The organism is Prevotella vespertina (genome assembly GCF_009728485.1).
GTDB classification, from domain to species: domain Bacteria; phylum Bacteroidota; class Bacteroidia; order Bacteroidales; family Bacteroidaceae; genus Prevotella; species Prevotella vespertina.
In genome coordinates this window covers 57,672-115,342 of the sequence record NZ_VVIQ01000008.1, presented here as the reverse complement: position 1 = coordinate 115,342, position 57,671 = coordinate 57,672, and the positions used below count along the sequence as shown (strand labels likewise).

At 40.2% G+C, this 57,671-nt stretch carries 46 protein-coding genes (2 of these 46 cut by a window edge); 33 read left to right on the top strand and 13 right to left on the bottom strand.

Annotated elements, in window-relative coordinates:
- From F0475_RS08420 to F0475_RS08390, 7 genes are all read left to right on the top strand, one after another.
- Positions 1–216: the end of an ROK family protein gene (locus F0475_RS08420; RefSeq protein WP_155716294.1), read on the top strand. 786 nt of this gene lie to the left of the window's left edge; the window shows 216 of its 1,002 coding nt (coding positions 787–1,002); its start codon lies off the left edge, out of view; the stop codon is at positions 214–216.
- 278 nt (positions 217–494) lie between these two features.
- Entirely contained in the window at positions 495–1,064 is a 570-nt protein-coding gene (locus tag F0475_RS08415; RefSeq protein ID WP_155716293.1) for an L-threonylcarbamoyladenylate synthase, read from the top strand.
- A gap of 12 nt (positions 1,065–1,076) precedes the next feature.
- Complete coding sequence (locus tag F0475_RS08410) at positions 1,077–2,873, top strand: chloride channel protein (RefSeq protein WP_155716292.1); 1,797 nt, start codon at positions 1,077–1,079, stop codon at positions 2,871–2,873.
- 54 nt (positions 2,874–2,927) lie between these two features.
- Positions 2,928–3,941 carry a methionyl-tRNA formyltransferase gene (gene fmt / locus F0475_RS08405; RefSeq protein ID WP_155716291.1) on the top strand — a complete coding sequence of 338 codons (1,014 nt, stop codon included), beginning with the start codon at positions 2,928–2,930 and terminating at the stop codon, positions 3,939–3,941.
- A 437-nt stretch (positions 3,942–4,378) separates the two neighbouring features.
- Positions 4,379–4,585 carry a hypothetical protein gene (locus F0475_RS08400; protein ID WP_317163211.1) on the top strand — a complete coding sequence of 69 codons (207 nt, stop codon included), beginning with the start codon at positions 4,379–4,381 and terminating at the stop codon, positions 4,583–4,585.
- Between the two features lie 33 nt (positions 4,586–4,618).
- The gene (locus tag F0475_RS08395) at positions 4,619–6,202 is read left to right on the top strand and encodes a hypothetical protein (protein ID WP_155716289.1); all 1,584 of its coding nucleotides are present in this window, start codon (positions 4,619–4,621) and stop codon (positions 6,200–6,202) included.
- A 223-nt stretch (positions 6,203–6,425) separates the two neighbouring features.
- Complete coding sequence (locus F0475_RS08390) at positions 6,426–6,896, top strand: HU family DNA-binding protein (protein ID WP_155716288.1); 471 nt, start codon at positions 6,426–6,428, stop codon at positions 6,894–6,896.
- Between the two features lie 664 nt (positions 6,897–7,560).
- Here the strand turns inward: F0475_RS08390 and F0475_RS08385 are convergent.
- Positions 7,561–9,027 carry an SLC13 family permease gene (locus F0475_RS08385; protein WP_155716287.1) on the bottom strand — a complete coding sequence of 489 codons (1,467 nt, stop codon included), beginning with the start codon at positions 9,025–9,027 and terminating at the stop codon, positions 7,561–7,563.
- Between the two features lie 126 nt (positions 9,028–9,153).
- Between F0475_RS08385 and F0475_RS08380 the strand changes: the two genes are divergently transcribed.
- The 4 genes from F0475_RS08380 to F0475_RS08365 all read left to right on the top strand — a co-directional run bounded on the left by F0475_RS08380 (position 9,154) and on the right by F0475_RS08365 (position 13,292).
- Positions 9,154–10,260 (top strand): ABC transporter substrate-binding protein, encoded by a 1,107-nt coding sequence (locus F0475_RS08380; RefSeq protein WP_155716286.1) that lies wholly within the window; start codon positions 9,154–9,156, stop codon positions 10,258–10,260.
- Entirely contained in the window at positions 10,260–11,270 is a 1,011-nt protein-coding gene (locus tag F0475_RS08375) for an iron ABC transporter permease (RefSeq protein WP_155716303.1), read from the top strand. The genes F0475_RS08380 and F0475_RS08375 overlap by 1 nt, the downstream gene beginning before the upstream one ends.
- A gap of 192 nt (positions 11,271–11,462) precedes the next feature.
- Complete coding sequence (locus F0475_RS08370) at positions 11,463–11,666, top strand: hypothetical protein (protein ID WP_155716285.1); 204 nt, start codon at positions 11,463–11,465, stop codon at positions 11,664–11,666.
- A 45-nt stretch (positions 11,667–11,711) separates the two neighbouring features.
- Positions 11,712–13,292, top strand: a complete 1,581-nt coding sequence (locus F0475_RS08365) for a hypothetical protein (RefSeq protein WP_155716284.1) — start codon at positions 11,712–11,714, stop codon at positions 13,290–13,292.
- A gap of 204 nt (positions 13,293–13,496) precedes the next feature.
- On the opposite strand, the gene F0475_RS08360 is transcribed toward F0475_RS08365, so the two are convergent.
- Entirely contained in the window at positions 13,497–13,934 is a 438-nt protein-coding gene (locus F0475_RS08360) for a DUF6078 family protein (RefSeq protein ID WP_155716283.1), read from the bottom strand.
- Between the two features lie 89 nt (positions 13,935–14,023).
- Positions 14,024–15,316, bottom strand: coding sequence for a serpin family protein (locus tag F0475_RS08355; protein WP_155716282.1), 1,293 nt, complete (start codon positions 15,314–15,316; stop codon positions 14,024–14,026).
- Positions 15,317–15,522: 206 nt separating this feature from the next.
- Here F0475_RS08355 and F0475_RS08350 point away from each other — a divergent pair, with 206 nt between their 5' ends.
- A complete protein-coding gene (locus F0475_RS08350) occupies positions 15,523–16,743 on the top strand; it encodes a uracil-xanthine permease family protein (RefSeq protein WP_155716281.1) in 1,221 nt (406 codons plus the stop codon).
- 98 nt (positions 16,744–16,841) lie between these two features.
- Here F0475_RS08350 and F0475_RS08345 read toward each other — a convergent pair whose 3' ends face one another.
- Positions 16,842–17,168 carry a Fis family transcriptional regulator gene (locus F0475_RS08345; RefSeq protein WP_155716280.1) on the bottom strand — a complete coding sequence of 109 codons (327 nt, stop codon included), beginning with the start codon at positions 17,166–17,168 and terminating at the stop codon, positions 16,842–16,844.
- 23 nt (positions 17,169–17,191) lie between these two features.
- Positions 17,192–18,418, bottom strand: coding sequence for a radical SAM family heme chaperone HemW (gene hemW / locus F0475_RS08340; protein WP_155716279.1), 1,227 nt, complete (start codon positions 18,416–18,418; stop codon positions 17,192–17,194).
- A gap of 205 nt (positions 18,419–18,623) precedes the next feature.
- Here hemW and F0475_RS08335 point away from each other — a divergent pair, with 205 nt between their 5' ends.
- The 7 genes from F0475_RS08335 to F0475_RS08305 all read left to right on the top strand — a co-directional run bounded on the left by F0475_RS08335 (position 18,624) and on the right by F0475_RS08305 (position 26,449).
- Positions 18,624–20,786, top strand: coding sequence for an elongation factor G (locus F0475_RS08335; protein WP_155716278.1), 2,163 nt, complete (start codon positions 18,624–18,626; stop codon positions 20,784–20,786).
- A gap of 614 nt (positions 20,787–21,400) precedes the next feature.
- The gene (locus F0475_RS08330) at positions 21,401–22,963 is read left to right on the top strand and encodes a sensor histidine kinase (protein ID WP_155716277.1); all 1,563 of its coding nucleotides are present in this window, start codon (positions 21,401–21,403) and stop codon (positions 22,961–22,963) included.
- A gap of 25 nt (positions 22,964–22,988) precedes the next feature.
- On the top strand, positions 22,989–23,696 hold the full coding sequence (gene rprY / locus F0475_RS08325) for a response regulator transcription factor RprY (protein ID WP_155716276.1): 708 nt from the start codon (positions 22,989–22,991) through the stop codon (positions 23,694–23,696).
- Between the two features lie 430 nt (positions 23,697–24,126).
- Positions 24,127–24,471 carry a 30S ribosomal protein S6 gene (gene rpsF / locus F0475_RS08320; protein ID WP_004383260.1) on the top strand — a complete coding sequence of 115 codons (345 nt, stop codon included), beginning with the start codon at positions 24,127–24,129 and terminating at the stop codon, positions 24,469–24,471.
- Positions 24,472–24,474: 3 nt separating this feature from the next.
- A complete protein-coding gene (rpsR, locus tag F0475_RS08315) occupies positions 24,475–24,744 on the top strand; it encodes a 30S ribosomal protein S18 (RefSeq protein ID WP_004353605.1) in 270 nt (89 codons plus the stop codon).
- A gap of 15 nt (positions 24,745–24,759) precedes the next feature.
- Entirely contained in the window at positions 24,760–25,287 is a 528-nt protein-coding gene (rplI, locus tag F0475_RS08310; protein ID WP_155716275.1) for a 50S ribosomal protein L9, read from the top strand.
- Between the two features lie 88 nt (positions 25,288–25,375).
- Positions 25,376–26,449, top strand: coding sequence for an AAA family ATPase (locus F0475_RS08305; RefSeq protein ID WP_155716274.1), 1,074 nt, complete (start codon positions 25,376–25,378; stop codon positions 26,447–26,449).
- Between the two features lie 85 nt (positions 26,450–26,534).
- Here the strand turns inward: F0475_RS08305 and F0475_RS08300 are convergent, their stop codons facing one another.
- Positions 26,535–28,082 (bottom strand): Gfo/Idh/MocA family protein, encoded by a 1,548-nt coding sequence (locus F0475_RS08300; RefSeq protein WP_155716273.1) that lies wholly within the window; start codon positions 28,080–28,082, stop codon positions 26,535–26,537.
- A 461-nt stretch (positions 28,083–28,543) separates the two neighbouring features.
- Here F0475_RS08300 and fabD point away from each other — a divergent pair, with 461 nt between their 5' ends.
- Both fabD and F0475_RS08290 read left to right on the top strand, forming a co-directional pair.
- Positions 28,544–29,431 carry an ACP S-malonyltransferase gene (gene fabD, locus F0475_RS08295; RefSeq protein WP_004383256.1) on the top strand — a complete coding sequence of 296 codons (888 nt, stop codon included), beginning with the start codon at positions 28,544–28,546 and terminating at the stop codon, positions 29,429–29,431.
- Positions 29,432–29,512: 81 nt separating this feature from the next.
- Entirely contained in the window at positions 29,513–31,675 is a 2,163-nt protein-coding gene (locus F0475_RS08290; RefSeq protein WP_155716272.1) for an alpha-amylase family glycosyl hydrolase, read from the top strand.
- 335 nt (positions 31,676–32,010) lie between these two features.
- On the opposite strand, the gene F0475_RS08285 is transcribed toward F0475_RS08290, so the two are convergent.
- Positions 32,011–33,582: an Rne/Rng family ribonuclease gene (locus F0475_RS08285; protein WP_009435081.1), complete on the bottom strand. Its 1,572-nt coding sequence runs from the start codon at positions 33,580–33,582 to the stop codon at positions 32,011–32,013.
- 356 nt (positions 33,583–33,938) lie between these two features.
- Positions 33,939–34,220, bottom strand: coding sequence for an HU family DNA-binding protein (locus F0475_RS08280; protein WP_004383253.1), 282 nt, complete (start codon positions 34,218–34,220; stop codon positions 33,939–33,941).
- A gap of 175 nt (positions 34,221–34,395) precedes the next feature.
- Between F0475_RS08280 and coaW the strand changes: the two genes are divergently transcribed.
- The 8 genes from coaW to F0475_RS08240 all read left to right on the top strand — a co-directional run bounded on the left by coaW (position 34,396) and on the right by F0475_RS08240 (position 45,214).
- Positions 34,396–35,220: a type II pantothenate kinase gene (coaW, locus tag F0475_RS08275; protein WP_004383252.1), complete on the top strand. Its 825-nt coding sequence runs from the start codon at positions 34,396–34,398 to the stop codon at positions 35,218–35,220.
- Between the two features lie 500 nt (positions 35,221–35,720).
- On the top strand, positions 35,721–35,942 hold the full coding sequence (locus tag F0475_RS08270) for a hypothetical protein (protein WP_155716302.1): 222 nt from the start codon (positions 35,721–35,723) through the stop codon (positions 35,940–35,942).
- A gap of 33 nt (positions 35,943–35,975) precedes the next feature.
- On the top strand, positions 35,976–37,757 hold the full coding sequence (locus tag F0475_RS08265; protein WP_155716271.1) for a fimbrillin family protein: 1,782 nt from the start codon (positions 35,976–35,978) through the stop codon (positions 37,755–37,757).
- A 92-nt stretch (positions 37,758–37,849) separates the two neighbouring features.
- Complete coding sequence (locus F0475_RS08260) at positions 37,850–38,329, top strand: HU family DNA-binding protein (RefSeq protein WP_009433850.1); 480 nt, start codon at positions 37,850–37,852, stop codon at positions 38,327–38,329.
- 606 nt (positions 38,330–38,935) lie between these two features.
- Positions 38,936–40,051, top strand: a complete 1,116-nt coding sequence (locus tag F0475_RS08255) for a phosphatidylinositol-4-phosphate 5-kinase (RefSeq protein ID WP_317163208.1) — start codon at positions 38,936–38,938, stop codon at positions 40,049–40,051.
- 40 nt (positions 40,052–40,091) lie between these two features.
- Positions 40,092–42,170 (top strand): alpha amylase C-terminal domain-containing protein, encoded by a 2,079-nt coding sequence (locus F0475_RS08250; protein WP_155716269.1) that lies wholly within the window; start codon positions 40,092–40,094, stop codon positions 42,168–42,170.
- A 4-nt stretch (positions 42,171–42,174) separates the two neighbouring features.
- On the top strand, positions 42,175–43,131 hold the full coding sequence (locus F0475_RS08245; protein WP_155716268.1) for a hypothetical protein: 957 nt from the start codon (positions 42,175–42,177) through the stop codon (positions 43,129–43,131).
- An 88-nt stretch (positions 43,132–43,219) separates the two neighbouring features.
- Positions 43,220–45,214, top strand: coding sequence for a helix-hairpin-helix domain-containing protein (locus tag F0475_RS08240; protein WP_155716267.1), 1,995 nt, complete (start codon positions 43,220–43,222; stop codon positions 45,212–45,214).
- 200 nt (positions 45,215–45,414) lie between these two features.
- Here F0475_RS08240 and F0475_RS08235 read toward each other — a convergent pair whose 3' ends face one another.
- From F0475_RS08235 to F0475_RS08220, 4 genes are all read right to left on the bottom strand, one after another.
- Positions 45,415–46,185, bottom strand: coding sequence for an ATP-binding cassette domain-containing protein (locus F0475_RS08235; protein WP_155716266.1), 771 nt, complete (start codon positions 46,183–46,185; stop codon positions 45,415–45,417).
- A complete protein-coding gene (gene secA, locus F0475_RS08230) occupies positions 46,166–49,522 on the bottom strand; it encodes a preprotein translocase subunit SecA (protein WP_155716265.1) in 3,357 nt (1,118 codons plus the stop codon). Before secA ends, F0475_RS08235 begins: the two co-directional genes overlap by 20 nt.
- 133 nt (positions 49,523–49,655) lie before the next feature.
- Positions 49,656–50,018: a hypothetical protein gene (locus F0475_RS08225; RefSeq protein WP_155716264.1), complete on the bottom strand. Its 363-nt coding sequence runs from the start codon at positions 50,016–50,018 to the stop codon at positions 49,656–49,658.
- Complete coding sequence (locus tag F0475_RS08220) at positions 50,011–51,201, bottom strand: Lnb N-terminal periplasmic domain-containing protein (protein WP_155716263.1); 1,191 nt, start codon at positions 51,199–51,201, stop codon at positions 50,011–50,013. Before F0475_RS08220 ends, F0475_RS08225 begins: the two co-directional genes overlap by 8 nt.
- A 156-nt stretch (positions 51,202–51,357) precedes the next feature.
- Between F0475_RS08220 and F0475_RS08215 the strand changes: the two genes are divergently transcribed.
- The 4 genes from F0475_RS08215 (at position 51,358) to F0475_RS08200 (ending at position 56,838) form a co-directional block, all read left to right on the top strand.
- Positions 51,358–52,665 (top strand): hypothetical protein, encoded by a 1,308-nt coding sequence (locus tag F0475_RS08215; RefSeq protein ID WP_155716262.1) that lies wholly within the window; start codon positions 51,358–51,360, stop codon positions 52,663–52,665.
- A 1-nt stretch (position 52,666) separates the two neighbouring features.
- A complete protein-coding gene (lptC, locus tag F0475_RS08210; RefSeq protein ID WP_155716261.1) occupies positions 52,667–53,317 on the top strand; it encodes an LPS export ABC transporter periplasmic protein LptC in 651 nt (216 codons plus the stop codon).
- A 6-nt stretch (positions 53,318–53,323) separates the two neighbouring features.
- Positions 53,324–54,589, top strand: a complete 1,266-nt coding sequence (locus F0475_RS08205; RefSeq protein ID WP_009435089.1) for a hemolysin family protein — start codon at positions 53,324–53,326, stop codon at positions 54,587–54,589.
- 101 nt (positions 54,590–54,690) lie between these two features.
- Complete coding sequence (locus F0475_RS08200; RefSeq protein ID WP_155716260.1) at positions 54,691–56,838, top strand: peptidylprolyl isomerase; 2,148 nt, start codon at positions 54,691–54,693, stop codon at positions 56,836–56,838.
- A gap of 360 nt (positions 56,839–57,198) precedes the next feature.
- On the opposite strand, the gene F0475_RS08195 is transcribed toward F0475_RS08200, so the two are convergent.
- On the bottom strand, positions 57,199–57,671 hold the end of the coding sequence (locus tag F0475_RS08195; RefSeq protein WP_155716259.1) for a M6 family metalloprotease domain-containing protein. Its footprint extends 1,342 nt past the window's final position; only the last 473 of its 1,815 coding nucleotides appear in the window; its start codon lies off the right edge, out of view; it ends in the stop codon at positions 57,199–57,201.

Genomic DNA, 57,671 nt, shown 5'->3' with positions numbered 1-57,671 from the left:
GCATGTGCTGATTTTGCGACATTCTCTTCTCCTGAAGCATTTATCTTCTTTGGAGGTTTAACAAAAGCGGGTGACTTGTTGATGGAGCCATTAATTCGTGCTTATAGAGAGAATGCTTTGGAGATTTTCCGTGATAAGCCAAAGTTCTTGGTAAGTTCACTTGATGATGCCGCAGCAGCTGTTCTTGGTGCATCTGCTATTGGATGGGAGTTGTAATTTAAAGATATTCGACTTAATATATAAAAGGTAAAGCCTAAGTTCGTATATCTATATTTGCATAGAACTATAGTTGCTTCTTTTTTAAATTAAGTTCTCTCAAGCTAAAAGAAAAGGTTAACGTTAATATTAGATGTGATTCTTGAGATAATATCATACTCTGGAGTCCCTATCTTAATAGCGTTAGCCTTTTTTGTTGTTTTATTTTGTGTTCTCACTTTTTTACTATATCTTTGCGACTCGGAATAAAGTTAATCTATAATTAATTAAAGCAACAAATGAATCAGGAAGACGATATCAAAAAAGCTATTGAAGTGATGAAACAAGGCGGAATCATACTTTATCCGACAGATACTGTATGGGGAATTGGTTGTGATGCTACCAATGCAGAAGCTGTTGCAAAAGTCTATTCATTGAAACGTAGAGACGATTCTAAAGCACTAATCTGTTTGGTTGATTCTGATAATCGTCTACAACGTTATGTTCATAATGTCCCTGATGTTGCTTGGCAACTAATTGATGCTGTAGAGAAACCAACAACATTAATTCTAGATGGCGCAGTGAACCTTGCACCTAATTTGATAGCAGAAGATGGTTCTATTGGCATTCGAATCACAAAGGAACCCTTCTCTCGTGAATTATGTTATCGATTCCAAAAAGCTATTGTGAGCACATCCGCTAATATTAGCGGTGAGCTTGCAGCTCAGAACTATTGCGATATTTCTCAAGAGATACTTGATGGTGTAGACTATGTCTGTCAGTCTCGTCGTCAAGAACATAAGCCCCATACACCTTCTAGTATTATAAAGTTGAGTGTTGATGGTGAGGTGAAAATTATTAGAAAATAAGTAAACGTATAGATGGAAGTATCGGCTAAATTAGGCTTTCTCTCTCGATTTGATGTTTGGCGTCAAAAGCATGTATCTGATCGTGAGTTAGTTTTAGTGCTAGCATTCGCTATTGGTTTTCTTGCCTCTTTAGCTGCTTATATTCTCCATATTATTATTGGTCAGATAGAGGAACTTGTTACTTCAGGCTTCCATGTGATGACAATCAATTGGCTCTATCTGCTTTATCCTGTTATCGGTATTTGGCTTACGAGTTTATTTGTCAAATACATAGTTCGTGATAATATCTCCCATGGTATTACGCGTGTTCTGTATGCTATTTCCACGAAGCAATCTCGATTGAAAGCGCATAATACATGGTCTTCTATCGTTGCATCTGCCATTACAATCGGGTTTGGTGGTTCTGTTGGAGCTGAGGCTCCTATCGTATTGACGGGTTCCGCTATTGGAAGTAACTTAGGACGCATTTTTCATCTAGACAATCGTACACTCATGCTCCTTGTGGGATGTGGGGCGACAGCTGCAGTATCTGGTATCTTTAAGGCTCCTATTGCAGGGTTAGTCTTTACGCTAGAAGTATTGATGGTAGATCTTACCATGGCCTCTTTGTTACCAATACTTATTTCCTCAGTAACAGCAACATGCTTTTCTTACTTCTTCACAGGTGGATCTCCGATGTACCACTTCCAAATGGATTATCTTTGGAGTCTTGAACGTGTACCGCCTACGATACTCCTTGGTATTGCTTGTGGCTTTATTTCGCTTTATTTCATGCGTCTTATGTCGTGGTGCGAAAATGGTTACGGCAAACTTTCTAAGTATCCTTATCTAAAGCTACTTGTTGGTGGCTTAGTACTATCCTCTCTCATCTTCCTTTTCCCTTCTCTCTATGGTGAAGGCTATAATAGCTTAGGGCTATTTATTGAGGGGAAGACTGAGGCTGACTGGATGCAAGTTATGAGCGGTTCTATGTTTGCTGGTCAAACGAATTTACTTGTACTCTATGTTGGTTTCGTTATGCTTACAAAGGTTTTTGCTACTAGTGCTACAAATGGTGCAGGTGGATGTGGTGGAACTTTTGCTCCAGCACTATTCATTGGAGGTTTTGGCGGATTCTTCTTTGCTCGTCTTTGGAATATCCAACAGTTAGGTGTTTATGTTCCAGAGAAGAATTTTACGCTCTATGGAATGGCTGCAGTCATGGCAGCTGTCATGCATGCGCCCTTGACAGGAATATTCTTGATTGCAGAATTGACAGGTGGGTATCAGCTTTTTATACCTTTAATTATAGTAACCATCTGCTCTTATCTGACGATTAATATTTTCGAGCACCATAGTATCTATGCTGTCCGATTAGCCAAACAAGGTAAATTACTCACGCATCACACAGACAAGTCTATCCTTACATTGATGACAATGGATAAGATTATTGACCGTGATTTTACCTCTGTTGCTCCTGATATGGAAATGGGGCAACTCGTTCATGCCCTTAGTTCGAGCCGCAATGATTATATCCCAGTTCTCAATGAAAGTGGCTGTCTTATGGGCGAGATAGATATTACCAAACTTCGCCATATCATTTTCCGTACAGAGCTTTATCATCGATTTCATGTGAGTCAACTTATGACAGCTCCAGCAGCTACATTAGGTGTTAATGACCCTATGGAAGATGTGATGAAGACGTTTGATAGTACTGGGGCGCAGTATTTACCAGTGGTTGGTTTAGATGGTCATTTGGTAGGATATATCTCACGAATACGATTGTATAGTATGTATCGTCAGTTCGTTGCAGATTTTAGTGCCGAGTAAGTCTTGCTCTTACTCTCATTTTATTCCGCATCCTTAATTGTAAAATCTTAAAGAATGAATAGTAAAGATATACGCATCATCTTTATGGGTACCCCCGAGTTTGCGGTGGAGTCCTTAAAGGCTTTAGTGGAAAACGATTATAATGTAGTAGCCGTCGTTACTCAACCTGATAAACCTGTTGGGCGGCATCAAGATAAGCTGCAACCTTCTGCTGTTAAGCAGTATGCTTTAGAAAAAGGCTTACCAGTACTTCAACCAGTGAAGATGAAGGATCCTGAGTTTATCGAGGAACTTCGTTCTTATCATGCGGACTTACAAGTTGTTGTTGCCTTTCGTATGTTACCAGAGGTTGTTTGGGCAATGCCTCGTTTGGGAACTTTCAATGTTCATGCGGCTCTATTGCCTCAATATCGGGGTGCTGCGCCTATTAATTGGGCAGTAATCAATGGAGAGACGCAAACGGGTGTTACTACTTTCTTCCTTGATAAAGACATTGACACGGGTAGGATTATTATGCAAAAGCCATTCGACATCCCTGATACGGCTGATGTTGAATATGTTTATGATGGTTTAATGCACTTAGGGGCAACAATTGCAATAGACACGATTCATCTCATAGCCTCTAAGTTGCCAGAAGATAACTTAGATGTTGATTTCTCTCATGTCTTAGACGAGATTAGTGTACCCCAAGAGCAAGAGAATATCGAACTCAAGAGTGCACCGAAGATATTTAAAGAAACCTGCGAGATAAATTGGTGTCAACCAGCAAAGACTGTTTATGATTTTGTTCGTGGACTTAGTCCTTATCCTGGCGCATGGAGTTCGTTAGTCTTGAATGATGGTTCTGAGAGCAAACCATTGGTTATGAAAGTCTATAAAACATCAAAGACGAATCGTGTAGCCACAGGCGCAGTTGGTAACCTTGTTGTTGAGAAGAATCGCCTATATGTGAATACGACAGATAACTTGCTTGAGCTTCTGGATATTCAATTATCTGGAAAGAAACGTATGGATGCAGCCTCTTTTCTTAATGGCTTTAAGGCTATTACAGATTATCATTTCGTATAGTTTTTGTGAACTAAATGGTAAGGAAATGAAAGAGCCTTCCTTCCTCTCTTGAGAGTGAAGGAGGCTTTTTTTCTTTTTTTCCTTGCTCATTTCATTTTATCTTCTTACCTTTGCCGCCGTGAAACAATTAGCAATGACATATCAAGTGAACGAAGTACTGCAAAGAATTATCGAATTCTTTGCATCTTTTTGCACTTTATCTTTGGTCAATCCAAATAATTTGCTAACACACACACACACACACACACACACAATATGCGCACCTAGCGTCTAATAACACATTTTTTCTTCTCGCATACGCGCGCGCGAAGCGTGCCGTAACCCCTGTAAACAAAGGACTTCTAGGAGTTTCCTTTGTTCGCTTTTTTATGCCCTTTTGCGAACTCGATTTAGAGCAAAATAAGAACGAAATAACAACTATTTTAATCAATGAAGTAATGAGAAAAAAGCAAGTAAAGAAGAGTTATTCTGCACCAGCGTGTATGATAATTCAAGTCAACGAAGCCACTTATTTGATGGATGCGTCTATGCCAGGTCAGCATAATCCAGCACAATCAGGTGGAACGTATGGAGATGCCAAGAAGGCTCCTAATTGGATGTCTGAAGGTGAAGGCGAGGGAGAAAATCCAATGTGGGAAGACTAACAGAGAGTTATTAACTAAAAAAACAAAGTAACAATGAAGAAAACAATGAAACAATATTCATTCGCATCACGACTAAAGTCTTTGGCACTTGTGTTCGGCATTGCCTTGGCTTTTGCTTCTTGCGCCAATGAGGAAATAGCACAAAATCCTAATGGCACAGATAACAATAAGAACTTTACCATCTTCTCAACAGGTGACCCCACAACTCGCACATCCATGGAAAGCAATGGTACTTTCTATTGGGAGGCAGGCGATAAGATTTGGGTAAAGGATGATAACGGTACATGGCGGCAAAGTCGCAATGCTCCAACAGAAAAGACAGCCAGCTTTAAGTTTGAAGTACCTGGTAAGTTTACAAAGACTACCACCTATAAGGTTTATTATCCTGGTAAGAATGGCTATCAGAATCTAGTTACAATTGTTGCAAACCAGAGACAGGCAGAGCCAAACACTACTGCTCACTTCGGTACATCAGGTGATTGCGGAATGGCAGATGCCGCATGGTCAAATGCAAAGAATGGTTTTGCTTTCACGCTCGACCACAAGGCAGCTTACCTTCTCTTCTTGCCACGTACCAGTAACACTATCTTACATGACTGCTATTTGACAAAAGTAGAAGTAAATTCAGATAACGACATTACCAGTACTTACACCCTTGACCCAACAACTGGCAAATTAATAGGTACAGGTACACGCAAGCAGATTATCGTTTCAACAGGTGGAAGCGGAACATACGCTAACGGATTTCCATTAACGAATAATGCTACAAGTGCAGCAACAAATGGTGCTTATGTAGTGATAAAGCCAGGAACTCACACACTAAAGATACGTTATTGGTTGATGGACGTTGCAACTGGTACCGAGGGAACTATAACCAAGACATTAGCATCAGCTACCTATGACCAGAACAAGTATTACAACATTACTGCTAATCTTGACGTAAAGAACTACGATGGCGACCATTACTATATGTGGGATGCACAGGATCAATATTGGAAGGGGCACGAATGGAACAAAGGTGGTAGCCAGCCAACACTTTACTATAATCTTCCAGGTAGTACAACTTCCAATGACTATGCCCATAGCAACACGGATTCACGTTACTATAACGAAGCATTTACCCCTGGCACAGGTAATAAAGCCACCCACGCATCCTGTAAAGACCTTCCAAACGTGAATGAGTTGACGTGGTACGCCGCAAGTGATCCCCGTTGGGACAGAGACGAATTGTGGACAACTATGGGTCACTTATATAAAGGTGGAATGTGGCTTAAGAAGAAGGCATACATAAGTGGATTCAACGCTAACACTGCATACGATGGAGTCGATTGGCGAACTAACGCAAAATACAATTATTGGTCTGCATCTCGCACCCTTCCTTCCGCTGCCGATGCTGGCAATTATTTCTACCTGCCTGCTTTTGGTGACTACTACTCTGGTCGGCTGGGCAGCATTGGACAAACCGGCTATTATTGGTCGTCCAGTGCTAATTCTTTTAATGGACATAGTGCGTTTGTCCTGCGCATCTCTGATGGTGAAGCCTCGGTGTTGACCAACGGCTATATCCGCTACTACGGATATAGGGCGCAGAAGTTCTCAGATTTTGGGGAAGATTAATGCGAAAAAATATGACAAAAGAGGATAAAAATAGGTCCTTTGTAAGTAGCTGATAATCAAGGGATTATAAATAGGGTACCAAAGTATGATACTTAGGGGGTCTAAGTATTATACTCAGGTACCCTAAGTATGATACTTAGGTACCCTCAGTCCCATACCAAGGGTGACTCGAATAAGAAAATAATTTACAAATCATATTTATCAACTTTAAAACATTAATATTATGGCGTTTTTTAAGAAAGTAAAGAAAAAGCTAACAGGACTATGGTATCCAGAAGCAATAACCGTAGGAAAACCTGTAACAACCGACCAAGTGGCTGACCGCTTGGCATTGATTTCGACCGTAAGTCGTGGTGATACGTATGCTGTGTTGAAGGATTTAGGTGTTGTTATGGCTGCATTTATGGCTGAAGGTCGCACGGTAAAGTTGGAAGGCGTTGGTACGTTTTACTACACCATCAATGCCGATAAGGGAATCGCGAAGCCGGAAGAAGTGACGGCAAAGCAGATAAAGAACGTGCGTGTTCGCTTTATTCCTGAAACTTCGCGCACGCAGAGCAATAAGGTTGCCACCCGCTCGTTGGTGTCTGATAATATTTATTGGGAGGAGTGGAAAGAGAAGGAAGGCCTCACCCCCGCCCCCTCTCCAAATGGAGAGGGGAGTGAAGACCACCCAGGACCACAGGCAGGGTAAAAGCCCCCTCAAAAAGCCTCCCCAAGCCCCTCCGAAGGAGGGGATGTCCCTAAGTCCGCTCATATATATTTGGCTATTTCAAACTGTATGCAATAAGGACATCCCCTCCTTTGGAGGGGCTTGGGGAGGCTTTCTTTTAGGGGGCTTTCTTTTTATACCACGGGGGCATTTAAGGTTGATTCAGGGTATCAATCGTTCTGTAATAAGACAATCGATTATATTAATTGTGAAATTAATGTCTTTCAAAACTAGTGTATTAATTTGGTTCTCTCGCTTCCGTGGTACAGCCCCACCCCAAGCTAACGGGGTGGGGCTTTTGTATAAGACAGAGGTACATGGCTTTAGAGACATAATGACAAAAGAACATATTATTTAATGACATAAGTTTTGAAGCCATAGTAACATAGTAGCACTGGTTTTGAAGACGGAATGGAAGAAGAACATATTTTTTAATGACATAGGTTTTGAAGACATGGTAACATACGAACATAGGGGGATGGTAACATAGGGTTTAGACAGAAGGGAAGAAGAACTTATTTTTCAATGATATAAGTTGGGAAGTAGGAACATAAGAATACGGCATTACCAAACGATTGTTTGATAATGCCGTGAGAGAGACATTTATAAATATTGGTTTTAATCGCTCTGAATAGAGCTTATGCTTTTAACCAAGGAAGTGGATTTCGCCAATGAAATAGAGTAGGATGTAACCTAAGATGAGGGAAACGAGTCCGCAGGTGAGACCTGCCTTTAGCATATCCTTTTGTTCGATTAAGCCTGTTGAGTAAGCAATGGCGTTCGGCGGTGTTGATATTGGTAAACACATTGCTGTTGATGCTGCAATGGCAATACCAATAAGGACTGTGCTTGTACCACCAATACCACCGAGTTTGTCGCCCATACCACGGCAGACAACAGCGAGGATGGGAACTAACAAGGCTGCTGTTGCTGTGTTTGAAATGAAGTTAGAGAGGAAGTAACAAATCAAACCAGATACGGCAAGGATGATGATAGGACTCCAATTGCCGAACGGAATACTCTCAATAGCGGCATCAGCCAAGCCCGATCCGTTCATACCCAATCCAATGGCGAAACCTCCAGCAACCATCCAGATGACGCTCCAGTTAATCTCCTGCATATCTTTTGCGGTAATAACGCCCGTGACAGCGAAGATTGCCATTGGAATCATTGAGACTGTGTTGGTGTCAATACCAGTGATTTTCTTTGGAATTACCCATAGAAGGATTGTGACAATGAAGGTAATGATAACTACCCACATACGCCATCCACGGTGTACCTCACCATCAATCTTCAGGTGTATAGTCTTCTGTGTGAATGGGAAGAAGTGGAGGATAATTCTCCATGAAAGAAGGAGTAAGACGATTACAAGTGGAGCCATGAATGCCATCCAGTGCATGAAGTCGATATTCATGTTAAGACCTGCTGGGTCATTGAGATATTTAAGTGCGATGAGGTTGGGAGGTGTTCCAATCGGTGTTCCCATACCGCCGAGGTTGGCAGCAATAGGAATAGACATCGTCAAAGCGATACGTCCTTTGCCATTGGCAGGCAGGGCTGCAAAGACAGGGGTAAGGAAGGTAAGCATTAAGGCAGCTGTGGCTGTGTTCGAGATGAACATAGAGAAGAGTCCTGTGATAAGTAGGAAGCCCAAAAGAACATTCTCACTCTTGTTACCGAAAGGTTTGATAAGGTTACGTGCCAATAGCGTGTCAAGTCCCGACTTAGAAGCGGCAATCGCTAGGATAAAACCTGCAAGGAAGAGCATAATGATTGGATCAGCAAAGGATGCCATAATCTCCTCCGAGTCGAGTAATTCCCCAACTCCATCACCTTTGAATATTCCGAAAGAATTCTTCGAAACGGTGACACACATGATAGACATGATACTCAGCGAGGTTGCCCACGCAGGGATGCACTCCGTCAGCCACGATAGGGTAGCAAACACGAAGATTGCAATGATGCGTTGTTGTACGATGGTTAACCCATCAATACCGAAAGCACTTGTTGGAAGGTTCCAAACGATAGTTGTTACAATGATAATAGCCAGTAGCTGCCAAACATGTTTTGTTTCGACGTGGCTACTAAGTGCATTAGACTTTTCTTCAGCCATGGTGCGAGTTGTTTAGATTAATGTTTTAGGTTGTTTAGTAATACGCGGACGAAAATATAAAAAATATCCTTAATGGGCAAGAGAATACTTGATTTTTTGTATTTTTGCATATCAATTTTCTAAGTTATGCGCCAATTATCAGTACTTGTCCTTTGTTTCTCATTGTTGGTTTCTTGTAGTCTTCGACAGCAAAAGGCAAACGAAGAAATAGGGGAGACAGGGTTTAAATATGCTCGGAATATCACAATGGAGCATAAGGATGGTTATGTTGTTGTAAAGTTGCTGAACCCTTGGAAGAAAGGAACAGTCCTACAAACATATTATCTCATGCCACGTAATGTTGAGTCGGAGAATATCTCGGATGGAGTACGTGTGGATGTTCCGATCCAGCGAAGCGTTGTGTTTACGACGGCTCATGCGAATCTTCTAGAGATGTTACATGCTCAGAAAGCTATTGTGGGTGTTGCCGATTTGAAGTATATGCTTATCCCTGATGTTCAACAGCGAGCACGGAAGGGAGAGATTGCTAATTGTGGTGAGTCGATGAAGCCCGATGTAGAACATATTATAGACATAAAGCCCGATGCTATCCTGCTTTCTCCTTTTGAGAATAGTGGTGGTTATGGACGATTGGAAGAGATTGGCGTACCCATTATTGAGTGTGCCGATTATATGGAACGTTCAGCCTTAGGGCGTGCTGAATGGATGAAGTTCTATGGAATGTTATATGGTCGTGAGCATGAAGCAGACTCCTTGTTTGCGGTTGTAGAGCAGAACTATAAGGCTTTGAGTGCAAAGGCGAAGAAGAGCAAGGTGAAGCGAAGTGTCTTGCCAGATAGGAAAGTTGGTGCCGTTTGGTATTTGCCTGGTGGAGAGAGTAGTGTGGGCTTATTGTATAAGGATGCCAATGGTTCTTATGCTTATGCGCAGGACAAACATAGCGGTAGTCTTTCAATGCCCTTTGAGACGATATTAGATAAGTTTGGAGACAGTGACTTCTGGATTCTCTGTTATAATGGAAACTTCAGTTTGAATACCTTATTGGCGGAGTATCAAGGCTATGGAGCGTTGAAGCCTTATAAAACAGGAGAGGTTTATGGCTGTAAGGTGGATAGTACACCCTACTTTGAGGAGGTCAGTTGGCGACCTGATTGGCTGTTATCCGACTTGATTCAACTCTTTCATCCCGACTTGCATTTAGGTGCGATGCGTTATTACAAGAAACTTAAATGATGAAGAGGAACGTCAGTATCATCCTATTGCTAGTGGCTGGCATAATCATGCTGTTTGCCATGAATCTTATAGTGGGTTCGGTGAGAATCCCATTAGCCGATGTCTGCGACATACTCTTTGATAAGTTTGAAGGTAAGGAGAGTTGGATGTATATTGTAATGGAGAATCGACTTCCTCAAGCCTTAACAGCAATGCTATGTGGTGCGTCGCTGGCAGTCTGTGGTCTAATGCTTCAAACGGCATTCCGTAATCCTTTGGCTGGTCCAGATGTCTTCGGAATCAGCTCGGGAGCAGGGTTAGGTGTGGCAATCGTGATGTTATTCTTAGGTGGGAGTGTGTCAACGACCCTGTTTACCATATCAGGTTTCCTTGCTATTCTTACGTCTGCATTCATCGGCGCAATAGTCGTTACGATGATTATTCTGTTTCTTTCGACTATGGTAAGGAACAGTGTTCTATTGCTTATCGTTGGTCTGATGGTGGGCTATGTCTCCTCTTCAGCTGTGGCGTTATTGAATTTCTTTGCTTCAGAAGAAGGGGTAAAGAGTTATATGGTATGGGGTATGGGCAACTTTGGAGGTGTATCAATGGATCACATGTTGCTCTTCGCTTTGCTCTGTTTGGTTGGTATCATAGCCTCCATATTCTTGATAAAGCCTCTCAACATTATGCTCTTAGGCACTCAATATGCTGAAAGTCTCGGTATCAATATTCGCCAGATACGTAACCTATTACTCGTGACAGTTGGTTTATTGACAGCCGTAACAACAGCCTTCTGTGGACCTATCTCGTTTATTGGTTTAGCTATACCACATATCTCTCGACTCTTATTTCGCACAGACAACCATCAAATCCTCCTTCCAGGAACAGTGCTAACAGGTGCGGTAATTGCTTTGTTCTGCAACCTTATCTGTTATCTTCCTGGAGAATTAGGTATAATTCCCCTTAATGCTGTTACGCCACTCATCGGTGCACCTGTTATCATTTATGTGATCATTAAGCGTCGATAAGTTCCCAATAATGATGTATATAAGTAGGAAGTAATAAACACCATAACATCTTATTATTCTGTTATAGTGTTTGTTACTTTCGTTTTTTTTCTTAACTTTGCACCGGAATTAACCCAAGAACTGAAACTACGATGGTATTTTATGTGAAATGCTCGTAGATGTAAAGAGTAATATAGTAATCCATTTTAATTGATGAAGAAGAAAGAACTTACAAGGCGTAATGTATATGTTAAGCCCGAATGTAATTTGATGAAAACTTATACGGAGACTCTTATGGTCAATGCAAGCGGTAATGCTGGTAGAATCAACCCTGGAGAAAGTGCTGGTGACGCAAAGAAAACCTTCTTGTGGGACGATGATGATGCGTCGAATATAAATCATAATTGGAGCGAATAGACTTCATATATATAAGGTAAAACACACTTAACGAACAAGAGATATATGTTTATAAAGACTTTACGATTACTATCGTCATCGGTAGGCTGTGCTTTGATAGGTGCAGCAGTAACGATGAGTTGTTCAAATGATGACCTTCTACAGAATGCAAAGGAGAGCCATAGTGTTGTGGAGGACTCCATGACCTTCAGTGGTGTCTCTCAAGAAGAAGCACCGACACGTACGATTATCTACAATCATACCAAGGGTAGCGGAGCCTCTGTGATATGGAGAAATACTGACAAGATATTGGTGAAAGACAATGCTGGTCAGTGGCGACAGAGTGCAACAGCCACCTTCCCTATTGCCTCAAAGAAGTCGAATGCCGTGTTTACCGTTGCTGGTAGCTACACCAGTCCGACACACGCTGTTGTCTATACCAATAAAGGTCTCACAGGCTCACAACCACAAGTAGAGATAAAGAAGGTACAGACTCAGACTGCGCCTAACAACTTCGACCATGCAGGTGAGTCGGGTGACTGCGGTGTTGCTACTGCCCAAAAGGTAGGGAGCGACTATAAGTTTACCCTCGAGCACAAGGCTTCTTTCATCTGTCTCATCCCTCGTTCAAGTAATATATACGTACAGCATAGTCAGATTACTAAGATTGAGATTTCATCAGAAGACAATATAGCAGGTGTTTACAACATTGCTTCTGATGGTACGCTCACTCTTGCCTCGGGTGGTTCGAAGACGATCACACTCACGACAGGGAGTGGATTTGCTATTGACAATACGTCTGCTGACATGAGCAAGAACGCTTCCTACGCTGTGATAGCACCAGGTAGGCATAGTCTGCGCATCCGTTACTGGCTTCGCAATACGGCTGATAATCCGAAGGGATCTATTGATGGCACTGTAACTAAATATGTTACCCTCACCTTTGTTCCGGGCTCTATTCATGACGTGACCGCCAACCTCTCTATCAATGACTACGGTGGTACCAACTATTATATGTGGGATGCAAAGGCGAACTATTGGAGTGGGCACGAGTGGAACAGTGCTGACCCATGGCAGCCAACAAAGTTCTTATCAACCAATAGTACGAACTATCCAAAGCCAGGAAGTGATAGTTACACTCCTGATCGTACAACTGCTGGACCGCTTGAAGCCTCAACCTCTCACTTTGCTGCCCTCCCTAACGCTAACGAGATGGCATGGTATGTGATGAAGGGTGACCCACGCTATGATGCCGATGAGCTTTGGTCAACTATGGGCTACCTCTATAAAGGGGGTACATGGTTTAAGAAGAGAGCTTATATCACGGGCTTCTCTGATAGTCATCAGCCTGATGACGCTTCAACCGACCTGCGTAACACTTATAAAAGACTATCAAAAGCAGTTTCGAATACGTTCCCTGCTACCACAGAGATGGACCAGTATTTCTATCTTCCACTCTTAGGTTATTATAGTACAAGCTGGAACAACTATAAATTCAATGCTGCTGGTGTGACAGGTTATTACTGGTCTTCAAGCGCAATACCGACTAATCCAACGGGTAGTTATGCTCTAATAATTAACAACAAGACAGCTACTCTACAAGATTCCGCTCCTACCAGCGGTATGATTGTCCGTCCGTTTGAATAAGCTTTATGAGTACTTAATATTTCATAGTAAAACATAGTAATACAGATATCCATAGAGTCTCAAGGCTTGAAACAGTGTGTCTCAAAGGTTTGAGACTGTGTGTATCAAGGCTTGAGACTGTGTGTATCATAGGTCTGAGACTGTGTGTATCATAGGTCTGAGACACACTGTCTCAGCCTATGATACGATTAGTGATACACTATTCTATTCGAAAGAATAGCGGTCAACGTAATAGTCAAATCTTAACTTTTCGGTGTAACCATACGAGCGGAATATGTCGATAATATCCGCTTGTTGCTCTGGTGTGAGCGTGAGTTGCCCGTTCATATAGCGATAGTAAGTAGGTCGACTTCCTAGATATTGCTGTATTTCTCTGCGTATTGGCGTGTCGTCTACATGCTTGACATTGAGGAATAGATGATGGAATCCCCATGCTGCACGTATCACTTTCTTCTCTACATAAAACTCGCATTTGCCGTTTTGTAGCGCATTGGGGAAGACGGCGAAGCCTATGTTTTTGTCTTCTGGTAGATGTTGCCCAACAAAATAACGCATACAAGTGTCCTTGCGTGGGCAATCTTTGTTGAAACAAATTTCCCATGTTGATGGGACGGAATCGAAGTTAAATGCTATTGTCTCCATTTTGTTTTTTATAGAATATAGAAATAGTTATGTAAATAATAGTGGTTCCTATATGGATGTAAACTGACTGACTTACGTTTGTAAGGGAATCATTCGCCCATAAATTTACCCATGAAGCAAATGTTACCATATTGATCTGTAATGTAATAGAAGAATGGATGATCTGCTGTAAACGTGAACCTTGTGGGGTGGGTATTTATGCCAAGAGTCATCATAGAGGTCGATTGAACGGCTCTTGCAGCTACTCCTTTCTCGTTAACATCCAGCCTGATCTGTTGATACACCTTATCTATATATAAGGGTGAGGGGCTCATCTGACTGAAATTTGCTGCTTGTTGAGAGAAGAGCATGCCTAGTCCAACTTTGGTGTATAGCTCTTTCAAAGGGAGTTTGATAGATGTTGAGAATTTAGGAAGAGCAATCTCCACCTCGTCATATTGCTTATGTAGCTTCGTTAAGTTATAGAGAGTGCTATCCTTAAAGTCGTTGATAATATCTTCCAATTTCTTGCCTTTGTTAGGGAGAACGACATACATAAAGAAGCCGTTCTGCATGGCTAAGGTCAGAACCTTATATTGCTTTCCTTCGTATCCTAGAAAGTTCTTGTCTTGATCAAAGGTGTGCATCATGTGAACCTTGGTCTGATTACCATCCTGCTTATAGAAAGTTTGTCCATTAGTGGTCTCTCCCACAAACTCATTACTCCATGGGATTCGTAGAGCTACAGCGTTGATGATCTGTGCAGAGTGCGGAGTTAAAACTTCGATGGGCAATGTCGTGATGTCGCCTTTCGTTATCTTTGCACAAAGAGAATCAGCCTGTATTCGTTCTTGTTGTTTGTTAGCTGAGGCAATGATATTCGTGAAGTAATAATCTTGAAGTGCTTTCTGGTATTCGGGTAATAGCTCCGTTGCTTCATTGAGAGCCATGAAGTTAGCTGTGACCATATACCCATTCGATGAGCCCTTATCCTTTGGATTGCTTGCGCCTAGATTGGAGAAGGTCTCTCGCCTTTGACCTATAAGTATCTTCTTATTAAGTTTGTTGACATCATCAAGTTGCTTTTCTTGATATCCAAGAACATGGCATAATGCCTGCTTTGTATTCCCAGCAGCACCATTGTTTAACATGTTAAGAGAATAGATGACAGCAGTCGGTGAGAATACAATGCTCTTTTCCTCTTCTTTATTGGATAGTTGCTGAAAGAGCTTTAGTCCGAAAGCGTTGGAAGAAGATATGATTTCGTATTCTTCCTTTGAAAGTGTATAGTCAGGGATATCTTCTTCCTCGGCAGCTTCCTCAAGTGTCTTAGCCGTTTGAGAGGTATTGATACAGCTAGTGAATAGCAATAGAAAAGCGAGATTAAATAGTTTTGTTGTCATACGGCAATATTATTGAATGTAGATAATTAAGACTTCAAAGGTACGAAAAATATTCTTTTATCGATCTCCTACCATGGCTTTTAGCCTTAGATTTAAACTTTTCTTCCATTGTTCCTACATAATGCACATTTTTTTATAATTTTGCAGACGTAAACCATACTTAGTCTATTGGCTATTTGTGAAAACTAATATTTATCAATCAATACATGGATAATTTAAAACTATCACCAGTGCGCAAAACTATAGTGGGGGTACAATTCCTCTTTGTGGCTTTCGGTGCTACTGTCCTCGTCCCTTTGCTTGTTGGGCTTGATCCAGCAACGGCGTTATTCACAGCAGGTCTAGGAACTTTTATCTTTCATTTGGTTACGAAAGGTAAGGTTCCTATTTTTTTAGGTTCATCATTTGCCTTTATCGCACCAATCATTGCTGCTTCAAAGCAATGGGGAATGCCCGGTACATTGGCAGGAATAGCAGGAGTCTCTCTCGTTTATTTTGTTATGTCAGCCTTAATAAAATGGCAGGGAAAGAAATTGCTAGACAGATTGTTCCCACCTGTTGTCATAGGACCTGTTATTATTTTAATAGGCTTGTCCTTATCGACGTCAGCAGTTGATATGGCAAAGACAAATTGGTTATTGGCATTTGTCTCATTGGCAGTAGCAGTGTGTGTGTTGTCTATGGGGCGTGGTCTGATGAAGCTTGTACCCGTTATTTGTGGTATTGTTTCAGGTTACATTGTCGCTATTTGTTTGGGCGTTGTTGACTTCTCACATGTTGAGGCAGCACCATGGTTAGCTTTGCCTCCCGCCTTATCAGATTTCCATTTGCCACAATTTGCATGGGAACCATTCCTTTATATGATACCTGTGGCGATAGCACCAGTGATAGAGCATGTGGGCGATATTTATGTAGTAAGTGCTGTTGCTGATAAAGACTTTACGGCATCTCCTGGATTGCATCGTACAATGTTAGGTGATGGCTTGGCTTGTTTGGCTGCTTCTTTCTTTGGAGGTCCCCCTGTGACAACCTATAGTGAGGTAACGGGAGCGATGAGTATTACTAAGGTAACACATCCTCAGGTAATTCGTATTGCTGCTGCAACAGCTATTGTATTCTCGGTTATAGGTAAGTTGAGCGCTCTCTTGCAGAGTATTCCTGCAGCCGTGTTAGGAGGTATCATGTTATTGCTCTTCGGTACTATCGCTTCCGTAGGTATTCAGAACCTCATTCAGCATAAGGTTGACTTCAATCGCACACGTAATATCATTATTATATCTATTACGTTGACAATGGGTATTGGAGGTGCAGTGCTGCAGTGGGGTAGTTTCTCAATCAGTGGTATCGGACTCTCTGCAGTTGTCGGTGTCATCTTAAATCTACTGTTGCCACCAGCAAAGGAAAAGATGCCTGCAAAGAAAGAATAAGCTTAACTAGGCATTCGTCAGATAAGCTGAATATACGAAACCTCCGACTTTTAGAGTGCTTCTCAGGCACTATAAGGTCGGAGGTTTTGTTGTTTTTATCAGTTGGAGATTGAGTCTCTATACTGATGCTTAATCTTTTCTTCGAGTTCCTCTAATGTTTGCTTGCTGTTGAACAAACTCTTGATAAGGCGATAGCCCAACCATATTAAAATCATTCCTACAAGTGCAAGGAGATATTGGAGTACGATACTATTTACAATAGTCTTCGTATAGTTCTCGCAGATAACAAAGCCTGCGATGAAGATGATATAGTCTATCCAGCCTGAACTTTTATAGCTTTGGACAATACGTTGATATTCTTCATTGTTAGCAAGAACCTCTTTGCGGTTCTCTGCCCACTTCTTTTCAAATTCTTCGTTGGTCATGGGAATGTTGGGTGATGATATACTTATACTTTCATTAAATCGCTCATAACTGAGTCGCTAACATAGATACCTTCACGTGTAAGGTGGAGCCAGCCATTCTCCTCTTTCAATAGACCTTGTTGTTGTAAAGGTTTGGCAAGACGCATGAGATAAGTGCGGTATTCAGCAGAGAGCGTTGATAGGTCTATTCCTTCACACGTACGGAGGGCAGTCATTATCATATCATTGTAATGTGTGTCTGCATCAATTATTTCCTCTTCGCAAGGAAGCTTGTTTTCTTGGATAGCAGCGATATAAGCTTTAGTGTCTGCTACGTTCCAACTTCTCTTACCATTGTTGTAGGAATGGGCTGCAGCACCGATACCTATATAAGGTACATTGTGCCAATAAGAACTATTGTGTTGAGAACGATAGGGGCTTTGAACTTTGAGGTTTGAACTTTGTGATTTGAGCTTGGCAAAGTTACTAATCTCATATTGCTCATAACCTGCTTCAGCTAAGCGGTCGATGAGTGTATTGTACATCTGACGATAAAGTTCATCGTCCATCTCCTTGACCTTTCCCGCTTGAAGAAGGCGATAGAGGGGAGTCCCTTCTTCGTACATAAGACTATAAGCAGAGATATGTTCAATGTCTAAAGCAAGCAGTCGATCAATGTCTTCTTTCCATTCTTCAAGTGTCTCATTGGGAAAGCCAAACATAAGGTCTACTGATATGTTCTTGATGTTTACACTTCTAAGATGCTTGACAGCAGTTTCTACCTCGTCAGCTGTATGTCTACGATGTAGGAAACGCAGACGTTCATCAGAGAAAGTCTGCGCTCCCATAGAGATACGATTGATAGGAAGGGAATGCAAGTTCTGTGCAAACTCTTCCGTTACATCATCTGGATTACACTCCATAGTGACTTCGATAGGCAGAGTAGTGGTGCAGCTGTTGTTCTCTATATCCCATTTTAAACCAATGTGATATACCTTATCTATCGTTTGGAATATCTTCTTTAGGCTTTCAAAGGAAAGCTGTGAGGGAGTACCACCGCCCAAGTATATACTTGTCAAACCAGTCGTCCTCCCACCAAACGTTTCATAGTCTTTCTCCGCACGCATTTCCATCTCATGGCAGATAGCGTTCACATACTGTTCTTCCATAGAAAGTCTTTCGTCCTTCTTCTTGGCTGGCACAGTAGAATAGAAGCCGCAATAAATGCAGCGACTGGCACAAAAAGGTATGTGAATGTACAATCCTAACATGATAGGTGTTTGTTCGTATATATTAATGTATGACTAATAAGAACTAATGCAAATGTACTAATAAGTTTTAAAAGAATTTGCTTTTTTAGTGAGAAACTTTGGTGTTCTCATTGGAAATGTCTAACTTAGACCGCTGAATGGATGAGTTAATACTTGTCCTCTTTGAAACGAATAAATTATTACTAACAGCTTAAATCTATCAGATATGAGAGTATATCAGACAAACGAGATTAAGAACATTGCCTTAGTTGGCAGTGCGGGTAGCGGCAAGACTACTCTTGCCGAAAGTATGTTATTCGAAGCCGGCGTTATTAAGCGTCGCGGTTCAGTTGAAGCTAAGAATACAGTTAGCGATTACTTTCCTGTTGAGCAGGAGTATGGTTACTCGGTGTTTCCAACGGTATTCCATGTAGAATGGAATAATAAGAAGCTGAATATCATTGACTGTCCAGGTAGCGATGACTTCATTGGTGGTGCAATAACCGCTCTTAATGTAACTGATGAAGCCGTCATACTTATTAATGGTCAGTATGGTCCGGAGGTTGGTACACAGAATAACTTCCGTTATACAGAGAAACTCAAGAAACCTGTAATCTTCTTGGTTAATCAACTTGATTCTGATAAGTGCGACTTTGATAATCTTATTGCAAATATGCAAGAGATCTATGGCTCAAAGTGTGTTCCTGTACAATATCCATTAGAAACAGGTCCCGGTTTCAATAGTCTGATAGATGTTCTGTTGATGAAGAAGTATAGCTGGAAGCCTGAAGGTGGAGAACCAGTCATTGAGGACATTCCTGCTGACCAGCTGGATAAGGCTATGGAACTTCATAAAGCACTTGTTGAGGATGCAGCAGAGAACGATGAAGGACTGATGGAGAAGTTCTTTGAAGAAGAGACACTTTCAGAAGACGAGTTGCGCGAGGGTATTCGTAAAGGTCTTGTTACACGTTCTATCTTCCCAGTCTTCTGTGTATGTGCTGGTAAGAGTATGGGTGTTCGTCGATTGATGGAGTTCTTAGGTAATGTCGTTCCGTTCGTTGACGAAATGCCTAAGCTGCATAACACACGTGGAGAAGAGGTCGCTCCTGATTCTAAGGGCGCAGAATCACTCTATTTCTTCAAGACGGGTATGGAACCACATATTGGTGAAGTAAGTTACTTTAAGGTGATGAGTGGTAGTGTGAAGACAGGTGATGATCTTACTAACTCTGATCGTGGTTCAAAAGAGCGTGTTGGACAGCTTTATGCTTGTGCAGGTGCTAACCGTATTCCTGTTGACGTGCTGAATGCAGGTGATTTGGGTTGTATGGTGAAGTTGAAGGATGTTAAGACAGGTAACACGCTCAATGGTAAGGGTACTGATCAGCGTTTCGACTTCATTAAATATCCTAATTCAAAATACTCAAGGGCTATCGAGGCTAAGAGTTCACAAGAAACGGAGAAGCTCATGGCAGCATTACTAAAGATGCGTCAAGAGGATCCGACGTGGGTTGTGGAGCAAAGTAAGGAGTTGAAACAAACAATTGTACATGGACAGGGAGAGTTCCATCTTCGTACTTTGAAATGGCGTTTAGAGAACAATGAAAAGCTACAGGTAACCTTTAAAGAGCCTAAGATTCCCTATCGTGAAACGATAACTAAGCAAGCAAAGGCAGAGTATCGTCATAAGAAGCAAAGTGGTGGTGCTGGTCAGTTTGGCGAGGTTCATTTGATTGTTGAGCCATACGCTGAAGGTATGCCTGCTCCAACAACCTATAAGTTCAACGGACAAGAGTTTAAGATGAATATTAAAGGTTGTGAAGAACGCACTCTTCCTTGGGGTGGTAAGCTTGTGTTCATCAACTCTGTTGTCGGTGGTGCTATTGATGCTCGATTCATGCCAGCTATATTGAAAGGTGTCATGGACTGTATGGAGCGTGGACCTCTGACTGGTAGTTATGCGCGTGATGTTCGTGTGATTGTCTATGATGGTAAGATGCACCCAGTTGACTCTAACGAACTTTCTTTCACTTTGGCTGCTCGCCATGCTTTCTCTGATGCCTTCAAAGCTGCAGGTCCAAAGATTCTTGAACCTATTTATGACTTGGAGGTTTACGTACCAGGTGACTATATGGGCGATGTTATGAGCGATTTACAAGGACGTCGTGCCATGATTATGGGTATGGATTCAGAAGCAGGCTATCAGAAGTTACAAGCCAAGATTCCTCTAAAAGAGCTTGCTAACTATAGTATTTCTCTCAGCTCCCTCACTGGTGGTAGAGCTAGCTTCACAACTAAGTTTGCTAGTTATGAGCTTGTTCCTAATGATTTACAGCAGAAGTTAATTGCAGAGCATGAAGCTGAAGTAAAGGATGAAGAAGAATAGTTTATTTTTTTAGTTAATAGTCATCTTCCTTGTGGGGCGCGTTCGTTCTTATTTTATCTTGATAAGATTGTAACGTGCCCCTTTCTTTATGTCCTAATTCTACTTTGTTTCACTTTAAGTTTATGTTTAATTAAAGTCTAAGTTAAAGTACAATTAACCTCTAACTTAAAGTACAACTATCGTTTAACTTAAAGTATATTCATCGTTTAACTTAAAGTTTAATTGGCGTTTAAGTTAGAGATTAATTGACGTTTAAGGTGAAGTATTCCTATATTTAAATCTAGGCTAACTTACATGGGTTTATAGGTCTTTTTGTCTTTCCTCAATAAATCAAAGAAGTTTCGTTATTCATTACGATTTTGCAGGTTCAATTTAGAGTCTGCCCATTGGACTTTTCTTTAGTCATTCTTGTGCTAATTTACTTGCGATATAATTGATAATAATTAATCCTAAGTATAATAATTCGTTAATTAATTTAAATCATATTCTATTTGTTAACGTTTTTGTGTTAATGGATTAATAAAATATTATCTTTGCAATCGTGAACATCGTAGTAGAGCTATAGTCCTAATCTCATTCAGAAGTCGTAGCCTACACGAATAGAAGTAATAATAATGAAGAAGAAGACAATTTGGATTATTGCAGTAATCATGGGATTATCATTCCTAGGCTTACTTCTACTCCAACTCAATTACATTGAAGAAATGGCTGAGATGAAGAAAGAACAGTTTGACGAATCAGTCAATCGTGCTCTTTATCAGGCTTCTCGGAATATGGAATTGAATGAGACCCTTCGTTATTTAGAAGATGATGTAAATAAGAAAGAGCGTAAGCAGGCGGAACAACGTTCAACTTCAAAGGATAATTCCGTTGCAACACATCAAACTCCAGCAGTAGATAGTCAAGGCGATGCATATACATCTTTTGAAGCGAAGTTATTACAATCGAAGCCATCATTGACCCCTAAGGCAATGATTCTCCGTAATGATAGTAGTTCGCTTTCTGCAACAAAACGTAACATGCAAGAGATTGTTCGTAATCGTTATGTCTATCAGAAAGCAATGCTTGAAGAGGTGGTTTATAATATACTTTATTCAGCATCAGATAAGCCTCTAAAACAACGTATTAACTTTAAATTGTTAGACCAAGATTTAAAGGCGGAGATGATGAATAATGGTATTAACATCCCCTATCATTTTACTGTTACAACGCAAGATGGTCGTGAAGTCTATCGTTGTCCAGATTATGTATCGGATGGGGAAGAGAATACTTACTCACAGGTGTTATTCCGTAATGACCCAGTGAGTAGAATGGGAGTTGTGAAGGTACACTTCCCTGAGATGAATAATTACATCTTCTCTAGTATTCGCTTTATGATACCTTCAATCATCTTCACGTTTGTGTTGTTGGTAACTTTTATCTTCACTATTGTGACAATCTTCCGTCAGAAGCGTTATAGCGAGATAAAGAACGACTTTATCAATAATATGACACATGAGTTGAAGACTCCTATTGCAAGTATCTCTTTGGCAGCACAGATGATGAATGACAAGAGTCTGGAAAAGTCTCCGAAGATGGTAGAACACTTGGGAGGTGTAATCAACGATGAGGCTAAGCGACTTCGTTTCTTAGTTGAGAAAGTATTGCAGATGAGTATGTACGATAGGAAGAAGGCTGTGTTGAAGAAAAAATATACAGACTTAAACGAGATGGTTGAAACTATTGCACACTCTTTCGCACTGCGAGTAGAACATACAGGTGGTAAAGTCTATACGGAGATTGAAGCTGTTGATTCAACTATGTATGTTGATGAAATGCACTTCCAGAATGTGATATTTAATCTCTTGGATAATGCTGTCAAGTATGCAAAGCCAGACGAACCATTAAATGTCTATTTGAAGACATGGAATACGAATGAACATCTTTATCTTTCTGTGCGTGACACAGGTATGGGAATAAAGAAAGAAAACTTAAAGAAGATCTTTGATAAGTTCTATCGTGTACATACAGGTAATAGACATGATGTAAAAGGATTCGGTTTAGGTTTAGCCTATGTAAAGAGAATGGTTGATTTACATGGTGGCGAAATTAAAGTGTTAAGCGAGTTTGGTAAGGGAACTAAGTTTATTATAAAACTTCCCGTGATTCGTGATGAAGAAATAGAAGAAGAAGTATAAGAATAAACATTAAAAGTTATAGATTATGGATGATAAGTTAAAGATTTTATTGTGTGAAGATGATGAGAACCTCGGAACACTATTGAGTGAATACTTACAGGCAAAAGGCTTTCAAGCTGACCTTTGCCCAGATGGTGAAGTAGGCTATAAGGCTTTCTTAAAGAATAAGTATGATATTTGTGTACTTGATGTGATGATGCCAAAGAAAGATGGATTTACATTGGCACAAGAGATTCGTCAAGCAAATGCGGAAATTCCAATTATCTTCCTTACAGCAAAACAACTGAAAGAAGATATACTTGAGGGCTTCAAGATTGGTGCAGATGACTATATCACCAAACCTTTCTCTATGGAAGAACTTGTTTTCCGTATTGAAGCAATCCTTCGTCGAGTAAGAGGGAAGAAGACGAAAGAATCTACTATGTATAATATTGGTCGGTTTACTTTCGATACACAGAAGCAATTATTGACATTAGATAATGACCCTGAGAAGACGACGAAGCTTACAACGAAGGAAAATGAATTGCTAGCTTTGTTGTGTGCTCATTCTAATGAGATTCTCCAGCGTGATTATGCCTTAAAGACCATTTGGATTGATGATAATTACTTCAATGCTCGTTCAATGGATGTGTATATCACAAAGCTCCGTAAGCATTTGAAGCCTGATACTCAGATTGAGATTATTAATATCCATGGTAAAGGTTATAAGCTTATTGTACCTGATGAGGATTAAAAACTAAAGGTTAATGACACATTAACTATTTAAATAAGAGTAAGTAAAAGCCCAATAGGAATCTTCATAATATGAAGTCCTATTGGGCTTTACTCTTTGTTATCTAACTAGTTGTTTAAATTCAAGGTAAATCAAGTTTATTACCTTTTATAAATGCAATAGTTCCACCAATGATTAATATCAAACCTGAGAATAAGAGGGTATTCCGTTGGAAGGAAATAATAACATGTATTGCAAATAAGATAATGCCAACAACTATAGCAATAAGACCTAAATATTTGATATATCTTCTCATACTGAACGTGTAATTGTACTATACGATGAGCAAAAGTACTAAAATTATTTGGTCAATTGCACGAAAAGTTGTAATTTTGCGTCGCATTTGCGTATGCAAGGTGCATTTTTAATTCATTTTATATAATTAAGTAGTATGAATCAATACGAAACCGTTTTCATTTTGACTCCCGTTTTATCTGACGAACAGATGAAGGAAGCGGTCGCTAAATTCAAGACACTGCTCACTGATAATGGTGCTGAGATCTTGAACGAAGAGATCTGGGGTCTGAAGAAGTTGGCTTACAACATTCAGAAGAAGTCATCAGGCTTCTACGCATTGTTAGAGTTCAATGCAGAACCATCAGTTATTAACACTCTCGAAACCGGCTTCCGTCGTGACGAGAAGGTTATTCGTTACATTACCGTTAAGCAGGACAAGTACTCTGCAGCTTATGCTGAGAAGCGTCGTGCTAAATGGGCAGCTAAAAAGGAGGCTTAAATCATGGCAGAGCAGAAATCAGAGATTCGTTATTTGACCGCTCCTTCTATTGATACAAAGAAGAAGAAGTATTGCCGTTTCAAGAAGAGCGGTATTAAGTACATCGATTATAAAGATGGTGAGTTCTTGAAGAAGTTCCTTAACGAGCAGGGTAAGATCCTTCCTCGTCGTATCACAGGTACTTCATTGAAGTATCAACGTCGTGTGGCACAGGCTGTTAAGCGTGCTCGTCAGATTGCATTACTTCCATACGTAACCGATTTGATGAAGTAAAAAGGAGGTCAATAGATGGAGATTATATTAAAAGAAGATATTATCGGTCTTGGATACAAGAACGATATCGTTAATGTAAAGAACGGCTATGGTCGTAACTATCTCATTCCAACAGGTAAAGGTGTTATCGCATCTCCTTCAGCTAAGAAGCAGTTGGCAGAGAACTTAAAGCAGCAGGCATCTAAGCTTGCAGCTCTTAAGGCTGAGGCAGAGAAGAAGGCATCACAGTTGGATGGTGTAGAACTTGTTATTGAAACAAAGGTATCAGCTACTGGTGTAACTTACGGTTCTGTTAACGCAGCAATTGTAGTTGAAGAGCTTGCAAAGCGTGGTATTGAGATTGATCGCAAGATCGTTACAATGCACGATATGAAGAAGGTTGGTACTTCTGAAGCTACTGTACACTTCCACAAGGAGGTTGAGGTTAAGATTCCTGTAACTGTTGTTGCAGAGAACCAGCCAGCACCTGCTGTTGAGGAGGCTCCAGTAGAGCAGCCTGCAGAGGCACCTGTTGCAGAGGAGGAAGCTCCAGCAGCTGAGTAATTCAACAAATGACATTTTGCACTGTAAAGCAGTAATGTTAGATAATAGTCCCTTTCACTTCCGGGTGGAAGGGATTTATTAGTTTATTATGAAACGAATAGTACTTACCGGCGGACCTTGTGCCGGAAAAACGACAGCACTTGTCAAGATTATCGAGCATTTCTCCAGTCTCGGTTACAAGGTGTTTATTATTCCTGAAGTGCCAACACTCTTTAGCCAAGCAGGTATGGATTACCTTACGGATAATCACGCTTTCTTTTATGAAGGAGAGAAGGCGACACTAGAAATGCAGCTTGCTTTGGAGGATAAGTTTACACGGATGGCCGAAACAATTACTACTCCAACCATCATTGTTTGTGATCGTGGAACGATGGATATTTCTGCTTATATGAAACCAGAAATGTGGAATGAGATTACGGCTGGCGTTGGAACCTGTTCGGAGAAGTTACGTGCTAGATATGATGCGGTACTTCACCTTGTCAGTGCTGCTGATGGTGCAGAACAATTCTATACGACGGCTAACAATGCGGAGCGTACCGAAGGATTGGAGCTTGCACGTGAACTTGACAAGAAAGTCATTCAAGCCTGGTCAGAGCATCCTCATCTACGTGTAATTAATAACCACGAGAACTTTGATACAAAGATCAATCGTGTTATTCAAGAGATATCGAATGTACTTGAGATTCCGCAGCAGATAGTAGAAGAACGTAAATATATCGTGCGTCTTACAGAGGATATTCCTGATTCTATAGAAAGTGAGATCATTCAAACTTATCTCACCTCCGACCCACGTAGTGAGGTTCGTCTTCGTCGTCGTACATTGAACGGCGTTTCTGTTAATGTTCGTACAACGAAAAAGACCTTAGCAAATAATGCACAGGTAGTTACTGAGCGACAGATTGATAATAACCTCTATGAGTCATTAATGCGTCAAGCCGACCCTTATCGTCAATCAATCCATAAGATTCGTAAAACGTTTATATGGCGTGGTCAATTCTTTGAGCTTGATACCTATTTATCTCCAATGCGCAATCTTCAGATACTTGAGACGAAGGGCATTGTTGACCATGAGGATGTCAACTTCCCTCCCTTTATCGAGGTTGTAGAAGATATTACGGGTAAGACAGAATATTACAATTACAACTTAGCCTTGAGAAAGTAAGAGGTTAAGTTGAGCATAACTTAAAAAGGTGCCGTAACTGTATGATCAGTTGTGGCACCTTTTCAGTATATCAAAGGTCTAAACCTTATTTCTTCTTTGCTGCTTTATCAACCTTTTCCCAATATTTCTTACCCTTTTCTTTTAGTTGGTTCGTAAAGGCAATGGCATCAGCATTAGTTTGTGCCTCGTCAGCAGGAGATGCGTAAGCATGACGGAAGCCCTTAATCTTATTCCATTCACCACGTGTAAAGTCAGGTACTTCCACAGGGATATTACCATTATCCATAGAGATAGAACCTAACTCGGCTAGACAGCACCATTCTGCTAAGTCGTACACATCAATATCCAATGGCAAGCCGTTCTGTAAGCAATAAACTAGACGTGAATCCATGATGAAGTCCATTCCGCCATGACCACCAACTTCCTTCGCTTGTTTCTCATACTTTGTGATGATAGGGCTTTCGTTCGCCTTCTCCAAAGCTTCTCTATCCTTGCCTGATAAGTAGCTGTGACCAGATAAGTCATCTGCAGAAGGGGTTACACCTGCTTTTACAAGTTCTTGAGATGATAGAGCATAGCCTTCAACTGGATATTTATTAGCGAAACCCTTTGTTCCGGTTAACTGATACATACGATTGTAAGGCTGTGGAGTCATTACGTTATGAATAATCTCGATTACCTTTCCATTCTCTGTGCTAATCAGCGTTGTGGTTTGATCACCATTGCGGAACTCCTTACAAGGCTCACCGCTCATTTGTTCAACGTGCATCTTACCATTAACAGACTTTGTATCCATTGCGATAAGTGTCTTCATACGATCGCCACGGTGAATGTCCAACACTTGTGCAATAGGACCTAAGCCGTGAGTAGCATATATATCACCACGGAACTTCTGGTTGTAATCCAATCTCCAGCCTAATTTATCTTCTTTATCCTTCTTCCAATAAGCATTCCAGAACGGAGTTAGGTCGTGGCGATAAGCTCCTTGTACATATAGAATCTCACCGAAGATACCCTTTTGAGCCATGTTTAAAGAGTTCAACTCAAAGAAGTCATAGCAGCAGTTCTCGAGCATCATACAATGTAGTCGATTCTTCTCAGATAATTCGATGAGTTGCCATATCTCTGACATATTCATCGCTGCAGGAACTTCTATTGCAACGTGCTTACCATGTGTCATTGCTTCTTTTGCAACCAGGAAGTGATGTTTCCAATCAGGTGCAATATAAACAAGGTCTATATCTTTGCGCTTACACAATTCTTTGTAACCATCTTCGCCCGAATAAATATCCGCAGCAGGCATGCTAGCCTTACGTAAATATTGCTGACACCTTTCTGCACGATCCTTCTCAAAGTCACACAACGCCATAACTTGTATTCCAGGGATATGCGTCCATCGTTCAACGGCACCTGGACCGCGCATACCAAGTCCAACGAAGGCTACACGTACAACCTTCATCTTTGGTGTTGCAAGGTTCAAAACACTTTGCTCACCAGCAGGACGGGTAGGAACCTCTGTGACAGCCTTTCCGTTAACAATCTTGTAAGGCCAATTGAATTGTGCTAAAGCATTCGTTGGTAATAAGAAACTGCCTGCAATGAGTATTGCTGCAAAGGTCTTTTTAATTCTCATAGTTTGGTTTTTTATTTATTGATTATTGGTTTTTAATTATAATTGTAGGGCAAAGATAGTGAATATTAGCGTAAAACGGGAATACTTTAAAGATTAATTTGTCAGATGTTTTTGGTTGATGTTGATATGGAAAGTTCAACGCTCAACTTCGTTCCAATTCTTATCGTATGAAACTTTAAGTTAATCGCCATTTGTACTTTAAGTTAAAGGTTGCTTGTACTTTAAGTTAAAGGTCGCTTGTACTTTAAGTTAAACGTCAATCCTACTTTAAGTTAGGGTTCGATATCCTCTAAATTACTACATCTTTCAATAGTTATACATATTGTTTTATGTGGGTATCATCTTCTGTGCATAGCTATTTAAGATATAAGTTTTGCTTTTAGAGCGTAATTCTTCATTATCTATTTAATTTTCTGTATCTTTGCACTCAGAAAGTATTAACAATTAAAGCATAAAATAAGATGAAAGCATTTGTATTCCCTGGACAGGGATCTCAGTTTGTTGGGATGGGTAAGGACCTTTACGAGAACAGCCCATTGGCAAAAGAATTATTCGATAAGGCAGATGAGATTCTTGGTTTCAAGATCACCGATATTATGTTTGCAGGCACTGATGACCAACTAAAGGAAACGAAGGTAACTCAACCAGCAGTATTCCTTCATAGTGTAATCTCTGCCCTTTGCTTAGGTGACGAGTTTAAGCCAGATATGGTAGCGGGTCATTCATTGGGTGAGTTCTCTGCTCTTGTTGCTGCGGGTGCATTAAGTTTCGAGGATGGTTTGAAGTTGGTTGCTGCTCGTGCTAACGCAATGCAGAAGGCATGTGAGCAGAACCCTGGTACTATGGCTGCAATTATAGGCTTGCCAGACGAGAAGGTTGAAGAGATTTGTGCTCAAGTATCAAAGGAAGGTAAGGTTTGTGTAGCAGCCAACTTTAACTGCCCTGGTCAGTTAGTTATTTCAGGTTCTGTTGACGCTATCAACGAGGCATGCGAGTTGTTAAAGGAAGCAGGTGCTAAGCGCGCATTACCATTGAAGGTTGGTGGTGCTTTCCACTCTCCATTGATGCAGCCAGCTAAAGACGAATTACAGGCAGCTATAGAGGCAACTAAATTCAATGCTCCAAAGTGCCCTGTTTATCAGAATGTAGATGCATTGCCACATACCGACCCAGCCGAGATTCAGAAGAATTTAATTGCTCAGCTCACCTCAAGTGTACGTTGGACGAAGAGTGCCCAGAACATGATTGCTGATGGTGCTGATGAGTTCATCGAGTGTGGACCAGGTAAAGCATTGCAGGGTATGCTTGGACGTATTGACAGAAATGTTAATGCTCACGGCATAGCTTAATACTATAGCTAATAGTCCCTCTTCTTAACCCCTCCTTGCTTTAGGAGTGATACGGAAGAGGGACTTTTGTTTATCCATTGTATGAAAACTAAATTAGTTATCTATCAAGTCTTCACTCGTACTTTCGGTAATAAGAACCTTACGAGAAAGGAGAACGGTACATTAGCAGAGAATGGGGTAGGGAAGATGAATGACTTCGACGAGTCGGTACTTCGTCGCATTCATGACTTCGGTGTCACTCATCTTTGGTATACTGGTGTTATCCGTCATGCAACGTGTACTGATTATTCTTCCTTCGGTATTCCTTGTCAGAACCCACGAGTTGTAAAAGGACGCGCTGGTTCCCCATACGCCATTACTGATTATTATGATATTGACCCTGATATTGCGGTTAATGTTGATGAGCGCATGGCAGAGTTCGAGGCTCTTATTAGTAGAACACATGACGAAGGACTGAAAATGATCATCGACTTCGTGCCTAACCATGTTGCACGCCAATATAAGAGTATAGCAAAGCCGCAAGGAGTGAGCGATTTAGGAGAAGACGATGACTTAGGGAAGCATTTTGATTCACAAAACAACTTCTATTACTGTCCGGGTGAAGCACTCGACCTGTCTGGGGTAGCCGAGAATGAATATGCAAACGGAGCGGAGCCTTACCATGAATATCCAGCCAAGTGCACGGGTAACGATCGCTTCGATTCGCATCCACAGCAGAATGATTGGTATGAGACGGTGAAACTCAATTATGGAGTAGACTATTGTGATGCTGGTGGGCGTAGTTATCATTATCATCCCATTCCTTCTACTTGGAAGAAGATGACTGAAATACTCCTCTTCTGGGCAGCTAAAGGGATTGATGGTTTCCGTTGTGATATGGCGGAGATGGTACCTCACGAATTCTGGTCATACGCCACACAACAGGTTAAGGAGCGTTATCCAGACGTGATATTCATCGGAGAGGTATATGATCCGAACCAGTATCGTATGTATGTTGAGTCAGGCTTTGATTACTTATATGATAAGGTGGGTATGTATGATTGCATACGTGGTGTCATCTGTGACGAGCGTCCGGCTTCTTCTATCACGCACGAGTGGCAGCAAGTTGACGATATACGCGACCACATGCTTTACTTCCTAGAGAATCATGATGAGCAGCGCATTGCCTCCGACTTCTTTGCTGGTAACCCGTGGAAAGGAGTGCCGGGCATGATTGTTTCCGCATTGCTTCAGCAAAATCCAGTTATGGTTTATGCAGGGCAAGAGTTTGGCGAGCGGGGTATGGATAAAGAGGGCTTCTCGGGACGTGATGGTCGTTCGACTATCTTCGACTATTGGACGAGTGAAGCTATTTATAAAGGCTTCTTCAATCAAGAGGAACTTACAACAGATGAGAAGAGGTTATCATTGGTCTATCAAGGTCTGCTTCGCTTCTGCAATCGCGAGAAGGCAGTACGTGAAGGATTGACATTCGACCTCATGTATGTTAATAATCAAAGCTATCAGTTCAACCCTCGCAAACAATTTGTCTTCTTGCGCAAGGCTGACGATGAAGTGTTACTCGTTGTAGCGAACTTCGATCAGAAACGTGTGCAAATCAACGTTACCATTCCTGCGCATGCTTACGACTTCCTTGGATTACCAGAGCGGGAAGTAGAGATGACCGATTTGCTTTCAGGTTTTACAAAGACGGTAGAACTGAAACGAGATGGACAGGTTGCCTTAGATGTCAAGGCAAATTATGGTAGGATATATAAGTTTAACGTAAAGGAGAAGCCCATGGACTATGTATTGAATACGCATAACAAGGAGGAGTTCCCACCGGCTCATACAGCAGAACATTTATTGAACCAAGTCATGGTTCGTATGTTTGGGGCGGAGCGTAGTAATAATGTGCATATCGAACGAAAGAAGAGTAAGATGACATTCATCCTTGATCATAAACCTAATCGTAAGGAGGAGAAGGCTATTGTTGATGAGATGAATCGCCTTATAGCAGAGGATTTGCCAGTAACGTTCGAAATGGTTGATAGGAATCATATTCCTGAAGGAGTGAGCTTGGATAAGCTACCAGATGATGCTTCTGAGATGTTACGACTTGTGCGAATAGGCGACTTTGATGTGTGCCCTTGCATTGGTAAGCATGTCCGATCGACGAGTCAGATAGGTCGCTTTGAATTGTTAGGTACTAATTGGGACGAAGCAAAACATGCCTTCCGTATTCGGTTTAAGGTTGTTGTATAGAAAGCTCTCACTGCCACGATAAAGATGTGGCAAGTTAATCAACCCTCGAAAGTTAAACAAAATAACTTTCGAGGGTTTTCTATGAAAGAGAGAAAGAGATGTCAGAGGTACATCAGACTTAGATAATGAATTATCACGCTTAGATAATAGAATTACGCACGTACAACAAGAATGCAGAGCATATAGAAAAACAAAAGAGAACGAGGGGAAAACAATTACGAGATGTGTGTTGTGAGTTCGTTCTCTTATACAAACAAATAAGAGATAAGCCCTTTGATTGTGCTTACCTCTTACTTGTTTTACCTTTCTTTCTTATCTAATGACTTGTGAGCGACTTATGATTTATCGCTCTGTTCCTTCATATCAATAAACTGCTTGTTTGCATCATAAAACTCATATTGCAAATAAGCTAGCTTCTGTGAAGGAATAATATTTACGCCTAATCCGTATCTCATTTGCCACTTACGTTTTAGCGAGATGAAACCCTTGTTAATGTAAGCAGCTACGTATGGGTGGACGTGTAAGTAGAACTTCTTTACTCCTACCTTATTGACAAGGCGATCAATCTTTCGCTCTAACTGGTCAGTAAAGAGGATACTTGAGTGAATCTTACCTGTTCCAAAACAAGTGGGGCAGTCCTCATCTACGTCAACATCCATTACAGGACGAACACGTTGGCGAGTAATCTGCATTAAGCCGAACTTACTTAATGGAAGGATGTTGTGACGGGCTCGATCCTTCTGCATATTCTTACACATACGCTCGTAAAGCATCTGTCTGTCTTCAGCAAGATTCATATCTATAAAGTCAACGACGATGATTCCTCCCATATCACGTAATCGAAGTTGACGTGCTAATTCGTCGGCAGCTCCAAGGTTTGTGTCAAGTGCGTTCTGCTCTTGTGCTTTCTCCTTGGTTCTGTTACCACTGTTTACATCAACAACGTGCATAGCCTCTGTGTGTTCGATGATGAGGTAACAACCATGCCCGTAGTTGATTGTCTTGCCAAAGCTAGACTTGATTTGCTTTGTAACATCGAAATTGTCAAAGATAGGCACCTTTCCATTGTACTTCTTCACTATGCTTGCCTTTTCAGGGGCTATTAGAGATACATAGTGGCGTACAGCTGTGCAAATGTCATCATCATTGACATAGATGTTCTCGTAGGTTGGGTTGAAGAGATCACGTAACATAGCAACGGCACGTCCAGTCTCCTCAAATACTAATTGAGGACGCTCTTGTGTCTTTTGTACCTTCGTGATAGCTTCATTCCAACGATTCAGAAGGACTTTCATCTCTGCATCAAGTTCCGCAACACGCTTGCCTTCAGCTACTGTTCTAACAATTACACCAAAGTTCTTTGGAGTGATACTTTGGATGAGTTGCTTTAGGCGTGCTCGTTCTTCGCCGCTCTTAATCTTAGATGAAACACTGACTTTATGCCCAAAAGGTATAAGCACCAGGTAGCGACCAGCGAATGATATTTCGCCTGTAAGACGCGGACCTTTGGTGGAAATGGGTTCTTTGACAATTTGTACCAATACTTCTTGACCTACTTGCAAGGCATTCTGTATCGTGCCATCTTTTTGTATGTCAGGGAGGTGATTGGCTTTCTGAATGGGATAAAGTTTTTTACGATCGCTCTGAACCTGTTTCAGATATTTGGCGTAGGAGTTAAATTGACTCCCTAAGTCTAGATAATGAAGAAAGGCGTCACGCTCATAACCTACATCTACAAAGCAGGCGTTTAGCCCTGGCATCAGCTTCTTTACTTTTGCCACGTAGATGTTTCCAACCGAAAAGCTAGCTTCTCTTGGTTCACGTTGATATTCAACCAAACGCTTATCCTCGAGTAGTGCTATCGAAATCTCTTTCTGTTGGACATCAATAATTACTTCGCTTGTCATCTATCTTCTCTTGTTATAAACACCATGATAGTATCGAATCGTATAAGTTAGCTATAAATGTTTTATACGTTATGATTTGTGGTAATAAATAATACACCTAATCGTACTACATGATATTTATAGGTAATAAAAAAGGCGGAACCTGCCGTCGCATTCCATGGTTGGAATTAATTGCGATGACACGCCCCGTCATGTTTGAAAGTCGTAATAAGTGCTTTCAGCCTATGGGGCTTACTTACTCTTATGTCTGTTCTTTCTTAATCTCTTTTTACGCTTGTGCGTAGCCATCTTATGTCCCTTTTTCTTTTTTCCGTTTGGCATAGCTTTGATGTTTTAAATTGTTATAATATTTATGTTTACTTATTCTTCATATCTTCAATGAAAGTCTTTGCAGGCTTGAAACTTGGGAAATCATGTGCAGGGATTGTGATTGTCGTATTCTTTGAGATGTTACGAGCTGTCTTTTCTGCACGATGCTTAATAATAAAGCTACCGAAACCACGTAAATATACGTTCTCTTTCTTCCCCAATAAGCTATCTTTGATTGAATCCATGAATGATTCAACTACAGCTGAAACGTCTTTCTTGGCAATACCAGTTGATGTTGCAATCTCATTGATAATGTCTGCTTTCGTCATTTCGTTTTTATTCTTTTTATGTTTAATTCTTTATTCTCTCATTATTTCGGATTGCAAAGATACTCATTTTCAGCTTAATAGAGAAATGTTTTGAGTGTTTTTTTGCAAAAACTCTCTGTGATAGTTCCCTACTCTTAAGTTTTTTGTATCTTTGTAACCTAATTATATAAGGTGTATGAAGATTGCCATTGGAATTGATGTGGGGATTTCAACAACGAAGATTGTTGGAATTAGAGAAGGGAAGGTCGTTAAACCTTTACGTATAAAGGCTACTGACCCTGTGACTTCCTTGTATGGTGCATTTGGTAAATACTTGTATGATAATAAGATTGATTTATCAGATGTAGAGCAAGTGATGTTGACAGGAGTTGGCGCTCATTATGTTAATAAGCCTGTTTATGGACTTCCGACAGCAAAGGCTGATGAGTTCTTAGCTGATGGTTTGGGAGCTCAGTTCGAGTCGAAACTTCAACGGATGATAGTTGTCTCTATGGGTACAGGAACCTCTTTAGTGCTTTGTGATGGCAATGAAATCCGTCACATTGGTGGTATTGGTATTGGAGGCGGTACTTTAAGTGGGCTTTCTCGGTTGTTATTACAGACAGATGATGTTAAAGAAGTTGTGTCTTTGGCAATGAAAGGAGACATCTCACGCATCAATCTTCAGATAAAAGATATATCAACGAGTCCACTACCAGGTTTGCCTATGGATGCAACAGCGTCTTTGTTTGCAAATGCACAAGTAAATGCTAGTAGGGAGGATATTGCTCTTGGTTTGATAGGTTTAGTGCTGCAATCAATAGGTTCTGCAACAATCTTAAGTTCCTTAAATAGTGATATTCGTGATTTTGTTCTGATAGGTAATCTCACGTTGTTACCACAATGCGAATTACTCTTTCCTGTCATGGAGAAGATTTATGACGTTCGATTTATTATTCCCAAATATTCGGAGTATTGTACGGCTATTGGTGCAGCATTGCAAGGGTTAAAGCGTGGATAAGTCTTAATAAAACATCCTTTTCTTTATTATTTCCATATTTTATTCCCTCATTCTTGCATTATTCCAATATTTCTTCTTACCTTTGCGCCCGTTGAGTGAGAATTAACCCAATTAATAATGATGTTACAAACAACGAATTTCAATCAAGCTAACGTTTGCGCCTTATATAATAAAGGTGTAAGCCGTGTTGTTGCGTTGGATTCTTTAACATCTAAAAACGAGAAAAAGACAGCAAATAATTTGGTAGTTCCAAATATTTGTATACTCTCTCTCTCTCTCTCTCTCTCTCTCTCTCTCTCTCTCTCTCTAGTAGAGCAGACGTAAATTACACATTTTTTTCTTCTCGCGTACGCGCGCGCGAAGCGTGCCGCAAACCCTGTAAACAAAGGACTTCTAGAAGTTTCCTTTGTTCGCTTTTTCATATCTTTTTGCATCTATCTTAAAACTCAAATAAGAAACAATTTAATCACATTTTTATCACATATAATTAGAGAATGAATATGAAGAAAAAACAACTGGAGAAATTAGCGTACAGCCAACCAATATGCAGTGTTATACCTATATGCGCAGAAGGTCCCTTTTGTGTTTCTGTAACTCCAAACACAGGTGCATCATCGGAAGCTCCTTGGGGAGGAGAGCAAACACATGAGGGAGGTGTCATTATTGGTGATGGGACAGGACTTGCCCCTGCAAAGCAGCAGCCTTCTTGGAATGAAGAATAATTTTATAAAAAAGAACTTTAATAGACAATAAAGATGAGTAAGAAATATTATTTATGGATGGTGTTATCCATTTTACTTTCAGTATTTACAAGCTGTTCCAATGATGAGAATCTAGAAAACGGTGAAGGGACAGTCAATATATCTAAGTCTCTAACATTTCCTGTAACATTTGCCGACTATAACGAAGAGGTTACTACAGGAAATGGAAAGACACGTGCCGTATCCAACAGTTCTGATACAATCAGCCATGACTTTGTAAATATGGATAACGGGATTGTTGCAGACGTTGTTCTCCAACGTGACACCGAGAAGCAATCATCTGGCGATGCTACTACCAAGACACGCTCAATTGGAAATGGAAACTATACCATGCTCGCTTATCAGGGTGGTGTATTCAAAGGAGAAATAAATGGTTCTATTATAGGTGGTTCCTTTACTCCTAATTCAGGAGGAAATAATTCCATCTCACTAAGTCCAGGTAATTATGACTTTGTTTTGTATCGTAGTGGCAGCTTTACTCGCAATGGTAACAATCTGACTATTACCAATCCTTCAGAGTATGTCATGTTAGGTCGTGTTAATAACTATACCATTACAGCAACTCCCAACAAGCAGCAGGTACCATTCGTGATGCGTCACGCAGTGTCACGTGTCAGGGTAAAAGTTACCGCTTACAAGGATGGGAGCTTTGGAACGAATATCGGTGCTCTGTCACTATCAGCTGTAAACAATAATGAGATTCCCACGGCTGCCACTTATGATCTCGCTAATGACAGTTGGAGTGGTTCTGGCTCAAAGACTTTTATAGGGGATTTTCCTTCTTGGGGTTCCGGTTCATGGACTAAGCATGAGGATAATGATGGCTTCCGATTTACTTCGTCGAACTATGAATATCTCCTGCCAGGGGCTAATATTACTAAGCTGAATGCGACAGTGAAACCATGGCAAAGTTTAACTATATATGGAGAAAATCTCTCGGGAAAGAATCTCAGTTTCAATTTAAGCCCAGTATTGAAGACTGAACCTAACGGCTCTTACCTTATCAATATTACTCTCCGCAAAAATTTCCTTTACTTGATGAGTGACGGAACAACAGGATTGCTCTCCGAGACCATTTACGGTGGAGGCACAAAGATTCCTATTGGTGTTGTTGTCAGCCAAAGTAAGAAACTAGCAGCTGCACTTGATATAGTTGATCCTAATAGTATTTCTAGTACTACCACGCCTCCAGCAAGTAATTCTGGTATCAATGACCATTACATAGAGTTTCCTGTATTGGGAACAGACACTGATGTCCCAAATGATGACGGATATAAGTACACTTGGGAAGGAGCTGGTAGTGCTGATGGTGTAACCATAAAGGGTAACATTGACGGCTATAGTTATTTCTATGCGGCAGCTCAGTATTCGCCTACATTACCAGCTGGAGAAACTCTAAGTGGTAGCCTTGTCGGAAAGAAATGGTTCCTCCCTAGCTTAACTGATGTCCTCATGTATAAAGGTGGACCAGGGGTAAATAATATAAGTCTTCATATTAATAATTGGGGTGGTGGACAATTCGGAACATTTCCTCTTTATGACAGACCCATGATACAAGTATCAGGGACTTCGCCCAATAAAAATACTGTGGATTTAGCTTTTATCCAAGTAGGTGGAAAGAGACAGGAACGTAGAGCTTTCTATACGAGTACACTATTAAACAGAACAGGCTATGCTGGTAAGAGTCTAATTATAACAGAAGGTGGCTATGTTTATAATTTTGATCCAGTATCATACCCGAATGGGATATATCTTCGTCCATTTATAAAGTATTAAAACGATAATCCTTAATATTCACAAACGCTCCGTGGGCGAAAAGGTCTCGAGCCCACGGAGCTATCACAAACAGAGACCGCCTTAATGATAATATGGCTAACAAACCAATTCAATTTTTCTTGAGAGAGCAGAAGCTGAACATCGGTAAGCAGGCTGGAAAGACTGTAATTGTTGCTCGTCCAACTGGTAGGCACCGTGTAGACTTCCGCAACTTTTGCGAACGCATTGCTAAGTCAACAACCTTTAATGCGCAGGAGGTAGCTGCTGTGCTGAATCTTGCAAGTGAAACCGCCCGTGACATCGTTGCCAATGGTGACATTGTGGAGTTTGGCGACATGGGAACGTTGACACCCTCGTTTAAGAGCAAGGCAGTAGAGAGTGTTGAGCAGTTTCGTGCACAGCAGCATATCGAGAAACCTGTTATAAAGTTCCTTGCCTCTGCGAAGTATTTCACTCTGAATGATGTTACGTATGAACAAGTAGCACCAAAGGAGAAGAAAGAAAAGAAAGGAAAGAAAGAGAAAAAGAAAGCAGAAGGAACAGAGCCTTCAGGTCCTGTAACAGAAGGATGATAACGGATTTTTGAGATTCTGCTAAAACAACAAAAAAATTGTTCGCGAAGAAATTCGAAATTCTTCGCGAACAATTTTAATTTTCTTCGCGAAGAATTTTTTGCGTTGCTTATAGGAACATCGTAACAGAAGAACAAGGCTTTAGGCAGAATGATATAAGAACACATTTCTTATGACAGGTTCTGCTTCTAGATAAACGTGCCACGGGAGCATTTAAATAGATTGATTCAGGGTATCAATCGTTCTGTAATAAGACAACTCGATTATATTAATTGTGAAATTAATGTCTTTCAAAACTAGTGTATTAATTTGGTTCTCTCGCTCCTGTGGTACGGCCTCACCCCCAGCCCCTCTCCTACAGAGAGGGGGGCGCCTAACGGGGTGGGGCTTTTGTATAAAATAAAAGTATTATGCTTTGGTAACTTTAAGTATTAGTTTTGCCTTTGCCCATTGATCTTTAATACTGATGTTGATTCACGCCCTTGCTTAAAAGTTTGAAGATACAGCTTTAAAAAGGATTTATTAATTTGTGACTTTCATTGAAATTCTTTATCTTTGCAGACGTCGGGTGTTTAAGCCTGTACAATTACTTTAAAACTGAATGGCGTGAGAAATAGATATCTTATTATATTACTATTACTTCTAACTTCTCTTTCAGTCTTTGCGCAGAAGATAGAGATAGGGGCGTGTGTTACCAGTGATGGGGGGAATTACCGTGGGCAGATGTTCCGAGGGAAGCCTAATGGTAAAGGTAAGACGGTCTACAAGAATAAGGATGTCTATGAAGGCGAGTATATGAAAGGTTTGCGCCATGGGGATGGTACTTATATCTTTGCTGATGGTGAGAAGTATGTTGGACAATGGTTCCAGAATCAGCAACATGGAATGGGAACCTTTTATTTTTCGAATGGAAACCGATATGAAGGCTTGTGGTATAAAGATTATCAACAAGGTCAAGGCACCATGTTTTATTACAATGGAGACAAGTATATAGGTAATTGGGAACATGATAAACGCAGTGGAGCTGGTAAGTATATCTTCGCAAATGGAGCCTCATACGATGGTATGTGGGCAAATGATATGAAGAACGGAGACGGCTGTTTTAAGTGGACGGATCATTCTTCGTTTACGGGTAACTGGGTTAATAACATGAAAGAAGGTAAGGGCGTTTATATCTATTCGGATGGTGATAAATACGATGGTGAATGGAAGAATGACCTTCAGAATGGTAAGGGTATCTACAAGTTCAAGGATGGCGAGGTTTATGAAGGTGAATATGTAGATGGTCAGCGCACAGGGCAAGGTATTTTCCAATATAAGAATGGAGATCAATACACAGGTCATTTCCTAAATGGAATGAAGTCTGGTTTTGGTACGATGTCCTGGCATAATGGGGATATATATACAGGTTATTGGGAAAAGGATTTGCAGAATGGGCAAGGAAAGTTGACTAAGAAGAATAAGGACGTCTATGAAGGGCAGTTCAAGAATGGTGAAGTTGAAGGGCTTGTTATCATTCACTATGTTGATGGAAGCAAGTTCAAGGGAAACTATCATAATGGTAAACGAAATGGTAGTGCTATTGAAGAAACTGCTAATGGCGTACGCTTTGAAGGCAACTATAAGGACAACCAACGTGATGGAAAGTTCATAGAGCGAGACAAGAATGGTAAGATTACTGCCATCGGATATTATGAGAATGGAAAACGTCACGTCAACTAGCTTAACTTAAAAATATAATAACGAACAAAATACATTTACCATGGTTACAAAGAAGAGTATAACTAAGAGTGCACCTAAAGATGTTGTAAAGAAGAAGAGTAAGAGCGCACCAGCTCATATTGGGCTTGTTAAGAACGACTCATATTTATCTCCGTATGAAGATATTATACGTGGGCGGCATGAGCATGCGCTTTGGAAAATCAAGCAACTGACGCAAGACGGGAAGATGACCCTTTCTGATTTTGCCAATGGATATAACTATTATGGTCTACATCTTACCGATGAAGGCTGGGTCTTTAGGGAGTGGGCACCTAACGCTACAGATATCTATCTTGTAGGCGATTTCAATGGTTGGAACGAGTTACCCTCTTACAAATGTAAGCGTATTGAAGGCACAGGTAATTGGGAGTTGCGTCTTCCTGTTCATGCAATGGAGCATGGACAATACTATAAGATGCGAGTTCATTGGAATGGTGGAGAAGGAGAGCGCATTCCAGCTTGGGCACAGCGTGTTGTACAAGATGAGAATACAAAGATATTCTCAGCACAGGTATGGAATGTTGAAGAACCATACGTTTGGAAGAAGAAAAACTTTAAACCTAGCACCGATCCACTACTGATTTACGAGTGTCATATTGGAATGTCACAAGATGCAGAAAAGGTTGGTTCATATACAGAATTCCGTGAGAATGTTCTGCCACGTATTATAAAGGATGGTTATAATGCTATTCAGATTATGGCAATCCAAGAACATCCTTATTATGGTAGCTTTGGTTATCATGTTAGTTCTTTCTTTGCGGCTAGTTCCCGTTTTGGTACTCCCGAAGAGCTGAAAGCACTTATTGATGAAGCACATTGCAATGGGATAGCTGTTATTATGGATATAGTCCATTCGCACGCTGTAAAGAATGAGGTGGAAGGACTAGGAAACCTTGCTGGTGATCCTAACCAATACTTCTATCCAGGAGATCGACACGAACATCCAGCTTGGGATTCTCTATGCTTTGATTATGGTAAGGATGATGTACTTCATTTCTTATTGTCTAATTGTAAGTATTGGTTAGACGAGTATCACTTTGACGGCTTCCGCTTTGATGGTGTGACCTCCATGCTTTATTATAGTCATGGTTTGGGCGAAGCTTTCTGTGACTATGGTGATTACTTCAATGGACATCAGGATGATAATGCTATTTGTTATCTGACGCTTGCTAATTGTCTTATTCACGAAGTAAACAAGCATGCTATCACGATTGCAGAAGAAGTTTCTGGTATGCCAGGATTAGCGGCAAAGTTTAAGGATGGTGGCTATGGTTTTGATTATCGTATGGCAATGAATATCCCTGACTATTGGATTAAGACCATTAAAGAATTGCCAGACGAGGCTTGGAAGCCATCATCTATCTATTGGGAAATAAAGAATCGACGTGCGGATGAGAAAACCATTTCTTATTGCGAATCTCACGATCAAGCACTTGTTGGAGATAAAACGATTATCTTCCGTTTGATAGATGCCGATATGTATTGGCATTTCCGTAAGGGAGATGAGAATGAAATGGCTCATCGTGGTATAGCATTACACAAGATGATTCGTTTGGCAACTATTGCGGCTATGAATGGTGGCTATCTCAACTTCATGGGTAATGAGTTCGGTCATCCAGAATGGATTGATTTCCCACGTGAGGGCAATGGTTGGAGTTATAAGTATGCTCGCAGACAGTGGAATCTCGTGGATAATAAAGAACTCTGTTATCATTATCTTGGTGACTTCGATCGTAAGATGTTAGAGGTTATAAAGAGTGAGAAGAAATTTAATGCAACGCCTTTACAAGAGATATGGCATAACGACGGAGATCAAATATTAGCTTTCAGTAGGGGAGAACTATTGTTTGTGTTCAACTTCTCACCAACTCGTTCTTATGCTGATTATGGATTCTTAGTACCAGAAGGTTCTTATGTTGTAGAGTTAAACTCAGATGCGAAAGAGTTTGGAGGCAATGGCTTTGCTGATGACTCTGTAGAGCATTTCACCAACCCAGACCCTCTTTATACCGATCAACATAAGGGATGGCTTAAGTTATATATTCCTGCTCGCAGTGCAGTAGTATTGAAAAAGAAGTAAGTAGATGATGGAAAGTAGGTTTATACGCATAGTATGTGCTGTTTTGTTTTGTTTATTCTCATTCTGCTATCTCTATTTCTTCCAAGCAGATGTGATGACGATTGTACAGCATTTAGCGTCTGGGGGACAAACGTTCTATAATCCTTTGTTGGGTGCAGTACTGATAACAATTACCTTAAAGTTATTGCAAGTAGGTATCAGTTCTTGGACGAAACTCTCTAAGCGTGGCTATGCTTTAACCTACTTTCCCTCTTTCCTTCTTTTGACAATAGTATCGGATATTAGACCAACCGCTACAGGGGTTACTTTGGGCAGTTGGTTGTGGATTGCGCCATTATTGCTTATCCTTTATGCGATTATCATGATAATGACAAAGCGATTTGAGCCTTATGAACCAGAGCTACGTAGTTTTGGTATATTCTCTCAATTAACATGGGTGAGTTTAGCTATCTTTCTTTCGTTCTTCTTGTTCACAGGACTCTTCAGCAATACCGATAAATATTATCACCAGCGTGCAAAGGTTGAGGCTTTGATAGATAAGAGAGATTATGCAGGCGCATTACAAGTTGTAAAGACTATGCCACATACCGATTCCGTCACTTCGATGTTGACAGTGTATGCGGTCGCACGTAGAGGACACTTAGCTGATAGTCTATTCTACTATCCCTTGGTAGGAGAGGGAAGAGCCTTACGTCCTGGCAGAGTTCACTCTTGGCTCCAGCCCGATAGTGTTCTACTAAAGGTAACTCGCACCTCTGCCAATTATCAATTAATAGGCTTCCTCCTTGATCGCAATCTCCATGATTTTGCTCGTTACTTACCGCAATATTATCCAGTAGATAGTCTTCGTCCTCGATATTATAAGGAGGCTTACGATCTTTATGTGCTTCGTCAGAAAAGACTAACACCCGATAAACCTTACAAGAAAGGTAGTTATACCGCATATTACTTCTCAAAGTAGAAGTCTTTCCTAGCCTTTCTCTACAATCTCCATCCCATTAGGATGAGCCACCTTTTACCTAATTACACTCTTCTAAAACCTTGCATCTATGAAACGGCTAATACTCTTTTGTTTGATATTATGCTCCACCATTCCCATCATTGCACAGCAAAACATGACATGGGAGGAATATTTTGAACAACTTTATTCAGAGAGCGATGTCACTGAATCGGAGAAGGAGGACGCCTTTGCAATATTGTCCGAATTTTCGGAACGCCCATTAGACCTCAATACTGCTACACGTGAAGACTTAGAGCGTATCCCTTTCTTGAATGCCCAACAAATAGAAGATATCCAAGCGTATGTATATCAATACCATGGAATGCGAACGTTAGGCGAGCTATCCATGATAGAGTCCTTAGACTTCCAGCGAAGACAATTACTCTCTTACTTTGTTTATCTGTCGCCAGTAAATGATAATAAACCATTCCCCAGTCTGAAAGAAATCCTAAGCAAAGGGCGTCACACGTTACTCTTTACTTTCAAAGCCCCTTTTTATCAGCGAAAAGGTGATAGAAATGGCTATCTCGGCTATCCGTATAGTCACTCCTTCAGATATAACTTTCATTATAGTGATTATTTCCAACTGGGTTTGATAGGGGCACAAGATGCTGGAGAACCCTTCTTTTCCAATAAGAATAAGTTAGGCTATGACCACTATAGCTTTTATATCCAACTGCGTAAACTGGGCAGAATAAAGAACTTGGTTCTGGGAAGATACAAACTAAGTTTCGGACAGGGACTAGTCATTAATAATAATTTGAGCTTTGGTAAATATGCCACTTTGTCAACGTTGGGCAGACAGAATAATGGGATTCGGGTATATTCTTCTCGCTCTTCGATAAACTATTTGCAGGGAGTGGCTGCAACCATCGAACTTGCTCACAACTTAGATCTAACCACATTCCTCTCATATCGAACGATTGATGCAACATTAACAAGTGACGGAGATATAAAGACGATTCTTAACACTGGATATCACCGCACTGCGAAGGAGATGGAACGGAAAGATAACGCTTCCCAATTCACAACGGGAGGTAATCTTAATTGGCGATGTGGTCGTTTGGCTCTTGGATTGACCGCACTCTTCACTCACTTTGATAAAGCTCTTAATCCTAATACAAACCTGTATTATCGTCGTTATGCGCCATCGGGCAATGACTTTTGGAATGTTGGTATAAACTATAGCTATATGCGTAAGCGTTGGAGTTTGACAGGTGAGACTGCAACCAGCAATGGAGGGACATTGGCTACAATCAATAACATTTCTGTTCAAGTGAAGTCGAACTTATCATTATTAGCCATGCAACGTTACTATCGTTATGATTATACGGGATTGTTCGCACGTAGTTTTGCCGAAGGCGGGAAGATTCAGAATGAAAATGGATTGCTCTTAGGAACTAATTGGGAAATAAAACATGGACTTTCACTCATAGCTTATACTGATTATTCTTATTTTTCTCATCCTCGTTTTGGATCGCATACTGCTAGTCATACTTGGGATAATGTCCTAAATCTATATTACACACATAAAGTTTGGTCCTTATGTGCTGGATATAAATTAAAATTGAGAGAGAAAGACGATTTCAATAAGACAGCACTTATCAATGAGATTACTCAGCGCGGCCGATTAACATTGAATTATAAGGCAAAAACGTGGGTTAGTAAAACACAATTCGATATATCTGTATACCATAACCTCAATAATAGTATTGGATACATGGCGAGCGAAAACGTTACGTGGGTACCCAACTCGTGGCTTCAACTTACAGCATTACTCGGATACTTTCACACAGATGATTTCTCTTCACGCATCTATATCTATGAGCGCCGACCGCTTTATTCGTTTTCCTTTCCTTCATTCTATGGGATAGGTTTACATTACGCTCTATTTGCACGTGCAGATCTGTCTCCTAATCTAATGCTTATCCTCCAATCCTCTACAACCAGTTACTTTGATCGTGATAAGATTTCATCAGGTTTGCAACAGATTAATGGCTCTACAAAGTCCGATTTAGAACTACAAATGCGCTGGAAATTCTAGTAATTTTGACGTGCCTAAAGGTGCCAATTTATAGATAAAATTAGGGACTTTATAATCCATTGAAAATCAATCATATATAGGATTTATAAAAAACGTACCTCCATTTTGATAAAAACGGAGGTACATTTTATCGAAAACGGAGGTACGTTTTTAGTAAAACGGAGGTACGTTTTTTCGAGCTTACCTATTGAAGCTCCCAATTACGTCCGAGCGGATTTGAAATATTCACTTAAAATCTTTGTTGATTCAGGGGTAATATGATCGATGTTTTTGATAATCTCACCATGTTCCATCAAGACAACTCTGTCACTGATATCTATTGTGTGTTGAAGATTGTGACTAGAGATGATGACAGAGGCATGATACTTATTTTTGTAATCAACTAACAACTTTTTAAGAAGATTCTGACTACTGGGATCAAGGAAGTTGAAAGGTTCGTCCAGAATTACGGCACTTGCTTTGGGAAGTAAGGCAGCTACTATTCCAACCTTCTGTTTGTTACCCGCCGAAAGCTCACGAATATATTTTGTTTGTCCAAGAATTTCGTTGCTTAGAAACTCCCTATAATCCTCAAGCCTTTCCTCCAATCCTATTGTTTGAATGTTATGCGCTTTAAGAATAAATGAAAAGAACTCCTCGGCTGTGAGATATTCTATGAGGAAAGCTTCATCCAAATAGGCAGTTATTTGGCTCTTCCATGCGTTATCGTAATTTGCAATCGACTTTGTTGAAGGAGTGGGGGGAAGCCCATTTGCTGGTGAATCTTCTTGACATTCCTCGAAAAGGAAATCTACTGAACCTCCATTGGCTTTCAGTAGATTAAGAATCAAACGGAAAAGCGTTGTTTTCCCTGCACCATTATTTCCAACCAAACCTATAATCTCATTAGCTGGAAAACAAAATTCGGGGATAGACACAACTGTCTTATCCCCGAAATTCTTTGTGAGTTTATTAATCGATATTGCGACCATGGCAATTCTTAAACTTCTTTCCACTACCACATGGACATGGATCGTTAGGACGTGGAGTCTTTTCTGCGTGATAAGGAGTGCGATTTATCTCTTGAGCTCCTTCTCGTGTATCCTGTTGTGCAGCAGCACGCTGGTTAGGATCATCAAGTTCCACCTTCTCCTCATTATAACGCTGGCTGTGTTGTTCTGGCGCTGCTTCCTGAACTTCATCAGCTTGTTGCATCTCTGGAATCTGACCGCGCATGAGAACACTTGCTGTACGATTGTTCATATCGTCAATCATATTATCCCACAACTTCACACTCTCTAGCTTGAAGATGAGCAATGGATCTTTCTGTTCGTAAGAAGCATTCTGTACAGAGTGACGTAAGTCGTCCAACTGACGGAGATTCTCCTTCCAATCATCATCGATGATATGGAGAAGAATTACCTTCTCGAACTGCTTTACAACCGACTTTGCCTCGCTTTCGTATGCTTCCTTCAAGTCGCAAGGAATGTTATAAACGCGTGTTCCGTCTGTGATAGGAACCATAATACGTTCATACATTGCACCTTGTTTCTCATATACGTCCTTGATAATAGGCCATGCTACGCTTTGGATGCGATCCGTCTTGCGCTTGAAAGCTTCCATAGCTTGTTGGAAACTACGCTCTGCAAGCTCCTCTTGATTTGTACCTGTGAATTCCTCTTCGGTGAAAGGACATTCCATGGTGAGAATCTTTAAGAACTCTTCTTTGCAGCCCTCATAGTCATTATTCTCGATGATACTTACGCAACGGTCCCAAATGATATTGGATATATCCATACCGATACGCTCACCCATGAGAGCATGACGACGCTTCTCATAAATAACTGTACGCTGCTTGTTCATGACATCATCGTATTCCAACAGACGCTTACGGATACCAAAGTTGTTCTCTTCAACCTTCTTCTGGGCGCGCTCAATACTATTTGATATCATAGAACTCTCAATACGCTCACCATCTTCGAAGCCTAGCTTGTCCATGACCTTTGCAATACGCTCAGAACCAAAGAGACGCATCAACTTATCTTCAAGAGATACATAGAAAACTGATGAACCTGGGTCACCTTGACGACCTGCACGACCACGAAGCTGACGGTCTACACGACGACTTTCGTGACGCTCGGTACCAATAATTGCCAAACCGCCTGCATCTTTTACTTCCTTGGTGAGCTTGATATCGGTACCACGACCAGCCATGTTAGTGGCGATGGTTACTGCACCGAGTCCATCTACTGAACGTCCAGCCTCGGCAACAATCTGAGCTTCTTTCAAGTGCTGTTTAGCATTCAATACCTGATGTGGTATCTTACGCATGGTAAGCATCTTACTTAGTAACTCACTGATTTCGACAGATGTAGTACCAACAAGACAAGGACGACCTTGGTTTCTCATTGTCTCTACCTCATCAATCACTGCAGCATACTTCTCACGTGCTGTCTTATATACGCGATCCTCCATATCCTTACGAAGAATAGGGCGGTTTGTCGGAATCTCAACAACATCTAACTTGTAAATGTCCCAAAACTCACCTGCCTCTGTGGAAGCAGTACCCGTCATACCTGCTAACTTGTGATACATACGGAAGTAGTTTTGTAATGTGATGGTAGCGAAGGTTTGTGTAGCGGCTTCCACCTTTACATGCTCCTTTGCCTCGACAGCCTGATGCAAGCCATCGCTCCAACGACGACCTTCCATGATACGACCAGTCTGCTCATCAACAATCTTAACCTCACCATTCAAGACAACATACTCATCATCCTTGTTAAACATGGTGTAAGCCTTCAATAGCTGTTGCAATGTATGTACACGTTCGCTTTGTACACCATAATGTGCCATTAGGGCATCCTTCTGGTCGATGTATGTTTGCTCATCAATTAACTTGTCATCCTTCTGCTTCTCAAGTACAGATAGCTCTGTTGTGATGTCTGGCAATACGAATAGTTGATTATCATTTACCTTATTAGCTAACCAAGCTGTACCCTTATCAGTAAGGTCACAAGAGTTCATCTTCTCATCTGTTACGAAGTAGAGAGGCTCAATAGCTTTAGGCATTTCACGGTTATTATTAGCCATGTAATACTCTTCGGTCTTCAACATACCAGCCTTGATGCCATCTTCTGACAAATACTTGATGAGAGCCTTATTCTTTGGTAGAGCCTTGAAGGAACGATACAAAGCAAGGAATCCTTCTTCTTGTAGCTTTTGTGCAGTAGACTTATCATTTGTTTTCTGTGCTTCCGCTAACTTATGACGTGCTTCTGATAAAAGTTCTGTAGCTTGCTTACGTTGAACCTCATAAAGACTTTGTACTAATGGCTGATACTCCTCAAACATTTGATCATCCCCCTTTGGAACAGGACCACTAATAATAAGAGGGGTACGAGCATCATCAATCAACACAGAGTCGACCTCATCGACGATAGCATAGTTATGTTGGCGTTGTACGAGATCGGCTGGAGATACTGCCATATTGTCACGAAGATAGTCGAAACCGAACTCATTATTGGTTCCGAAAGTAATATCTGCCTGATAAGCCTTACGACGTGCTGGAGAGTTAGGTTGGTGCTTATCAATACAATCAACAGAGAGTCCGTTGAACATGTAGAGAGGTCCCATCCATTCAGAGTCACGCTTTGCAAGATAATCATTAACGGTTACGACATGTACGCCATTACCAGTCAAAGCATTGAGGAAAACAGGTAAGGTCGCAACAAGGGTTTTACCTTCACCAGTTGCCATCTCAGCAATCTTACCCTGATGCAATACAACTCCACCGAAGATCTGTACATCATAGTGAACCATCTCCCACTTGAGATCGTTACCACCAGCAGTCCAATGGTTGTGGTAAATAGCGTTGTCACCATCTATAGTGATGAAGTCCTTAGCTGGGTCTGCCGCTAGCTCTCGGTCGAAGTCCGTAGCTGTAACAATAGTCTCTTCATTTTCAGCGAAACGTCGAGCTGTATCTTTTACAATAGAGAAGGCAACTGGCATAACCTCATTAAGTGCCTTCTCGTAATTGTCAAGAGCCTCTTTATCAAGTTTATCAATTTGATTAAAGATTTCTTCACGCTCATCAATAGGAGTTTCTTCGATCTTTGCGCGTAGTTCAGCTATCTTATCACGTTGCTCTTTACCTGCATCTTGAACATACTTCTGTATTTCTTTTGTTTTTGCACGTAGCTCATCATTACTGAGAGCTTTAATCTCTGGATATGCTTCCTTAACCTTATCTACAAAAGGCTGAATAAGCTTCATATCACGACTTGACTTATCTCCAAAAAGTGCTTTTAATATCTTATTGAAATTCATTTCTTATTTTTTAATACGTCCGTTTATGTGTTGTTGTTTATTTATGGACGATGAATATTATTATTTAAAATCTCTTTTGTCCATGCTGAATCTTTCTCATTGCATGTATGGATATTTCTATTTAAACTCCATATTAAAAGGTAAAGCTGGGTGCACGAATCTTAATCCCGGATCTTAATGAGGGATTCGGGAGAAAAGATGATAATTGTTGTGTATGATTAGAATAAAGTGTAAATACTGGTGTGTATTTATCAGATAACTCCGAAATAAATGCAATTTGACTTTGTGCAGGCTCTATCTCTTCTTCCTCTTTTATCTGTTTTATTGCATCAAGGATAGAGAGAATATCCTGTTCTATACCTTTAAAGGTCTGCTTATGACATAAATCTTCTATTGTAGCATCACCCAATGCAATCCTAAGCGCAGACTGATAGGTCTGTGCTTCTACTCCTGTTGAAGCAAGGACAACAAGTAAAGCGGTGATGTATTTATTCATTTCTATTAATCTTTTTGACTGATTTATCCAATCTTATGTGTAATATGCAGTGCAAAAGCAAGAACAATGCCATAATTAGAATAGCTGTAGGAATATGTTGGAAGAAAGCACCAATAAAACCTAATATAATAAGCACTCCCCATATCTTCCACCATATATTTGATTCTTGCCGTTTTGTCTTCTTGATAGTCTTGTAGAGGAAGAACAATGGAAGAGGGTTAAAGAAGAAGATAATTGCATTGAGACTTACGCATGGGTGTTGTGAGAATACCATCACAAAATAGATGATTCCGAGAAGCCCTGCTGCTAGCATTAGAATTGTGTCCCATACCCAATACATTTTTTTCTTGTAATTACTTATCACCATCATAATGGTGCATATAATGACAAATATGCAAGCCACTTCTAATGGAGATAAAGGGAACTCAGACTCAATAACTGATGTTTGAGGTGCAAGTAGTTCATGTGTCTCAATTACTAGAGGCTTCCCGTTATATGTTGCCTTTGCAAAGTCACGTCTTAGGTTATCTGGTAGAAATTGTTGTTCCGACAATGAAACTTTCTTGTCTGCGTTTATACCAAGTAGTAAGTCTTCTCCAAATTGCGACCATTCATAATTCTTATTCCATTCGTGAATTAATGAGCGGAAAGTCTCGTTTTGATTCTTAATAATTGGATATATGATTTTTCCATGTAAATGGTCGACTATTATATTCCGTGCTCTTGTAGTACAATTATCATAAAAGAAATTGTAACGATATACTTGATTCTCTGGTTTAAGATTCTCTTCTAGTGCTTTTCGGATAAGTTCTTTATCCCTAGGAGATATATTAAGGACTTGTTCTATTACTCCACGCCCTTCATAACTATATTGCGCAATAAACATATCCATCGGTTCTGCACCAACACGATAATCAGTTAAGCCAAAGATAAAACGAAGTATGAAGAAAGGCTGATCAGATGAAAAAAGACCATAATTAATGGCTATATCTTGCCCTGCTTTCTCGTCCTTATATCGTATAGCTGTGTGCCCATATTGAGCCCATATCTCTTTTCCGGGGGAGCATGTCAAGAGAGAAATTTGAATGCTATCTGTATTATGACTCACAGATTGTGCTTCTACTGTTATCTGGATAATCGGTAGAAGACACATTATTATAATATATAGCACTCTCTTTTTCATTATTGTCCGCAAAGATAACAAAAAAGCATGAGAGCACAAAGAAAGCTTATTAAAAAACAAAATCCTTTATCGTTTTTCCGCTATATAGATTTTTTTTAATAACTTTGCGCCAATATATCTCTTAGACATTATTGTCAAATCAGAAAAAGAAAACGAATGAAAAAGATTATAGTAGCAGCACTATTGGCAGGGATGGTTATACAATCTTCTGCTCAAAGTGGCACTAATTCACCTTATAGCCAATATGGATTAGGAACTTTGGCGTCACAAGCTACAGGTTTTAATCGAGGTATGAATGGATTGGCATATGGTTTCCATGAGCGTAATCAGGTTAATTATATGAATCCTGCGTCCTATGCTTCTGTAGACTCTCTTTCTTTTATCTTTGATGCAGGAATAGGACTCCATTTGACTAATTATGAAGAGAATGGTCATAAGGTCAATGCAAAGAATGCTAATCTAGAATATATCGCTGCTTCTTTCCGTGCCTTCAAGCATTTGGGTGTTAGCTTTGGCATATTACCTTATTCAAATATTGGTTATAACTTTAGCAATACAAAGAATATTAATGCCTTTAATAACCCATCATCTCCAAATGCCACCTTCTCTAATATATATAGTGGTAATGGAGGGTTACACCAAGTGTATTTAGGTGCAGGATGGGCACCATTCAAAGGATTTGCATTTGGAGCAAATGCTTCTTATCTTTGGGGATCGTTGAGTCGTAATGTCATCAATACTTATAGTGACACTTACGTTAATACGTTATCTAAAGAGTATGCTTCACAAGTTAAAAGTTATAAGATTGACTTTGGTGTGCAATATAGCTATAAACTCGATAAGAAGAATGAATTGACTTTAGGTTTAACTTATTCTTTAGGACATAAGTTGAATTCGGATTCAAAGTGTTCTGTGGTATCAAAGAATTCACAAACAGGTGTTTCGGATACGACAAGCTATGTTCTTGCAGATGCGTTTGAACTTCCTAACACTTTTGGTATCGGTTTTATGTGGAATCATGATAATCGTTTAAAGATTGGTGTTGATTATCAGTTGCAGAAATGGGCTAAGATTAAATACCCCCAGTTGGATATAAATGGTAGTACAACAAACTATAGTCTTGTTGGTGGACAATTTAATGATCTTCATAAAATAACACTTGGTGGTGATTATTGTAAAGGTGAACGCTATCGTGGATTCTTTGATCGTATGCATTATCGAGCAGGTATTAGTTATGCCAGCCCATACCTAAAGATAAATGGGGTAGATGGACCTCGCGAGTTATCCGCAAGCCTTGGTGTTGGTATTCCTATTGTTAATGCATATAACAATCGTAGCATATTGAATATTAGTGCTGAATGGGTAAATCGTAGTGCAACAGGTTTTGTAAAAGAGAATATGTTCCGAATCAACGTTGGTCTAACATTCAATGAACGTTGGTTTGCTAAGTTTAAGGTTGAGTAATATGCGTTCCAACCTTTCTGTTTTATTCATTAGTTCAGCATTCTTTATAGCAGTTTATGCCCTGATATCTTGTTCTGAAGAGCATGAACACATGGCTCCTGCTATACGTGATCGTGATTCTGTCCCAGTCATGACCACGTATGGTGTAAATACTCTTATATCAGATTCAGGTGTTATCAAATATAGAATTGTAACAGAACAATGGGAGGTCAATGAGAATAAGAAACCATCTAGGTGGACCTTTAATAAAGGAATCTTACTTACTCAATTTAATTTAAAGAAACATGTTGTTGGTTATATTCAGTGTGATACTGCTGTTTATTATGATCAAGATCGCCGTTGGGAATTACATGGGCATGTGAAAATACTTACTGCACAAGGACTTTCTTTTTATAGTAATGAACTTTATTGGGATGAACGTAATCATCAGATGTGGTCACATACTTATTCACATCTCAAAACTCCTGATAAAGAACTAGAAGGAAATTGGTTTAGAAGTGATGAACAGATGACAGATTATGAGATTCGCCAAACGAAAGGGTGGGGAATATTCTCAAATGATAAAATGTTTTCTGGTTCTAATCTTGGTAATACACCTATTGATACCAGTCATGTTGATAGTTTGAAGGGTTCTGTGATAAAAAGACGATAGAAGAAATTGGATATAGGTTTAATTATAGAAATTATAATCACAATGGTTTTATCTGCATTCTTTTCTGGAATGGAGATAGCCTTTGTGTCTTGTAATCGTCTCCTTGTTGAGATGGAGAAAGAGAAGAATGGATTAGCACAAAAATGTCTAACGGTGTTTTACAATAATCCAAATGGTTTCGTATCTACTATGCTTGTTGGAAATAATATCGTGCTAGTTGTTTATGGTATACTTTTCGCACAGCTATTCGATGCAACGCTCTTTCATCCGTATGAGCCTGCTACTCGTGTTGTTCTTGATACGATATTGTCAACACTAATTGTCTTATTTACTGGGGAATTCCTGCCAAAGACCCTATTTAAAAGTAATCCTAACCGATTACTTACTTTCTTTGCTCCTTTAGCATACATCTTCTTTATCGTTTTATGGCCTATTAGTCGTTTTACAACTTTTATTGCTCGTGTTCTTTTGCGTCTTTTTGGAGTAAAGATAGATGAAAAAGAAAATGATGGAACGTTTACGAAAGTTGATCTTGATTACTTAGTACAAAGTTCTATTGATAATGCTGAGAACGAAGATGATATTGAGGATGAGGTGAAGATCTTTCAAAATGCTTTAGATTTTCAAGATACCAAAGTGCGTGATTGTATGGTTCCGCGTACGGAGATTAATGCCATAGAAGAGAATTGTTCGCTTGATGAACTTCAGCAGATGTTTATTGAAAGTGGTAATTCTAAGATTATAGTCTATGAAGGTGACATTGATCATATCAAAGGTTACATCCACTCTTCAGAGATGTTTAGAGCACCAAAGAATTGGCGTGATCATATCCGCCGAATGCCTTTCGTTCCAGAGACAATGGCTGCACAGAAACTTATGCAAGTCTTCCTTCAACAGAAGAAGAGTCTAGGTGTCGTTGTTGATGAATTCGGTGGAACTAGTGGCATAGTATCATTAGAAGATATTGTCGAAGAGATATTTGGAGATATTGAGGATGAGCATGATAACTTGAAGTATGTTGCTAAGCAAACTTCTGACAATGAATATGTCCTTTCTGCTCGTCTCGAGATAGACAAGGTTAATGAGATGTTTGATTTAGAGCTACCCGAGAGTGATGACTACATGACGATAGGTGGACTCATCTTACATGTTTATCAAAGTTTCCCTAAACTCAATGAAATTATAACCATTGGACAATATGAATTTAAGATAATCAAGAGTACCATGACTAAAATTGAACTTGTGAAGCTAAAAGTCAATGTAACTGACTAAGTTTGTGCATAAAAAATTGTGATAATTGCCTTTTTCTTCGTATTTTTGTGGGCAATTTGTTGTACAAAAGGAATAATTAAAATCAAATAATAAATCTAAAAATGGCAGCATTAGGAAAAATTAGAAGCAAAGGAGGTATACTGGTAACCGCTATCGGTTTGGCCTTATTTGCTTTCTTAGCTGAAGCAGCTTTCCGCTCTTGCAATGAAATAAAGAGCGAAAGCCGACAGCAGATTGGTGAGATTCTGGGCGAGAAGATTAGTGTTCAGGATTATCAAAAGTTGATTGATGAGTATCAGTCTGCAATTAAGTTCACCATGCAACGTGATAATCTTACCGAGGATGAGCTTAACCAAGTAAAGGATCAGGTTTGGCAGCAATTGGTTAATAATCGTGTATTAGAAGCTGATGCAAAGAAGGTTGGATTGACTGTTACAGAACAGGAACTTTCAAATGTATTAAACGATGGTACTAACCCAATGTTAGCACAGACCCCATTTGTAAATCAGCAAACTGGTCGTTTTGATATTAATGCACTCCAACAGTTCCTTGATGGTTATAATAAGGCAAAGGCTTCAAACTCTCCACAGCTTGAGCAGATGCAGACGATTTATGACTACTGGCTTTTTGTAGAGAAGAATCTCCGTACACAACTTCTCGGTCAGAAGTATCAAGCTTTGTTAGCTAGCTGTGTTCTTTCAAATAAGGCAGAAGCTAAGATGGCATTCAAGGATAATAATGAGGAAAGTGAGATTCAACTTGCATCCTTGGCATATAGTACTATAAAAGATGCTGATGTAAAGGTTACAGATGAAGATCTTAAAGCTAAGTATGAGGAATTGAAACCAGCTTTCCGTCAGAATACAGAGACACGTGACATTAAGTTCGTTGATTACCAGATTAAGGCTAGTGCTTCTGATAGAAATGCGATTGTCAAGGAAATGAACGAGCTTCAAAAGCAACTTGCTACAGCTACTGACCCTTCATTGGTTATTAGCAAGAGTGGCTCTATGATTCCTTATCTTGGCTTACCTGTAAGTAGCAAGGCTTATCAGCAGTATCCTGACATAGCTTCAAAGATCGATTCTCTTGCTGTAGGAACAACAGGTGTAACAGAGAATAAGCAAGACAATACATTGAATATTATTCGTGTGATGTCTAAGGCTCAATTACCTGATTCTGTTCAGTTCCGTCAGATACAAGTTGCTGCTAATACTCCTGAAGAGGCTCATGCAAAGGCTGATTCTATACAGAAGGCATTAGCTGGTGGCGCTGATTTCGTTGCTATTGCAAAGCGTTATGGTCAGACAGGAGAAAAGGTTTGGTTCACTGGTCAGCAGTATGAGGCTGCTCCTAGCATGAGCGAAGATAATCGTACATACATTGAAGCTCTCCTTAATGGTGAAGTAAACGCAATCCAAAATGTTGCACTTACACAAGGCAATATTATCCTACAAGTTGTTGATAAGAAGGCTATGAAGACAAAGACAACAGCCGCTATTATCAAGAAGCTTATTGATTTCTCTAAGGCAACACGTAGCGATGCTTACAATAAGTTCTCTGAATTTGTTGCTAAGAGTACAACTGCCGCTGACCTTGAGAAGAACGCTAGTAAGTATGGTTATCATGTACAATCTCTTAACGATGTCTCAACTTCAGAACATTATATAGCAGGTGTACATGGCACGCGCGATGCACTTAAGTGGCTATTCGATGCTAAGCAAGGTGATGTTTCTCCACTTTATGAATGTGGTGACAATGATCACTTGATGGTTATAGTTCTTTCTGCTATCCATCCAAAAGGCTATCGTTCTTGGGATGACCCACAGGTTAAGGAGATTCTTAAACGTGAAGTAATCAAGGATAAGAAGGCAGAAAAGTTGATGGCTAAACTCAAGGGAGTTAATAGTATAGCAGCTGCTCAAGCTAAGGGTGCTAAGGTTAGCACAGTTAGTCAAATTACCTTCGCAGCTCCTGCTTTCGTACAAGCTACAGGTTCTGCAGAGCCTGCTCTCTCAGGTGCAGTTGCTGCAACTGCAGCAGGCAAGTTCTCTAAGAATCCTGTAAAGGGTAATGCTGGTGTATATGTTTTCCAAGTTGTAAAGAAGGCTCTTCGTGCTGGTTCTAAGTACAACGAGACTATGGCAATGCAGCAAGCAGCACAACAGAACATGCAGTACTTGAGTAACTTTATGCAAGACCTTATCCTCAAGGCAAATGTAGTTGATAATCGTTACCTCTTCTTCTAATTAGAATAAGAGTTCAAACTAAATACAGGGCATGTCCATCATGGGCATGCCCTTTTAAGTTGCCTATATCTTAGTGTGATGTTTGAATATACTTTGTGTACCCAAGAACCTATTAGTTGTGAGCAATAAAGAATTCTCTTCAAGGACAATTCATCATATACAATGATGTTACAAGCCTTTTGTAGTATTTACCCAAAGTACTTGTAATGTTTTTCCAAGTGTGTTGTAAAGGTGTTCCTTATAGTATTTAAAGTATAGTATTAGTAGCTTTATAGGTATAAGAAAACGGGTAAGAATGATAGGAGTTAAATCCTTACCTTCTTACCCGTTTACTTATTCTTCAAGTTTATCTTGACTTATTTATTTAATAAACTTACGCCTGTTCTGAATATAAATACCATGAGGTAAAGCATTTCTGTCTGTACCAACATAACGACCATCGAGCGTGTAGATGCGGTTGTCAGATATTGTTAGCTCTGTAACTGTTGTGTTATAGATGCCTGTTGTTATTCTATCTCTAAAGTCGAAACTAACATACCTATTTTCGGTATTTGCACCATCTGTTTCTACAATATTAAATATAGATCTGTCAAGTGTTGCCTCATTAAACATCTTGAAACCTTTAATTGAATCCAATCCATTATATGGATAGAGGTCTTCATTATGTTGTGTTATATATGTATCCCAAGAACCTCCTGCATTCTGAGCTGATAATACCTTCCCATCCGCAGGAACTACAATTACACGTGGTTTGCCTTTGACATTATTAGGGAAATCAAATACGTTTACTTTGTTATATGCGTATGATATTCGATAAACAAGTAATCCCTTTG

Excerpts from the sequence above, each read along its gene's own strand:
- F0475_RS08415 (WP_155716293.1), top strand. The coding sequence starts at position 495 with ATGAATCAGGAAGACGATATCAAAAAAGCTATTGAAGTGATGAAACAA.
- F0475_RS08410 (WP_155716292.1), top strand. The coding sequence starts at position 1,077 with ATGGAAGTATCGGCTAAATTAGGCTTTCTCTCTCGATTTGATGTTTGG.
- fmt (WP_155716291.1), top strand. The coding sequence starts at position 2,928 with ATGAATAGTAAAGATATACGCATCATCTTTATGGGTACCCCCGAGTTT.
- F0475_RS08400 (WP_317163211.1), top strand. The coding sequence starts at position 4,379 with ATGAGAAAAAAGCAAGTAAAGAAGAGTTATTCTGCACCAGCGTGTATG.
- F0475_RS08395 (WP_155716289.1), top strand. The coding sequence starts at position 4,619 with ATGAAGAAAACAATGAAACAATATTCATTCGCATCACGACTAAAGTCT.
- F0475_RS08390 (WP_155716288.1), top strand. The coding sequence starts at position 6,426 with ATGGCGTTTTTTAAGAAAGTAAAGAAAAAGCTAACAGGACTATGGTAT.
- F0475_RS08385 (WP_155716287.1), bottom strand. The coding sequence starts at position 9,027 with ATGGCTGAAGAAAAGTCTAATGCACTTAGTAGCCACGTCGAAACAAAA.
- F0475_RS08380 (WP_155716286.1), top strand. The coding sequence starts at position 9,154 with ATGCGCCAATTATCAGTACTTGTCCTTTGTTTCTCATTGTTGGTTTCT.
- F0475_RS08375 (WP_155716303.1), top strand. The coding sequence starts at position 10,260 with ATGAAGAGGAACGTCAGTATCATCCTATTGCTAGTGGCTGGCATAATC.
- F0475_RS08370 (WP_155716285.1), top strand. The coding sequence starts at position 11,463 with ATGAAGAAGAAAGAACTTACAAGGCGTAATGTATATGTTAAGCCCGAA.
- F0475_RS08365 (WP_155716284.1), top strand. The coding sequence starts at position 11,712 with ATGTTTATAAAGACTTTACGATTACTATCGTCATCGGTAGGCTGTGCT.
- F0475_RS08360 (WP_155716283.1), bottom strand. The coding sequence starts at position 13,934 with ATGGAGACAATAGCATTTAACTTCGATTCCGTCCCATCAACATGGGAA.
- F0475_RS08355 (WP_155716282.1), bottom strand. The coding sequence starts at position 15,316 with ATGACAACAAAACTATTTAATCTCGCTTTTCTATTGCTATTCACTAGC.
- F0475_RS08350 (WP_155716281.1), top strand. The coding sequence starts at position 15,523 with ATGGATAATTTAAAACTATCACCAGTGCGCAAAACTATAGTGGGGGTA.
- F0475_RS08345 (WP_155716280.1), bottom strand. The coding sequence starts at position 17,168 with ATGACCAACGAAGAATTTGAAAAGAAGTGGGCAGAGAACCGCAAAGAG.
- hemW (WP_155716279.1), bottom strand. The coding sequence starts at position 18,418 with ATGTTAGGATTGTACATTCACATACCTTTTTGTGCCAGTCGCTGCATT.
- F0475_RS08335 (WP_155716278.1), top strand. The coding sequence starts at position 18,624 with ATGAGAGTATATCAGACAAACGAGATTAAGAACATTGCCTTAGTTGGC.
- F0475_RS08330 (WP_155716277.1), top strand. The coding sequence starts at position 21,401 with ATGAAGAAGAAGACAATTTGGATTATTGCAGTAATCATGGGATTATCA.
- rprY (WP_155716276.1), top strand. The coding sequence starts at position 22,989 with ATGGATGATAAGTTAAAGATTTTATTGTGTGAAGATGATGAGAACCTC.
- rpsF (WP_004383260.1), top strand. The coding sequence starts at position 24,127 with ATGAATCAATACGAAACCGTTTTCATTTTGACTCCCGTTTTATCTGAC.
- rpsR (WP_004353605.1), top strand. The coding sequence starts at position 24,475 with ATGGCAGAGCAGAAATCAGAGATTCGTTATTTGACCGCTCCTTCTATT.
- rplI (WP_155716275.1), top strand. The coding sequence starts at position 24,760 with ATGGAGATTATATTAAAAGAAGATATTATCGGTCTTGGATACAAGAAC.
- F0475_RS08305 (WP_155716274.1), top strand. The coding sequence starts at position 25,376 with ATGAAACGAATAGTACTTACCGGCGGACCTTGTGCCGGAAAAACGACA.
- F0475_RS08300 (WP_155716273.1), bottom strand. The coding sequence starts at position 28,082 with ATGAGAATTAAAAAGACCTTTGCAGCAATACTCATTGCAGGCAGTTTC.
- fabD (WP_004383256.1), top strand. The coding sequence starts at position 28,544 with ATGAAAGCATTTGTATTCCCTGGACAGGGATCTCAGTTTGTTGGGATG.
- F0475_RS08290 (WP_155716272.1), top strand. The coding sequence starts at position 29,513 with ATGAAAACTAAATTAGTTATCTATCAAGTCTTCACTCGTACTTTCGGT.
- F0475_RS08285 (WP_009435081.1), bottom strand. The coding sequence starts at position 33,582 with ATGACAAGCGAAGTAATTATTGATGTCCAACAGAAAGAGATTTCGATA.
- F0475_RS08280 (WP_004383253.1), bottom strand. The coding sequence starts at position 34,220 with ATGACGAAAGCAGACATTATCAATGAGATTGCAACATCAACTGGTATT.
- coaW (WP_004383252.1), top strand. The coding sequence starts at position 34,396 with ATGAAGATTGCCATTGGAATTGATGTGGGGATTTCAACAACGAAGATT.
- F0475_RS08270 (WP_155716302.1), top strand. The coding sequence starts at position 35,721 with ATGAAGAAAAAACAACTGGAGAAATTAGCGTACAGCCAACCAATATGC.
- F0475_RS08265 (WP_155716271.1), top strand. The coding sequence starts at position 35,976 with ATGAGTAAGAAATATTATTTATGGATGGTGTTATCCATTTTACTTTCA.
- F0475_RS08260 (WP_009433850.1), top strand. The coding sequence starts at position 37,850 with ATGGCTAACAAACCAATTCAATTTTTCTTGAGAGAGCAGAAGCTGAAC.
- F0475_RS08250 (WP_155716269.1), top strand. The coding sequence starts at position 40,092 with ATGGTTACAAAGAAGAGTATAACTAAGAGTGCACCTAAAGATGTTGTA.
- F0475_RS08245 (WP_155716268.1), top strand. The coding sequence starts at position 42,175 with ATGATGGAAAGTAGGTTTATACGCATAGTATGTGCTGTTTTGTTTTGT.
- F0475_RS08240 (WP_155716267.1), top strand. The coding sequence starts at position 43,220 with ATGAAACGGCTAATACTCTTTTGTTTGATATTATGCTCCACCATTCCC.
- F0475_RS08235 (WP_155716266.1), bottom strand. The coding sequence starts at position 46,185 with ATGGTCGCAATATCGATTAATAAACTCACAAAGAATTTCGGGGATAAG.
- secA (WP_155716265.1), bottom strand. The coding sequence starts at position 49,522 with ATGAATTTCAATAAGATATTAAAAGCACTTTTTGGAGATAAGTCAAGT.
- F0475_RS08225 (WP_155716264.1), bottom strand. The coding sequence starts at position 50,018 with ATGAATAAATACATCACCGCTTTACTTGTTGTCCTTGCTTCAACAGGA.
- F0475_RS08220 (WP_155716263.1), bottom strand. The coding sequence starts at position 51,201 with ATGAAAAAGAGAGTGCTATATATTATAATAATGTGTCTTCTACCGATT.
- F0475_RS08215 (WP_155716262.1), top strand. The coding sequence starts at position 51,358 with ATGAAAAAGATTATAGTAGCAGCACTATTGGCAGGGATGGTTATACAA.
- lptC (WP_155716261.1), top strand. The coding sequence starts at position 52,667 with ATGCGTTCCAACCTTTCTGTTTTATTCATTAGTTCAGCATTCTTTATA.
- F0475_RS08200 (WP_155716260.1), top strand. The coding sequence starts at position 54,691 with ATGGCAGCATTAGGAAAAATTAGAAGCAAAGGAGGTATACTGGTAACC.